The 57,671-nt window shown below is 69.5% G+C and carries 46 protein-coding genes (1 of these 46 running past the window's edge); 12 read left to right on the top strand and 34 right to left on the bottom strand.

Annotation, left to right across the window (positions count from 1 at the left end):
• The 5 genes from VB080_RS07340 to VB080_RS07320 form a co-directional block, all read right to left on the bottom strand.
• Positions 1–569, bottom strand: partial view of a PIG-L family deacetylase gene (locus VB080_RS07340; RefSeq protein WP_323417782.1) — the 5' end (the start) only. It extends 2,587 nt beyond the left edge of the window; only the first 569 of its 3,156 coding nucleotides appear in the window; its start codon is at positions 567–569; the stop codon falls past the left edge of the window.
• A 314-nt stretch (positions 570–883) separates the two neighbouring features.
• Positions 884–1,702 carry a carbohydrate ABC transporter permease gene (locus tag VB080_RS07335; protein WP_323417781.1) on the bottom strand — a complete coding sequence of 273 codons (819 nt, stop codon included), beginning with the start codon at positions 1,700–1,702 and terminating at the stop codon, positions 884–886.
• A complete protein-coding gene (locus tag VB080_RS07330; RefSeq protein ID WP_323417780.1) occupies positions 1,699–2,619 on the bottom strand; it encodes a sugar ABC transporter permease in 921 nt (306 codons plus the stop codon). Before VB080_RS07330 ends, VB080_RS07335 begins: the two co-directional genes overlap by 4 nt.
• Complete coding sequence (locus VB080_RS07325) at positions 2,612–4,006, bottom strand: ABC transporter substrate-binding protein (protein ID WP_323417779.1); 1,395 nt, start codon at positions 4,004–4,006, stop codon at positions 2,612–2,614. The genes VB080_RS07330 and VB080_RS07325 overlap by 8 nt, the downstream gene beginning before the upstream one ends.
• An 11-nt stretch (positions 4,007–4,017) precedes the next feature.
• The gene (locus VB080_RS07320; protein WP_323417778.1) at positions 4,018–5,136 is read right to left on the bottom strand and encodes a carbohydrate kinase family protein; all 1,119 of its coding nucleotides are present in this window, start codon (positions 5,134–5,136) and stop codon (positions 4,018–4,020) included.
• 121 nt (positions 5,137–5,257) lie between these two features.
• On the opposite strand from VB080_RS07320, the gene VB080_RS07315 reads away from it, so the two are divergent.
• Both VB080_RS07315 and VB080_RS07310 read left to right on the top strand, forming a co-directional pair.
• Complete coding sequence (locus tag VB080_RS07315; protein ID WP_323417777.1) at positions 5,258–6,007, top strand: DeoR/GlpR family DNA-binding transcription regulator; 750 nt, start codon at positions 5,258–5,260, stop codon at positions 6,005–6,007.
• Complete coding sequence (locus VB080_RS07310; protein ID WP_323417776.1) at positions 6,004–7,320, top strand: 6-phospho-beta-glucosidase; 1,317 nt, start codon at positions 6,004–6,006, stop codon at positions 7,318–7,320. The genes VB080_RS07315 and VB080_RS07310 overlap by 4 nt, the downstream gene beginning before the upstream one ends.
• A gap of 52 nt (positions 7,321–7,372) precedes the next feature.
• Here the strand turns inward: VB080_RS07310 and VB080_RS07305 are convergent, their stop codons facing one another.
• From VB080_RS07305 to VB080_RS07265, 9 genes are all read right to left on the bottom strand, one after another.
• Positions 7,373–9,118, bottom strand: a complete 1,746-nt coding sequence (locus VB080_RS07305; RefSeq protein ID WP_323417775.1) for a VanW family protein — start codon at positions 9,116–9,118, stop codon at positions 7,373–7,375.
• 36 nt (positions 9,119–9,154) lie between these two features.
• Complete coding sequence (locus VB080_RS07300; protein WP_323417774.1) at positions 9,155–10,093, bottom strand: DMT family transporter; 939 nt, start codon at positions 10,091–10,093, stop codon at positions 9,155–9,157.
• Positions 10,094–10,163: 70 nt separating this feature from the next.
• Entirely contained in the window at positions 10,164–12,239 is a 2,076-nt protein-coding gene (gene tkt, locus VB080_RS07295) for a transketolase (protein WP_323417773.1), read from the bottom strand.
• Positions 12,240–12,385: 146 nt separating this feature from the next.
• Positions 12,386–13,633 (bottom strand): adenosine deaminase, encoded by a 1,248-nt coding sequence (locus VB080_RS07290; RefSeq protein WP_323417772.1) that lies wholly within the window; start codon positions 13,631–13,633, stop codon positions 12,386–12,388.
• A 3-nt stretch (positions 13,634–13,636) separates the two neighbouring features.
• Positions 13,637–14,038, bottom strand: a complete 402-nt coding sequence (locus tag VB080_RS07285) for a cytidine deaminase (RefSeq protein ID WP_323417771.1) — start codon at positions 14,036–14,038, stop codon at positions 13,637–13,639.
• On the bottom strand, positions 14,035–15,312 hold the full coding sequence (locus VB080_RS07280) for an ABC transporter permease (RefSeq protein WP_323417770.1): 1,278 nt from the start codon (positions 15,310–15,312) through the stop codon (positions 14,035–14,037). Before VB080_RS07280 ends, VB080_RS07285 begins: the two co-directional genes overlap by 4 nt.
• Complete coding sequence (locus tag VB080_RS07275) at positions 15,309–16,427, bottom strand: ABC transporter permease (protein WP_323417769.1); 1,119 nt, start codon at positions 16,425–16,427, stop codon at positions 15,309–15,311. The genes VB080_RS07280 and VB080_RS07275 overlap by 4 nt, the downstream gene beginning before the upstream one ends.
• Positions 16,424–18,019: an ABC transporter ATP-binding protein gene (locus VB080_RS07270; protein WP_323417768.1), complete on the bottom strand. Its 1,596-nt coding sequence runs from the start codon at positions 18,017–18,019 to the stop codon at positions 16,424–16,426. Before VB080_RS07270 ends, VB080_RS07275 begins: the two co-directional genes overlap by 4 nt.
• A gap of 229 nt (positions 18,020–18,248) precedes the next feature.
• Complete coding sequence (locus VB080_RS07265) at positions 18,249–19,325, bottom strand: BMP family ABC transporter substrate-binding protein (protein ID WP_323417767.1); 1,077 nt, start codon at positions 19,323–19,325, stop codon at positions 18,249–18,251.
• 172 nt (positions 19,326–19,497) lie between these two features.
• Between VB080_RS07265 and VB080_RS07260 the strand changes: the two genes are divergently transcribed.
• Both VB080_RS07260 and VB080_RS07255 read left to right on the top strand, forming a co-directional pair.
• Entirely contained in the window at positions 19,498–21,072 is a 1,575-nt protein-coding gene (locus tag VB080_RS07260) for a YjjI family glycine radical enzyme (RefSeq protein WP_323417766.1), read from the top strand.
• An 11-nt stretch (positions 21,073–21,083) separates the two neighbouring features.
• Complete coding sequence (locus VB080_RS07255) at positions 21,084–21,965, top strand: YjjW family glycine radical enzyme activase (protein WP_416339613.1); 882 nt, start codon at positions 21,084–21,086, stop codon at positions 21,963–21,965.
• A 127-nt stretch (positions 21,966–22,092) separates the two neighbouring features.
• Here the strand turns inward: VB080_RS07255 and VB080_RS07250 are convergent, their stop codons facing one another.
• The 6 genes from VB080_RS07250 to VB080_RS07225 form a co-directional block, all read right to left on the bottom strand.
• Positions 22,093–22,932, bottom strand: coding sequence for a type IV toxin-antitoxin system AbiEi family antitoxin domain-containing protein (locus VB080_RS07250; RefSeq protein ID WP_323417765.1), 840 nt, complete (start codon positions 22,930–22,932; stop codon positions 22,093–22,095).
• Between the two features lie 207 nt (positions 22,933–23,139).
• The gene (gene meaB, locus VB080_RS07245) at positions 23,140–24,150 is read right to left on the bottom strand and encodes a methylmalonyl Co-A mutase-associated GTPase MeaB (protein ID WP_323417832.1); all 1,011 of its coding nucleotides are present in this window, start codon (positions 24,148–24,150) and stop codon (positions 23,140–23,142) included.
• Positions 24,151–24,377: 227 nt separating this feature from the next.
• Positions 24,378–26,582, bottom strand: a complete 2,205-nt coding sequence (scpA, locus tag VB080_RS07240; RefSeq protein WP_323417764.1) for a methylmalonyl-CoA mutase — start codon at positions 26,580–26,582, stop codon at positions 24,378–24,380.
• The gene (locus VB080_RS07235) at positions 26,579–28,558 is read right to left on the bottom strand and encodes a methylmalonyl-CoA mutase family protein (RefSeq protein WP_416339612.1); all 1,980 of its coding nucleotides are present in this window, start codon (positions 28,556–28,558) and stop codon (positions 26,579–26,581) included. The genes scpA and VB080_RS07235 overlap by 4 nt, the downstream gene beginning before the upstream one ends.
• A gap of 140 nt (positions 28,559–28,698) precedes the next feature.
• Positions 28,699–29,922 carry an aminoglycoside phosphotransferase family protein gene (locus VB080_RS07230; protein WP_323417763.1) on the bottom strand — a complete coding sequence of 408 codons (1,224 nt, stop codon included), beginning with the start codon at positions 29,920–29,922 and terminating at the stop codon, positions 28,699–28,701.
• A gap of 40 nt (positions 29,923–29,962) precedes the next feature.
• The gene (locus VB080_RS07225; RefSeq protein WP_323417762.1) at positions 29,963–31,288 is read right to left on the bottom strand and encodes a hemolysin family protein; all 1,326 of its coding nucleotides are present in this window, start codon (positions 31,286–31,288) and stop codon (positions 29,963–29,965) included.
• 276 nt (positions 31,289–31,564) lie between these two features.
• Here VB080_RS07225 and VB080_RS07220 point away from each other — a divergent pair, with 276 nt between their 5' ends.
• On the top strand, positions 31,565–32,824 hold the full coding sequence (locus tag VB080_RS07220; RefSeq protein ID WP_323417761.1) for a CDP-glycerol glycerophosphotransferase family protein: 1,260 nt from the start codon (positions 31,565–31,567) through the stop codon (positions 32,822–32,824).
• On the opposite strand, the gene VB080_RS07215 is transcribed toward VB080_RS07220, so the two are convergent.
• The 5 genes from VB080_RS07215 to VB080_RS07195 all read right to left on the bottom strand — a co-directional run bounded on the left by VB080_RS07215 (position 32,814) and on the right by VB080_RS07195 (position 38,504).
• Entirely contained in the window at positions 32,814–33,884 is a 1,071-nt protein-coding gene (locus VB080_RS07215) for a glycosyltransferase family 2 protein (protein ID WP_323417760.1), read from the bottom strand. The two genes, VB080_RS07220 and VB080_RS07215, sit on opposite strands and share 11 nt — an antisense overlap.
• A 4-nt stretch (positions 33,885–33,888) precedes the next feature.
• Positions 33,889–35,448 carry a HAMP domain-containing sensor histidine kinase gene (locus VB080_RS07210; RefSeq protein ID WP_323417759.1) on the bottom strand — a complete coding sequence of 520 codons (1,560 nt, stop codon included), beginning with the start codon at positions 35,446–35,448 and terminating at the stop codon, positions 33,889–33,891.
• Positions 35,445–36,167 (bottom strand): response regulator transcription factor, encoded by a 723-nt coding sequence (locus tag VB080_RS07205; protein ID WP_323417758.1) that lies wholly within the window; start codon positions 36,165–36,167, stop codon positions 35,445–35,447. Before VB080_RS07205 ends, VB080_RS07210 begins: the two co-directional genes overlap by 4 nt.
• A 203-nt stretch (positions 36,168–36,370) precedes the next feature.
• A complete protein-coding gene (locus VB080_RS07200; protein WP_323417757.1) occupies positions 36,371–37,075 on the bottom strand; it encodes a M15 family metallopeptidase in 705 nt (234 codons plus the stop codon).
• Positions 37,076–37,286: 211 nt separating this feature from the next.
• Positions 37,287–38,504: an NADP-dependent isocitrate dehydrogenase gene (locus VB080_RS07195; protein ID WP_323417756.1), complete on the bottom strand. Its 1,218-nt coding sequence runs from the start codon at positions 38,502–38,504 to the stop codon at positions 37,287–37,289.
• A gap of 93 nt (positions 38,505–38,597) precedes the next feature.
• Here VB080_RS07195 and purU point away from each other — a divergent pair, with 93 nt between their 5' ends.
• A complete protein-coding gene (gene purU, locus VB080_RS07190; RefSeq protein WP_416339611.1) occupies positions 38,598–39,452 on the top strand; it encodes a formyltetrahydrofolate deformylase in 855 nt (284 codons plus the stop codon).
• Between the two features lie 232 nt (positions 39,453–39,684).
• On the opposite strand, the gene VB080_RS07185 is transcribed toward purU, so the two are convergent.
• Complete coding sequence (locus VB080_RS07185; protein WP_323417755.1) at positions 39,685–40,311, bottom strand: histidine phosphatase family protein; 627 nt, start codon at positions 40,309–40,311, stop codon at positions 39,685–39,687.
• A 253-nt stretch (positions 40,312–40,564) separates the two neighbouring features.
• Here VB080_RS07185 and VB080_RS07180 point away from each other — a divergent pair, with 253 nt between their 5' ends.
• From VB080_RS07180 to VB080_RS07165, 4 genes are all read left to right on the top strand, one after another.
• Entirely contained in the window at positions 40,565–41,554 is a 990-nt protein-coding gene (locus VB080_RS07180; protein WP_323417754.1) for a malate dehydrogenase, read from the top strand.
• Between the two features lie 245 nt (positions 41,555–41,799).
• Positions 41,800–42,327 (top strand): GNAT family N-acetyltransferase, encoded by a 528-nt coding sequence (locus VB080_RS07175; RefSeq protein WP_323417753.1) that lies wholly within the window; start codon positions 41,800–41,802, stop codon positions 42,325–42,327.
• Positions 42,328–42,463: 136 nt separating this feature from the next.
• Positions 42,464–44,173, top strand: coding sequence for an AMP-binding protein (locus tag VB080_RS07170; protein ID WP_323417752.1), 1,710 nt, complete (start codon positions 42,464–42,466; stop codon positions 44,171–44,173).
• Positions 44,174–44,207: 34 nt separating this feature from the next.
• On the top strand, positions 44,208–45,101 hold the full coding sequence (locus VB080_RS07165; RefSeq protein ID WP_323417751.1) for a hypothetical protein: 894 nt from the start codon (positions 44,208–44,210) through the stop codon (positions 45,099–45,101).
• Between the two features lie 60 nt (positions 45,102–45,161).
• Here the strand turns inward: VB080_RS07165 and VB080_RS07160 are convergent, their stop codons facing one another.
• From VB080_RS07160 to VB080_RS07140, 5 genes are read right to left on the bottom strand one after another with little or no spacing between them, the layout of a single operon-like run.
• A complete protein-coding gene (locus VB080_RS07160; RefSeq protein ID WP_323417750.1) occupies positions 45,162–45,470 on the bottom strand; it encodes a DUF3017 domain-containing protein in 309 nt (102 codons plus the stop codon).
• Positions 45,467–46,318, bottom strand: a complete 852-nt coding sequence (locus VB080_RS07155) for a bifunctional methylenetetrahydrofolate dehydrogenase/methenyltetrahydrofolate cyclohydrolase (RefSeq protein ID WP_323417749.1) — start codon at positions 46,316–46,318, stop codon at positions 45,467–45,469. Before VB080_RS07155 ends, VB080_RS07160 begins: the two co-directional genes overlap by 4 nt.
• 11 nt (positions 46,319–46,329) lie before the next feature.
• Positions 46,330–47,889 carry a bifunctional phosphoribosylaminoimidazolecarboxamide formyltransferase/IMP cyclohydrolase gene (purH, locus tag VB080_RS07150; RefSeq protein WP_323417748.1) on the bottom strand — a complete coding sequence of 520 codons (1,560 nt, stop codon included), beginning with the start codon at positions 47,887–47,889 and terminating at the stop codon, positions 46,330–46,332.
• A complete protein-coding gene (gene purN / locus VB080_RS07145) occupies positions 47,882–48,538 on the bottom strand; it encodes a phosphoribosylglycinamide formyltransferase (RefSeq protein WP_323417747.1) in 657 nt (218 codons plus the stop codon). Before purN ends, purH begins: the two co-directional genes overlap by 8 nt.
• A gap of 5 nt (positions 48,539–48,543) precedes the next feature.
• Positions 48,544–49,821: a DUF6350 family protein gene (locus tag VB080_RS07140; protein ID WP_323417746.1), complete on the bottom strand. Its 1,278-nt coding sequence runs from the start codon at positions 49,819–49,821 to the stop codon at positions 48,544–48,546.
• A gap of 245 nt (positions 49,822–50,066) precedes the next feature.
• Between VB080_RS07140 and VB080_RS07135 the strand changes: the two genes are divergently transcribed.
• Complete coding sequence (locus tag VB080_RS07135) at positions 50,067–51,941, top strand: hypothetical protein (protein WP_323417745.1); 1,875 nt, start codon at positions 50,067–50,069, stop codon at positions 51,939–51,941.
• 152 nt (positions 51,942–52,093) lie between these two features.
• Here the strand turns inward: VB080_RS07135 and sucD are convergent, their stop codons facing one another.
• Both sucD and sucC read right to left on the bottom strand, forming a co-directional pair.
• Entirely contained in the window at positions 52,094–52,990 is an 897-nt protein-coding gene (gene sucD / locus VB080_RS07130; RefSeq protein WP_323417744.1) for a succinate--CoA ligase subunit alpha, read from the bottom strand.
• 18 nt (positions 52,991–53,008) lie between these two features.
• Entirely contained in the window at positions 53,009–54,172 is a 1,164-nt protein-coding gene (sucC, locus tag VB080_RS07125; RefSeq protein ID WP_323417743.1) for an ADP-forming succinate--CoA ligase subunit beta, read from the bottom strand.
• A gap of 196 nt (positions 54,173–54,368) precedes the next feature.
• On the opposite strand from sucC, the gene VB080_RS07120 reads away from it, so the two are divergent.
• Positions 54,369–55,307, top strand: a complete 939-nt coding sequence (locus tag VB080_RS07120) for a M23 family metallopeptidase (protein ID WP_323417742.1) — start codon at positions 54,369–54,371, stop codon at positions 55,305–55,307.
• Between the two features lie 96 nt (positions 55,308–55,403).
• Here the strand turns inward: VB080_RS07120 and VB080_RS07115 are convergent.
• Positions 55,404–57,671 (bottom strand): UvrD-helicase domain-containing protein (locus VB080_RS07115; protein WP_323417741.1); only part of this gene is annotated, 2,268 nt, incomplete at its 5' end.

The raw sequence follows: 57,671 nt of genomic DNA, 5'->3' as shown, positions 1-57,671 counted from the left end.
CAGACCAGGCGGCCCTGGGCGTACTGGTGGTTGCCGTGGCCGACGGCCAGTGAGGGCGTCCAGCCGAGCAGGATGTCGGGCTGGGTCTCCCGGATGATCCGGACCGCGCGACGCAGGGTCTCCTCGGTGTCCCAGACCTGGGCGGTCAGCGGCGCGGAGGTGTTGTAGAAGAAGTCGACCCGGTCGAGGTTGAAGATGTCGATGGTGCCGGAGCGGACGTGCGAGGTGCGATCCTCGTTCTCCCGCCGCAGCCCGAGGGCCGGGCCCGCCTCCGAGCCCACCGAGTTCGAGCCGCCCTCACCACGGGTGACCATGATGATGCCGCAGGTGATGCCGTAGCGGTCGTGCCAGACCCCGCAGGGGGTGGCCAGTCCGGCCTCGTCGTCGGGGTGGGCGAAGATTCCCATGATGTTGATCTTGTGCGGTCGGTTGGCCGTCGCATCCGACGCCTTGCCGACGGTGAGGGTGGGTTGAGGGGGTGTGGGCGCCGCTGATGCCGTCAAAGGCTGGACCACGAGGCCCAGCGCTGCGACTGCCGCCACCAACGCCACCTGGAATTTCCGTTTCATTGCGCCTCCAGCACTGGATTCGCCCCGGAAGGGAGTGGGGTGCGGTCAGGGTAGACCGGGCTGGCGCACGGAATCAACCAATTTCGAGCAATTCCGAGCATCAGTGCACGATCGCATGCACGCATGTGCTCGTCAGGGCCAACATTCGGGTGGCTCCACCAGACCCGGCGCGCCACAGCCGGCGCTGGCTCAGGTGAGTCACCCACCAAGGCACGGGACGGTTCCGGGTGAGCCGGGTGCCTGGTAAGCGGATCAGTCCAGACGGGAGGCGGGCAGGAACTCCATCCGAGGCAGTTTCTCGGCAGCGCCCCCGCTCACTCGCGGACGGCGCCCTCCAGCATCCCGCGGATGAAGTGCCGCTGCAGGAAGATGTAGAGCACCACCACGGGGGCGGCCACCAGCACCGCCCCGGCGGCCAGCAGCGCCGTCCCCTGGGTGTACTGGCCCTGGAAGAAGGCCAGCCCGAGCGGTGCGGTCCGGATGGTCGCGTTCGGGGACATCACCAGCGGGATCAGGAACTCGTTCCAGGTCCACATGAAGACCAACAACACCAGGGTGAGGATCGCCGGCCGTCCGACCGGGACCAGGATCTGCCACAGGATCCGCATCGACCCCGCACCGTCGAGCCGGGCGGCCTCGATCAGCGCGACCGACGAGGAGCGGAAATAGGTGCGCATCCAGTAGGTCCCGAAGGCGATCGACATCGCCACCTGCGGCAGCGCCACGCCCCAGACCGTGTTGGTCAGGCCGAGTTGGCGCAGGTCGAAGAACAGCGGGACGACGAAGGCCTCGGTGGGCACCATGATCCCGAGCAGGAAGAGCAGGAAGACCAGCCCTTGACCGGCGAACCGCATCGTGCCCAGCGCGTAGCCAGCCAGAATTGACGCCGTCACCGCCAGTACCACCACGATCACCGCCACCACCACCGAGGTGACCATGTACTGGCCGAATCGTCCGATCACCCAGGCATCGGCGAAGTTCTCCGGGTGGAAGGCGCCGCCGGCCCGTTCGGCCGCCGCGTTCTGCGGTCCGAAGGCCAGGGTCAGGATGACTCCGATCGGGGCGAACACGACGAAGGCGAACAGCACCAGGATCACGTAGTTCGCCGCGCGTTCGAAGGCCGAGATCTTCATGACCGCTCCCCGATCCGGTTCACCACGGCGTTGATCGCGAAGACGATCACGGTCAGTACGATGCCGATCGCCGTGGCGACCCCCACCCGTCCCAGTTCGAAGGCGTTGCGGTACACCTCATAGCTCGGCACCGTGGTAGAGGTGCCGGGCCCGCCCTTGGTGGTCACGTAGACCAGGTCGAAGGTCTTCAGCGCCGCGACGATGGTCAGGGTGAGGGCGACGGTGATCTCCCCGCGGACGCTCGGCAGTGTGATGGCGAAGAACTCCCGGACGGCGCCGGCGCCATCCAGCCGCGCCGCCTCGAACTGCTCGGTCGGGATCCGCGCGATGCCCGCCATCAGCAGGACGGTGACCAACCCGGTCGACACCCACGTCCCGATGAAGCCCACCGCCGGCAGAGTCCAGGTGTAGTCCCCCAGCCAGGGACGGGCCAGCGCCCCCAGGCCGACGGCACGCAGCAGGCCGTTGATCGGGCCGTCCGGGGCGTACAGCTGCCGCCAGGTGACCGCGATCACCACCATGGCGATGACCTGCGGCAGGAAGATCACCACCCGGAAGAAGCCCAGTCCGCGCACCCGCGCGCGGGTCAGGATGGACGCCAGCAACAACCCGATCACCAGCGGCAGCACGGCGTAGAAGAAGATCAGCACCAAGGCATGGCCGAAGGCCTCCCGCAGCCGGGCGTCGGCGAACACCATGAGGTAGTTCTCGAGACCGACGAAGCGTGAGGTAGCGCTCAGCCCGTCCCACTCGTACAGCGAGTACTGCACCGAACGGGCGAGCGGGAACAGCAGGAAGCCGCCGTAGAGCAGCAGCGCCGGGAGCAGGTAGGCCCAGGGTAGCCAGCCGGGCCCGGCGAGCCGGCTCCGGCGCCGGACAGTCCCGGCGCCGGAGCCCGTCCCCGTCTGGTCAGGCATTCGAGGCGACGAATGCCGAGTAATCGGCCTCCAACGCCTCGGTGAACGCGGCCGGGGTCAGTTGACCGTCGATCAGGCCCTGGAGCGCGGTGCCGAGGGTGTCGGAGAAGGTCGGGGTCGCGTAGTCGAGGTACGGCAGGACATCACCCTCGTCGGTGACCTTGCCGAACTCGGTGAACACCTCGGCCAGCGCCCCCGATGTCGCCGAGGCAAGCTCGGCGGTGCGGTTCACCGGCAGGTTGCCGGTGTCGACCAGCACCTGCATGGCGTCGTCGCTGGTGAGCCAGTCGAGGTAGGCGGCAGCGACGTCGGGGTGCTTCGAGGCCGAGGTGACCGCGAACGGCAGCCCGGTGCCGCCGGTGGTGGCGTAGCGCCCGGCAGCGTTCGCCGGCACGAAGAAGCCGAGGTCGTCACCCATCACGTCGCCCATGTCGGCTGCCAGCCAGGAACCGCCGATCAGGAAGACCCCCTCGCCCTTGGTCATCTTCTGCCAGGTCTGGTCGTAGTCGGCGCCGTTGACGCCGTTGTTGAAGTAGCCGTCCTTGACCCAGTCCTGCAGGGTCTTGGCAGCGGCCTCGTTCTCCGGCGTCTTCCAGCTGGCACCGGCGTTGCCGAGCGCAAGGGCTGTCACCTGGTCGGCCGGGACGGTCGAACCCTGCAGCGGGCCGAACACGTGGATCGCGGGCCACTTGTCGATGTTGCCCAGCATGAGGGGGGTCTCGCCGGCCGCCTTTGCCTTGGCCAGGGCGTCCTCGAAGCCAGCCCAGTCCTGCGGGACGTCGAGCTTGAGCTTGGCCAGCTTGCTCTTGGAGTAGAACACCCCGACCACCTCGCCGACCTGCGGCACACCGTAGAGATTGCCCTCACCGAAGACCTTGGCATCGGCGGAGTAGGTGGAGAACTTCAGGATGGACGGCGAGAACCGTTCGTTCCAGCCGTAGGCCTTCGCGTACTCGTCCAGCGGAATCAGCTGACCCGCCTCGACGAACGCACCCATGGTGTTGCGACCGTTGTTGGCCTGCACCACGTCGGGGGCGTCTGGACCGGTGAGCGCCAGCCGCAGCGTGGTGGCCAGGTCGTCGAAGGACTGTGAGACCCGGTTGATCTTCACATTGGGGTACTTGGCCTGGAAGGAGGCGTTGAGCTTCTCGACCTGTTCGTTCTGACCACCGCGGACCTCCTGGTCCCAGACGGTCAGGGTGACGTCGCCGACGCCGGCGATGTCGGTGTTCACCCCGGACGGGGCCTCGCTGGCGGTGCTACTGGTGGGGCTGGCCGAGGAGGCCGTGGTGGGCGCCTGGCCGGTGCCCGGAGCACAGGCGGCCAGGACGCCGAGCAGGGCAACGCCGAGGACGGCGCTGCTGAGACGACGATGAGAGTTGGGCATGATCTACCTTTCTATCGTGGATCGTGAGTCGAGTCGGGAGTTGGTCGCGGAACGGGCGTGATGGACGGCAGGAGGTCGGCCGCCGAGCGATCCTCGGCAAACCGCAAGGTGGGGTCGGCCCGCCGGACCGAACGCAGGTCGGCCGCCCGCAGGAGTTCGGTGAGGAAGCCGTAGCGGGCGGCGATTTCCTCGTCCGCGTCCGGGCCGACGACCGCCCACCAGTCGGCGATGTCGCACCACCCCGGAGCACCGAGCGCACCGCCGAAGTTCTGCACCGCCAGGCCGGCGGCGAGCGCGGCGAAGGCCAGTCGCCGACTGAGCGACCACTCCTGCAAGGTGGCCACCACAAAGGCCGCGGTGAACACGTCGCCGGCACCGGTGGCGTCCAGCACCTCGGCCGCGATGGCGGGGACGCTGGCCTCTTCGCCGGAGATCGCGTCGACGGCCACCGCCCCGTCCGGCCCGCAGGTGACCACGGCCAGCGGCACCCGGGTGGCCAGCCACCGCGCTGCTTCCAGTGGGGTGTCCGCCCGGGCGTAGCCCATCGCCTCGCCGGCGTTGACGATGAAACAGTGGCAGTCGGCCAACGGATCGAGGTCACTGACATCCCAGGCGCCCGAGGGGTCCCAGCCGGTTCCGGCGAACAGCCTGGTTCCCTGCCTGGCGGCCCGCCGCCACCAGGTGTCGGTGCCGGTGGCCAGGCCGCTCAGGTCGAGGATGGCCGCACGCGCCGAGACGCCGTCGGCCAGCAGCTCCTGCGACGAGACCGGGTCGTCGTGGGCGTGGGTGACCATGGCGCGGTCGCCGTCCTCGATCAGCGACACGGTGACGGAGGTGTGCCAGTCGGGCAGCCGCCGGGAGTAGCGCAGGTCGACGCCCTCCTGGGAGAGCAGCTCCCAGGTCCAGCGGCCGTAGGCATCGCCACCGATGACGGTGGCCAGTGCGGTGCGCAGGCCGAGCCGGCGGGTGGCCACGGCGAGGTTGGCGATCCCGCCCGGGCTGGCGCCCATCCCCTGGGCGAAGGTCTCGGTGCCCGGCGGCGGACTGCCGGGCAGCCCGGTGAAGATGATGTCGAAGAAGACCGGCCCGGCCAGCACGACATCGAAGTCGGTGTCGCCGCCCACAGTCACTGGAGTCTCCTCTGCCGTACCCCACCAGTTTGCCTGAACTTACCGTGAGCTGACTGTTTCCGCACTAACTGTGCTCGAATTGTGATAGTTCACGCTCGAAGTTGACTGATATGCTCCGCTCATGTTGTCCGCCACGAGACAGGCGAAGATTCTCGATTCGCTGCGTACCGACGGCGAGGTGACCGTTGAGGAGCTCGCCGGACAGTTCGGGGTCTCCCTGTCGACCATCCGCCGCGACCTGAACGCCCTGAGCGCCGAGGGACTGCTCCGCCGGGTACGAGGCGGCGGCAGTGTGGAACCTGACAAGGTGCCCTTCGGCGAGGTGCAGCGCCAGCACCGTCCGGAGAAGAAACGGATCGCCGCGCGGGCCGCCGAACTCGTCCACGACGGGGACGTCGTCCTGGTCGACATCGGCACCACAACTGCCCTGCTGGCCAAGCAGTTGCGCGGCCGTCGGATCACGGTGATCACCGCCAGCCTGGCGGTGATCGACGAACTCCGCGGCGACGAGGCTGTTGAGCTGGTGGTCCTGGGCGGCGTGGTGCGGCGCAACTACCACTCGATGGTCGGCGTGCTCACCGAGCAGGCCCTCGCGCAGTTGCACGCGACCATCTGCTTCCTGGGCACCAGCGGCATCCGGCCGGACGGCACCATCACCGACACCACCGGCATCGAGGTTCCGGTGAAACGGGCCATGATCGCCTCCTCCCAGACGCGGGTCGTGCTGGCCGACTCGAACAAGTTCCCCGGCGTCGGCCTGCTCCCGGTGTGCGAGCCCGGTGCGATCAGTTGCGTGGTGACCAATCCCGACGCCGACCCGGCCACCCTGGCAGCGTTGCGGGCAGCGGAGGTCGAGGTGTTCCTCGCGTGAAACTCACCATCATCGGAGGCGGCGGCTTCCGGGTTCCGCAGGTCTACCAGGCGATCGCTGCCGCGAGTGCGCCCGTGGCGATCGACGAGTTGAGCCTGTACGACTCCTCCCCCTCCCGGCTGGCGACCATTCGCGCCGTCGTCGAGGCGATGGCAGTCGACCGACCGCCCCGGTTGACCGCCACCCTCGACCTCGCCGAGGCGCTGCGCGGGGCCGACTTCGTCTTCTGCGCGGTACGGATCGGCGGGACGGCGGGCCGCACCATCGACGAACGGGTTGCGCTGGACCTCGGCGTGCTCGGACAGGAAACCGTAGGTCCCGGGGGGTTGTCCTACGCGTTGCGCACGGTCCCGTTCATGGTGCGGCTCGCCCAGACCGTCCGTGAAGTGGCGCCGCAGGCCTGGGTGATCAACTTCACCAACCCAGCCGGCATCGTCACCGAAGCCATGCAGGCGGTGCTCGGCGAGCGCGTGGTGGGCATCTGCGACACCCCGATCGGCCTGATGCGCCGAGCCGTGCAGGCGTCCGGCGCCACCGGGGAGGTGCGGTTCGACTACGTCGGGCTCAATCACCTCGGCTGGTTGCGCGAACTGAGCGTCGCCGGCGTCGACGTGCTGCCCGGCCTGCTCGGCTCGGATGCTGCCCTGGCCCAGATCGAGGAAGCCCGGCTGCTGGGGTTTGACTGGGTGCGTGCGCTCGGGGCGCTGCCCAACGAGTACCTGTACTACTACTACTTCACGCGGGAGGCGGTGGCCCGGATCCGCTCCGAGCCGCAGACCCGTGGGGAGTTCCTGGACGCCCAGCAGTCCCGGTTCTATGCCGCCCCCGGGGACAGCCCGTTGCAGACCTGGCAGGCGGTGCACGGCGAACGTGAGGCCACCTACATGGCCGAGAGCCGCGCGCCGGAAGAGCAGCGTCAGGCGTCGGATCTCGGTGGCGGCTACCAGGAGGTGGCGCTCGACCTGATGGCGGCGCTGGCCACCGGCCGGGGCTCGACCATGATCCTGAACGTCCGCAACGGCACCCTGGTGCCCGCGCTCCCCCAGGAGGCGGTGATCGAGGTCGGCTGCACGGTGGACGGCAACGGCATCCGACCCTGGCCGGTCGCCCCGGTGGTCGGTGAGCAACTCGGCCTGATCGCGCAGGTGAAGGCCGCCGAGCAGTTGGTCATCGCCGCCGCCCGGGAGGGCTCCCGCCGGCTGGCGTGGCGGGCCTTCGCCGCCCATCCCCTGGTCGACTCGGTGGCGATCGCCCGGCGCCTGGTGGACGGCTACACCGCCAACCTTCCCGACCTGGCCCGCCTGCTCTCCTGAGCTGGCGCTGGCTCGGTGGAGTGTTGTCGGGCCGCTCCTGCCGGGGCGGGCTTCAGTCCTTGTCGGCGGGCTTCTTGCCGCAGACCACCGGGGTGAGCGCGTTGTACGACCACGAGAAGGGCTCGGTCTTGACCTTCTTGCCGTTCTTGTAGAACACCCGGTTGTAGCGGACGTCGAAGCCGGACATCGCGCTCTGCGGGATGCACTTCGCCGAGCTGTCGTAGACGGTCTTGCCCGGCGCTCGCCAATTGCTCTGGGTGGGCTTGGTCGCCTTGATGTCGTACACCTTCGTCGACCAGACCCGGACGGTCACCGAGCCCTGGCTTCCCGTCCGGCCGGTGGTCCAGGCCTGCAGCACCACGCCATAGGGCGAGTCGTTCTTGAACTTCAGGTCGACACTGCGGTAGTCGAGGGTCGCCTCCCGGCCCATCGGGTAGCGACTGAAGTACAGCGAGTGCGGCTTGTGGTAGACGTCCTCCAGCCCGGCGAAGAAGATCGCGTTGAAGGTGGTCGTGGTCAGCTGGGAGATTCCGCCGCCGTAGATGTTGGGGTCGATCTTGCCGTTGGCGATACCCCCGCCCGCCATCCAGCCGGCCTGCGGCGTGCGCTCGCCGAGCACCTTGTTCAGCGAGAAGGTCTCGCCGGGCTTCAGCAGGTAGCCGGTGATCATCTTCGCGCCCTTGCCGATGTTGTTGTACCGGTAGGCACTGCCGGGGAAGTAGGTGGTGAACTGCCCGGTGACCTGCTTCACCCCCAGCGCCTTGGCCTCGGCGGTGGTGAAGTCCGCCGGGCGGACCACGGTCGCCACCGCGGCCGTCCGGTCGGTGGTCTCACCCAGGACGGGACGGATCGCGTCCGCCAGCGCCTGCGGATCGACCCCGACGCCGTCCTTGGACGGGACGACCTTCGGCTTGTCGCTCTTCTTCTGCCCGATGCTGAACCGGGCGTTGCTGGGCGCCTTCAGCCCGACCTTGTCGAGGTCGGCCTTGACCAGGCCGGAGAGAGTCTTGGCGTCGACCTTCGCCACCAGCCCGCCGTCGCCCGGCACGAAGCTGACCGCCCCGGCGATCGCCTCCGGCTTGAGCGAGAAACTGCCCACGTCCCCGACCTTGACGGTGATCGGCTTGGCGACCGCCGGCTTCGCGAGGCTGCCCAGAGCCTGTTCGGCCTCGGCCGTGGTGACCTCCGGCTCCACCACCTGCACCGGCGCGGTGGCCGAGGTCGAGGTCAGGTAGGCCTTTTTGATCGCCTCCCTGGCCGCGGACTGGTCGAGGGTGACGCCGTTCTTCCCTGCGGTGACCTTCGGGGTGGTGCCGTGGTAGGCGAGTTCGGCATCAGCCGGGTCGACATCCACCTTCGCAGCGATCTGGGACACGAGCTTGTCCAGAGCTGAACCGTCGACGACGGTCACCGCGGGCAGATCGTGGCCGCCGAAGAGGGTTTCGATGATCGTCACCGGGTTGGCGCTCCGTCCGCCGCCGGCCTGGGCGACCGAGGCCGGGTAGTCGATGCTGAGCCCGGCGTCGGCGGGCTTCACCGTCGCGGTGGTCTCACCGGCGGAGAGCGTGATGGCCGCCTTCTCCTTCGCCGCCAGTTCCTTGCGCAGTTTCGCCTCGGCGTCGGCGGAGGTCAGGCCACCGACCGGGACGCCGGCGATCACCGAGTCCTTCGGCAGTCCGTCCCCGGCCAGGGCGTACCCGGCGGCGTAGGCGGCGCCGAGCAGCACAACCAGACCGCCCACGGCGATCAGGCCCGCGCGGGCGGCGGCGGGCATTCTGTTCTTCTTCGGCGCAGCCACTCGTGGTCCTCTCCAGGCGCGGTTCGCGCACCCATGCTAACGGGCTGAGACCTCCGCCGACGGATCAGGGGCCGCGCGGGAGGCCGACACGGTTGCCAACTGGGCCACGATGATCCCGGCCGCCATCAGCGCCGCGCCGGCGTAGCCGCGCACCCCCATGTTCTCGTGCAGGATCAGCGCACCGCCCAGGGCACCGAAGACCGCCTCGCAGGACATGATCAGCGCGGCGTGGCTGGCCAGGGCGTCCCGCTGGCCGATCACCTGCAGGGTGTAGGCGATGCCCACCGAGATCAGGCCACCGTAGAGCAGCGGGATGAGCGCGTGCCCGACCCCGGTGAACGGTGCCGGGTCGAGAACCAGAGCGGCCAGGCAACTCAGCAACGCGCACCAGGTGAACTGGGCGATGGAGAACCGCAGCGCCGACAACTCCTGGGCGTAGCGTTCGATCAACAAGATCTCGGCCGTCCAGACGAAGGCGGAGATCAGGACCAGCAGATCCCCCAGACCGATCGTGAAATCGTCGGTGACGCTGATCAGGTACAGCCCGGCCAGCGCGCAGCAGATGCCGACGATGGTCGCCGGGCTGCTGCGATGCCCGCGGAAGGCCGCCACCAGTGGCACGAAGACCATGTACAGCCCGGTGATGAAGGCGGCATTGCCGGCGGTGGTGTAGCTCATCGCGGCCTGTTGCAGGCCGACGGCGACCGCCAGCAGGGTGCCGACCAGGATACCGGGCACCACCACGGCACGGGTGGCAGCCCGGCGGGCCGTCACCGGGACGCCGCGTCGCCGGTCGAGCCACCAGACCACCGGCACCAGGGCGGCAGCGCCCATCGCGAACCGCAGGCCGTTGAAGGTGAACGGGCCGATGTACTCCGCGCCCAGCCGCTGTGCAGCGAAGGCGAAACCCCAGATCGCCGACGCCAGCAGCAACAGGCCGTTGGCCCGCAGTCGACGGGTCGCGAGGGGATTCACTCCACGAGGCTATCGCTCGTCCATCGCCGGTCGGCACTCACCGGTCGGCGATGGACGAGCGGTGATCGTCTCAGCTCTGGTTGGCCAGTGCGGTCCGCGCCTTGGCAGCCACGTTCTCGGCGGTGAAGCCGTACTTGGCCAGCAGCAGCGGGCCGGCGGCGGACTCGCCGAAGTGGTCGACCGAGACGATCTCGCCGGTCTGGCCGACGTACTCCCGCCAGCCCATCGCGATCCCGGCCTCGACCGAGACCTTGGCCGCAGACCCCGGGATGACCTGCTCGCGATAGTCGGCCGGCTGGGCGGCGAACCACTCCAGGCAGGGCAGCGAGACCACCCGGGTGGCGACGCCCTCGGCCTGGAGCAGGTCGCGGGCGGCCAGCGCCACCGAGACCTCGGAGCCAGTAGCCAGCAGCACCACCTGCGGGGCGCCGGTGGAGGCCTCCGCCAGCACGTAGCCGCCCTTGGCGAAGCCCTCGCGGGCACCGTCGGCGGGCTCGATGTTCGGCACGTCCTGACGGGTGAGGATCAGCCCGGTCGGACGGTCGGTGTGCTTCAGCGCCTCTGCCCACGCCCACGCGGTCTCGTTGGCGTCCGCCGGACGGACGACATCCAGCCCGGGGATGGCGCGCAGCGCGGCGACGTGTTCGATCGGCTGGTGGGTGGGCCCGTCCTCGCCGACGCCGACCGAGTCATGCGACCAGACGAACACGCTGGGCGCCTTCTGCAGCGCCGCCAGCCGCACCGCCCCGCGCATGTAGTCGGAGAACACCAGGAAGGTGCCACCGTAGGCGCGGGTCAGCCCGGAGATCGTGATCGCGTTGACGATATTGCCCATCGCGTGCTCACGGATGCCGAAGTGCAGGGTGCGGCCGTTGTAGTCGCCGACGAAGTCGTGGCTGGACTGCTCCGGCGGCAGGAAGGACGGCTGGCCCTTCATCGTGGTGTTGTTCGAACCGGCCAGGTCGGCCGAGCCTCCCCACAGTTCCGGCAGGGTGTCGGCCAGCGCGGTGAGCACCTCGCCGGAGGCCGCCCGGGTCGACTTCTTGCCCGCCCCGTAGACCGGCAGTGCTGCCTCGAAGCCCGCCGGGAGCTCCCGGGACACCAGCCGCTGGTAGAGCGCCGCCTGCTCGGGATTGGCCGCCTGCCAGGCCTCGAACCGGGCACCCCAGGCCGCCTTGGCCTCGCTGGCGCGGGCGGCGGCGTTGGCCCGGGTGCTGGCCAGCACCTCCGGCTCGACAGCAAAGCTCTGCTCGGGATCGAACCCGAGTTCCCGCTTCAGCCCGGCGATCTCCTCAGCCCCCAGCTTGGCGCCGTGGACGGAGTGGTGGCCGGCCTTGGTCGGCAACGGCCAGCCGATCACCGTGGTCAGCTTGATGAAGGACGGCTTGTCGGTGACCGCCTTCGCGGCCTCGATCGCGTCGTAGAGCGCCTGGACGTTCTCGGAGTAGGTGGTGCCACCGCCGGTCCAGTCGACATGCTGGACGTGCCAGCCGTAGGCGGCGTAGCGGGCGGCGACGTCCTCGGTGAACGCGATCTGGGTCTCGCCCTCGATCGAGATCCGGTTGTCGTCGTAGATCAGCACCAGGTTGCCGAGCTTCTGCGCCCCGGCCAGCGAGGACGCCTCGCCGGAGACGCCCTCCTGCATGCAGCCGTCCCCGGCGATGCAGTACACGACGTGGTCGAACACCGAACTGCCGGGCTCGGCGGTGGGGTCGAGGATGGCGCGCTCGCGGCGGGCGGCCATGGCGAAGCCGACCGCCATCGCCACGCCGGCGCCCAGCGGACCGGTGGTGCACTCCACGCCGGCGGTGTGGCCGTACTCGGGGTGCCCGGGGGTCAGCGAGCCCTCGGTGCGCAGGGCAGCCAGGTCGTCGACCTCCAGCCCGTAGCCGGCCAGGAAGAGCTGGGTGTACTGGGTGAGCGAGGAGTGGCCCGCCGACATCACGAAGCGGTCGCGTCCGGCCCAGGTCGGATCGGCCGGATCGCCCTGCATCACCTTCTGGTACAGCAGGTACGCCACCGGTGCCAGCGAGATCGCCGTGCCGGGGTGACCGTTGCCCACCTTCTCGACCGCGTCAGCGGCAAGAACGCGCGCGGTGTCCACGGCGCGGCGGTCGGTCTCGGTCCATCTGAGGGGGCTGGTCATCCTTGGCCTTTCATCGTTTCAACCCATGCCAACTACGCCTGTCAGCCTATACCGGACGGGCCACCGTCCGCGGCCCGACGGCCACTGCTGAGCCAGCCGAGGACGACGGTCGCGACCCGGCACGCCGCCGCAACGACCGCCGGCCGCTACCAGCCCGGCGTGACCGGCACCCCGGCGGCAGCGAACCCCGGGAGGATCACCTCGTTGATCAGCGCCAGCCGCTTGTCGTAGGGGTGGAAGGCGCTCTTGGCGGCATTGATCGTGAACCGGCGGACGGCCGCCAGGTCGTAGCCGAAGGCCTCGCTGAGCAGGGCGAACTCCCGGCTCAGCGTGGTGCGGCTCATCAGCCGGTTGTCGCAGTTCACGGTCACCCGGAAGCCCAGTTCGGCCAGCAGCCCGAACGGGTGTTCGGCGATCGTTGTCGCAATGCCCGTTTGCTCCTCGCTGCGCTCAAAAAGACCTTCCTTACCCTCAACCGAACTATCCCAGTTCGGTACTCGGGCGGCGTCGGTCTGCCCCTCGCTGCGCTCGGAAAGACCTTCCTTGCCCTCAACCGAACTGTCCCAGTTCGGCACTCGGGCGGCGTCGGTCTGCAGGTTCGAGGACGGGCACAGCTCCAGCGGGATCCGGCGGTCACGGACGTAGCGCGCCAACCGTCCCAGCTGATAGCCGTCCGGCCCGCGGGTGATGTCCTCGACGATCCGGACGCCGTGCCCGAGCCGGGACGCCCCACAGAGCTGCAGTGCCTCCCAGATCGACGGCAGCCCAAAGGCCTCACCGGCGTGAATCGTGTACTCCATGTTGTTGCGGCGCAGGTACTCGAAGGAGGCGCTGAACCGGCTGGGCGGGAAGCCGTCCTCGGCACCGGCGATGTCGAATCCGGCGACACTGTCGTCGCGGTAGGCGACGGCGAGTTCGGCAACCTCGGAACTGGGCTCGACATGACGCATGGCGGTCACCAACTGCTGGGCGATGATCGTCTGCCCGCGCGCCGCGCAGCCGGCCATGCCTTCCCTGAGCCCGTCGCGGACAGCTTCGACCGCCCGGGCCATGGTCAGTCCGCCACGCAGGTGCTGCTCGGGTGCCCAGCGTGCCTCGGCGTAGACCACCCCGTCGGCTGCCTGATCCTCGACGAACTCCCGCGCCACCCGGCGCAGCTGGTCGTAGGTCTGCATCACGGCGATGGTCTGGTCGAAGGTCTCCAGATAGCGCACCAGCGAGCCGGAGTCGGCGGCCTCGAAGAACCAGTCGGCCAGCGCCTCCGGGTCGTCGGTCGGCAGCTCGTGACCGATCTCACGCGCGAGGTCGATGACGGTCGCCGCCCGCAGGCCACCGTCGAGGTGGTCGTGCAGGGCCACCTTGGGCACCCGGCGCAGCAGGTCGGGATCGAGCACCGGTCAGCCTCCTGTGACGTGGGTGATGTCGTCGGGTCCGAAGGCCAGCGGCAGCAGGTCGGTCATGCCGAGCGGGCCGCCCGGGGTCTGGACGTGCAGCCGCTCGCCGCCATGCTCCCACAGCAACTGCCGGCACCTGCCACAGGGCAGGATCGGCTCCCCCAGCGCGTTGACACAGACCACCGCCAGCAGCCGCCCGCCACCGGTGGCGACCAGCTGGCTGACCATGCCGCACTCGGCACACAGGGCCACGCCGTAGCCGGCGTTCTCGACATTGCAGCCGACCACCACCCGGCCGTCGTCGGCCAGCCCGGCGGCACCGACCGGGTAGTGCGAGTAGGGGACGTAGGCCTGCCTCGACACCTCCAGGGCTGCCTGCCGTAAACCCTCCCAGTCGGGCTTCACGAAGCCTCACCTTTGCGGTAGACGTTCCCATCCGCGGCGGGCATGCGCAATCGTTGCGAGGCGAAGGCCAGCACCAACAGGGTTGCCAGGTACGGCGTCATACCGGTGAACTCCGACGGCACCGCGTCGATGACGGCGAACCAGGTCAGAGCGAGCGCGCCCACGATCACCTGGACGAGTCCGGCGATCCCCTTGCCCTGACGCCAGCGGACCAGTTGCCAGATACCCCACACGACCAGCAGCAGACCGATCGGGAGCAGGTAGGCACGAATCACGTCGCCGCCACCACGCAGCTGGATGGCGTCGGTGTAGCCGAACAGCAGCGCGCCGGCAGCCAGTCCGCCCGGCCGCCAGTTGCCGAAGATCATCGCCGCCAGGCCGATGTAGCCGCGACCGCCGGTCTGGCCGTCACGGTAGATATTGGACGCCACCAGTACCAGGAAGCCGCCGGCCAGCCCGGCCAGCCCGCCCGAGACCAGCACCGAGAGGAACTTGAGCCGCAGCACATTGACGCCGAGAGTCTCGGCCGCCTGCGGCGCCTCGCCACAGGCCCGGACCCGCAGCCCGAACGGGGTGCGCCACAGCACCCACCAGGTGATCACCAGCAGGGCCACGGCGATCAGGGTCAACACGTTGACGTTGGTGGTCAGTGCGCGCAGGATGCCCGCCAGATCTGCCACCAGCCAGGTGTGCGACTGTTCCAGGGCGAGCAGTGGATCGCCCACACCGGGAACGCTCAGGAAGGGTAGCTGTGCCAGCGGCGGGGACTGGGTCGGGCCGCCGTTCGGCAGACCGCTGAAGGTACGAGCCGCCAGATAGGCGCCGGCTCCCGCCCCGAGCAGGTTCATCGCGACACCGGAGACGATGTGATCGACGCCGAACACCACCGTGGCGACGGCGTGGATCGCGCCACCCACCATGCCCATCGCCGCTGCGCCCAGGATGCCCACCCAGGGGCCGTAGTAGTAGGTGAAGAAGGCGGCTCCCCAGGTGCCCAGGATCATCATGCCCTCAAGCCCGATGTTGACCACACCGGCCCGCTCCGACCACAGGCCGCCGAGGCCGGCCAGAGCCAGCGGCATGGCCAGCGCCAGGGCGGCGGCGAGGGCGCCGGAGGAGTTGATGTCGTTGGCTCCGGTCAGAACCCGGACGGTGGCGACCACCAGCAGCGAGCCAACCACCACCACTGGCCAGAACCAGGCCGGACGCTTGTGGTGGCGGTTCTCGCGGCTGGCCAGTTGGGCTTCGCGGGAGACGGTGACCTCGGCGCTCATGCTGCCACCTCCTCGGCCTGGGGGCTTGCCTGAGCCGCCAGTTCAGTGGCCACCCGGCGCTGCTCGAGCCTCAGTCCGGCGCGGCGGACCAGCTCGTAGGCGATCACGACGCTCAGCACGATCACGCCCTGGATGATCAGCACCAGCCGGTCGGAGACCCCGGCACCGATCTGCAAGCCGTTGCTGAGCTGGTTCAGGTAACCCCACAGCAGCGCCGCAACGCCCATCCCGAGGGCGTTGTTGCGTCCCAGCAGGGCGACGGCGATGCCGGCGAAGCCCAGCCCCGACTGGACGGTGTCGCCGTAGGCGTAGTCCTGCCCGAACAGCAGGGGCATCCCGACCAGGCCGGCGGCAGCCCCGGACATCACCATCGACACGATCACCATCTTCTTCACCCGGACGCCGCTGGCCACCGCTGCGCTCTCCGACGCGCCGGTCGCCCGCAGGTCGAAGCCGAAGCGGGTCTTGTTCATCACGAACCAGTAGGCAACGCCGACCAGGATGGCCAGCACGATCAGGCCGTACACCTGCCGGGGGGTGCCGAGCAGCCATTCCAGGCTGATTCCGGGCACCCGGGAGTCCTCGGCGAGCACCGCGGTGCTGGTGGCATTGCTGCCCTCCACCTTCACCGCGGCACCTTTGAGCAGGTAGGCGACCAGGTAGGTGGCGGTGTAGTTGAGCATGATCGTCGCGATCACCTCCGACACCCCGCGGGTCACCTTCAGCAGACCGGCGATCAGCGCCCAGAGTGCACCGGTGGCCATGGCCACCAGCAGCGACACGATGATGTTCAGCCAGCCCGGCAGGAAGTGCTGACCGGCGAACACGGCGGCAGCGAAGGAGGCCACCCGGTACTGGCCGTCGACGCCGATGTTGAACAGGTTCATCTTGAACCCGATCGCCACCGCGACGGCGGACAGGTAGAGCACGGTGGCCTCGTTGACGATCGCCACCATCTGGCGTGGCAGCGGGGCCTTGAAGAGCACCTGCCAGACCGCGACGACCGGGTCGCCGGCGGCCAGCAGGATGAGGGTGGTGAGCAGCAGGGCCACCACGATGGCCAGCAGCGGCGCGGCCACCCCCAGGCCGATCCGCCGCAGGTCGAAGCGCCTCACCGCTGTTCCTCCTCGTCCTGACCGGACTCCTGACCGGACTCGGGCCCGGACGCCCCGGCCCCGTCCTGCTCCCCGGCGCCGGTCATGGCGGCGCCGAGTTCCTCACGCGTGACGATATCGGGGTCGAAGCTGGCGGTCAGTCGGCCGCGCAGAATGACGTGGATGGTGTCCGACAGCCCGACCAGTTCCTCCAGGTCAGCCGAGACCAGCAGCACTCCCAGCCCGTCCCGCCGGGCGGCCTTGATCAGATCCCAGATCGCCGCCTGCGCCCCGACGTCGACGCCGCGGGTCGGGTGGGCGGCCAGCAGCACCTGCGGGTGCTGGCTGAGCTCGCGTCCCACGATCAGCTTCTGCTGGTTGCCGCCCGACAGTGAGCCGGAGGTGACATGGACGGACGGGGTGCGCACGTCGAACTCGTCGATGATCCGCTCGGTGGCGGCCTTTGCGCCCCGGGCGTTGATCAGCGGGCCGGCAGTGTTCGGCGGCTGAGTCTGGTGGCCGAGCATCACGTTCTCCCACAGCGGCGACTCCAGCAGCAGCCCGTGGCGGTGCCGGTCCTCGGGGATGTAGCCCACACCCGCCTCGCGGATCCGGCGCACCTCCCAGTTCGTGATGTCCTGGCCGTCCAGCAGGATGGTGCCCGAGGTCGGTTCCCGCATCCCGATCGCCACTTCGACGAGCTCGGCCTGACCGTTGCCCTCGACGCCGGCGATGCCGACCACCTCGCCGGCGTGGATGGTGAGGTTGATGTCGTCGAGGATCCGCCGCCCGCCGGCGGCAGCCAGGGTGACGTTGCGGAACTCCAGCAGCACCGTGTCGGTAACCGTCGACTCCTCGGTCTGCGCCGAAGGAAGCTCGGAGCCCACCATCAACTCGGCCAGCTTGCGGGCAGTGACCTGTTTCGGGTCGACCGCGGCGACGGTGGTGCCCCGGCGAATCACCGTGATGTCGTCGGCGACCGAGAGCACCTCGTCCAGCTTGTGAGAGATGAAGATGACAGTCAGGCCCTCGCCCTTCAGCTCGCGCAGGTGGTCGAAGAGCTCGTTCACCTCCTGCGGAACCAGGACGGCCGTGGGTTCGTCCAGGATGAGCGTCTTCGCGCCCCGGTAGAGCACCTTGAGGATCTCGATCCGCTGGCGGTCACCGACCCCCAGGTCGGCGACCAGCAGGTCGGGGTCGACGTTCATCCCGTAGTCCTGCCCGATCCGGGCAATGGCCTCGCGGGCCTCGTCGCCGATGCCGTGCAGCTTCTCCGCACCCAGCACCACGTTCTCCAGGACGGTGAGGTTGTCGGCCAGCATGAAGTGCTGGAAGACCATGCCGATACCGGCGTTGATGGCGTCCTGTGGGCTTTTCAGCACCACCGGGCTGCCGTCCACCGAGATGACTCCCTCGTCGGGCTGTTGCACGCCGTAGAGGATCTTCATCAGGGTCGACTTGCCGGCCCCGTTCTCGCCCACGATGGCGTGGATCGTGCCGCGCCGCACTGACAGCGAGATGTCACGGTTGGCCACCACGCCGGGGAAGCGTTTGGTGATTCCCTGCAACTCCACGGCCAGCGTCTGGGTGGGGTCTTCGACGACTGTCGTCATGGCGCTCCTCATCCCGTGCCCCACCCCCGTTGGCCAGGGCGCCTTCACTTTAGTGGTTTGCGTTTTCGGGGGGAAACGAATCCCCCGGGACGGTTCGTGACCGTTCCCGGGGGATTCGTGACACCCGGTGTGGCCGGTTCGACCACGCTGTCGACGGACGCCGCCACCGGGAGGTGGTCACGTCCTGGCCGGCGGAACCAGCCGTCGCGGGCTCCGCCGGCAGGTTGGGTCAGGAGACCTTGTCGGGAACCGTGATGGTGCCGTCGATGATCTGCTGCTTGTACTCGTCCAGCTTCGGGACGATGTCGGTGATGTGGTCGCCCGTGGTGGAGTAGCCCACACCGTCGGCCTTCAGGTCGAAGACGGTCGGGCCAGCCTTGAAGCTGCCGTCGTGGACCGACTTGATGAAGCTGTAGACGCCCACGTCCACGCGCTTGATCATCGAGGTGAGGATCACGTCCTGGACGTCCTCGGCGGCGGTCAGGGCCTGGTCGGAGTCGACGCCGATCGCCCACTTGCCGGCCGCCTTGGCAGCGGTGAACACGCCCGCGCCGGAACCACCGGCGGCGTGGTAGACGATGTCGGCGCCCTTCTGGAACATGCCGTCGGCAGCAGCCTTGCCCTTGGCCGGATCACCGAAGCCGGTGAAGTCCGGCGGCTGGGTGAGGTAGGCGGTGTCGATCTTGATGTCGGGATTGACTGCCTTCGCACCGGCGATGTAGCCGGCCTCGAACTTGCGGATCAGGTCGGTCTCGACGCCACCGACGTAGCCGATGTGGCCGGTCTGCGACTTCAGCGCCGCAGCGGCACCCACCAGGAAGGAGCCCTGCTCCTCGGCGAAGACGATGTTCATGATGTTGTCGCCGGTGGAGGCCTCGGAAGCGTCGTCGACGATCGCGAACTTGACGTCCGGATTCTCCTTGGCAACCTTGCCAACCGAACTGGCGTAGGCGAAGCCAACCGCCACGATCGTGTCGTAGCCGGCGTCGATCAACTGGTTGAGCCGCTCCTCGCGAGCCGACTCGGCCTCACCGCTGGTCGCCGCGGACTCGGTGCTCTCCACACCGAACTCGTTCTTGGCCTTGTCGAGCCCGGCGGCCGCGGAGTCGTTGAAGGACTGGTCGCCGCGCCCACCGATGTCGTAGGCCATGCCGACCTTGATCGCCGTCTCCGGAGCCTCGGTGGTGGGGCTTTCGGACGTCGACGGTGCCGTGGACTGCGTGGGTGAGCCCGAGGGCGCCGGGTTGCTTGCGCACCCGGCAAGCATCAGGGTGGCGGCGGTCGCCGTCACGATTGCGTACTTCATCACCTGTCGCACAAGTGTCTCCTCTGTGGAACTTGATGCCGGGGTGTCGCCCCGTCAAGCGCGACTCTATCCATGTGCGCGCCCGGCTGCTAACTCCGCAGCGGCAGGCAGGGACAACCGTTACCCAACCGCAATGAGCACCGCCGGCCAGCCCTTTACTACAATGTGTCGTATGAGCGCCGCGCAGTTCCAGCAGGATGTCGAGAACGTCGTCACGAACCCCGCCATCGGCTACGGCCAGCGGGTCCGCCATCTGGCCACCCTGGCGGACAACCAGCTGCCCTACCCGGCGCTGTCCGATGCCTGCCGGCAGGCTCTCGATGAGCGGGTGATCTGCGACATGTACGAGGGCAACCGCCCGTTCACGCCCCGCTACGTGCTGCCGGACTACGCCAAGGCGCTGCGCGAAGGCGTGCGCTACCTCGAACTCGAACCGCCAACCGATCTGGACGACGCGCTGAGTTTCCTCACGATCCTGTACGGACACGTCCCCTCGGTCACCACCTACCCGGTCTATCTCGGCGACCTCGACTCCCTGCTGGAACCCTACGTCCCGGCTGCCCTGGGCGATGACGAACTCGACCGCAAGCTGCGCCGGTTCTGGATCCAGCTCGACCGGCTACTGCCCGACGCCTTCGTCCACGCCGACCTCGGGCCGACCGACGGACGGGTGGTCCGCTCAATCCTGCGGGTGGAGCGCTCGCTGCGCCAGGTGGTGCCGAACCTCACCCTCAAGGTCGATCCCGACCTCACTCCGGACGACCTGGTCGCCGACGCCGTCCGCACCGTCTTCGAGACCGGCAAGCCGCACTTCGTCAACCACCCGATGATGGTGGCCGATCACGGCGAGCGCTACGCGGTGGTGAGCTGCTACAACTCCCTCAAGGTCGGCGGTGGCGCGCATTCGCTGGTGCGACTGAACCTGAAGGAGGCCGCACTGCGGCATGCCGGCTCCCCGGACAGCTTCCTGGCCGAGGAGCTCCCCCACTGGGTGGAACTGACCTGTGAGCTCGGCGAGGCCCGGATTCGCTCCCTGGTCGAGCAGCAGCGGTTCTTCGACACCCACTTCCTGGCCACCGAAGGGCTGGTCGAACTCGACCGGTTCTCGCTGATGTTCGGGGTGTACGGGATGGCCGAGTGCGTCAACCTGCTGATGGCGCAGGACGGCCGCCCGGGCGAGCGCTACGGCCACAGCGAGGATGCCAACCAGCTCTCCTACGCGATCACCCGCCGGGTCGCCGACCTGGTGGCGGCACGTCCGCTGCCCTACTGCGGCGGTGGCGGCGGCCACGCCTACCTGCACGCGCAGAGTGGCATCGACCTCGATCTGGAGGTCACCGCCGGGACCCGGATCCCGGTCGGCGACGAGCCCGGGATGCGCGAGCACATCACCACCTGCGCCCCGCACCACGTGTTCTTCGATGCGGGCATCTCCGATGTCTTCCACGTCGACGACACCGCCGTCGGCAACCCACAGGCGATGGTTGACATCATCCGCGGCGCCTTCGACGTCGGGATGCGCGACTACACCTTCAACCTCGACTCCAACGAGTTCATCCGGATCACCGGCTACCTGGTGCGCAAGTCGGACCTGGTCGGCATCGAGGAGCACGGTGCCCGGCACTCCAGCGACTACCTGGCGGCCACCGCCGAGCAGAACCACACCGTCACCACCCGGGCGGTGAAGCGGATCACCGCCGTCGAACTGACCCCGGTGGGCGTGCCGGCCGCCGCCGGCACACACTGATCCACTCGCCCGTGGTCGACCAGGCAGCCGTCCTGAGCCGGGCCTCACAGGGCCTGGTCACCGACTGGATCGAGTTCTCCGCCGTGGACGGCCCGGGGAACCGGTTCGTGCTGTTCCTGCAGGGCTGCAATCTGGACTGCCTGGCCTGCCACAACCCGTACACCATCAACCCCTGCAACGACTGCGGGGAGTGCATCGCGGCCTGCCCGTCCGGTGCCCTCGGGCTGGACGGGCAGGGCCGTGTCACCTGGGACGCCGCGGTCTGCACGGGCGCGGAGGCCTGTATCGCCAGCTGCCCCCACGACTCCACCCCCAAGGCCCGCCGGCTGGCGGTCGACCAGGTGCTGGAGCGGCTGCGCCCGGCCGCGCCGTTCCTGTCCGGCCTCACCGTCTCGGGCGGTGAGGCAACCCGGCAGGCGATCTTCCTGCACGAGTTGTTCACTGCGGTACGCGCCGACCCCCGGCTGGCCCACCTGACCTGCTTCGTCGACTCCAACGGCGACGTCAACGGTCCGGTCTGGGACGTGCTGTGCCCGGTGATGGACGCCGCCATGATCGACCTGAAATGCCTGGACAACGACCTGCATCGCCGGCTCACCGCCCAGGACAACACCAAGGTGCTGGCAAGCATCCAGACGCTGGCCGAACGCCGGCAGCTCTACGAGGTGCGGCTGCTGCTGATGGCCGGGCTGAACGACTCCGACGACCTGCTCTCCCGTACTGGCAGCTGGCTGGCCGGCCTCGACCCACGGATGCGGGTCAAGGTCATCGGCTACCGCCACCACGGCGTGCGCCCGTCCCCGATCCCGCTGCGCGAGCCGACCCCCGACCAGCGCGCTCACTACGCCGATGTGCTCCGCGCCGAAGGAGATTTCGACCTGGTGGTGGTGTAGCCGCCTCGGCCCACCCGCACCTGGCTGGCCTCTCTTCTCTCCCCCTCCCCGCAGAAACCGGGCAATCCGGACCACTCGCGTGGATAGTCCACTCCTGGCGCCTGGATCACCCGGATTCTGTGGCGGACTACGCCGCCCGCCGCCGAGGTGCGCGGTGAGCCCGGCGGCGGACGAACCTGAGGATCTGGCTCTGCACCTCGTCCCAGCCGAACACCACCTGCTCGTAGGTGAGCCGCGCCGCATAGGTCTCACCGCCAAGCAGCACGATGCCTCGGCGACGATCGTTGGCGTAGTTCTCCACACCTGTGTGGTGCTGCCGACTGTCGGCTTCGATGACCAAACGCTCCCCCACCAGCATGTCCACCCGTCCCACGCCCTCGATGAAGACCTGGGTCTGCACCTTCACTCCGAGCCGGCGAAGCCGGAACCTGACCATGGACTCAGTCCCCGACTGTGCGTTCGGGTCGACTTCCCGGAGTAGCCGCTGGACACGGTGCGGAGCATCCGTCAGCAGCCGGACGAGGTCGCCCCTGCCCATCAAGCGCTGGTTGAGGATCGAATCCATGACCACCACCAGTCCCTCGTCATCGAGACAGCGGACGGCCGCCAGCAGTGCGGTCGACAAGCTGTCCACCGCCACGCCAGGAGCCGACCGGATGGGTAGCGGGCAGATGTGCACCCCGCCGGGAAGCACAGCTCGGGCCTGGTGATGCTCGGACATCCGGATGTGGAGTCTGGGGTCCGGCGGCACCCAGACTCCGTAGTACTGCAATGCCGACACGCAACTGAGGGTTCCGCCCAAGCGCACCGCGCGGACGACGGCAGCGTCCGCCGCCGGTACCGCGTACCAGCCCCTCCTGACCCGGACCAGCCGGCCCGTGTCGACGAGTTGGTCAACCTGGGTTTTCGTCACACCCGCGCGAAGCAGGTCGGAGAACCGGGTTACGCCATGATCAGGAGTCAGCACGCCGTCAGTATTGGCATCGCTGCGGGAATCGTTCCGCACAGACTTCCGGGCTTGTGGACAACTCCGGCCCTGTGGACAACCGGTTCCTCGCAGATTCCGGGTGGTTGAGACCAGACGCGTGGATTATCCACGCGAGTGGTCCGGATCACCCGGTTTCTGCAGACGGGGGACGCGGGCGGCGTCGACCTGGTCGTGGTCCAGCGGCAGTCAGCCGGCCTGGCCGTGGGTACCGCGGCGGGCCAGCTCGGTGTAGAAGGCGGCCAGGATCTGCTCGGACGCCTCCAGCGCGGAGAGCTCGCCACTGCCGACCTCGTCCTCCAGCGGAGCGCGCAGCGCGCCTACTGCCGGGGAGGTACGCAACGCGTCCTCCAGTTCGCCGCGAACCAGCGCCCACAGCCACTCCCGCTGTTGACGGGCCCGCCGGGCCTCCAGCTCGCCGGCGCTCTCCAGCGACGCCCGGTGGTCGAGGACGGCCTGCCACACCTCGTCCAGTCCGCGGCCGGTCAGCGCACTGCAGGTGAGCACTGGCGGCCGGGGCGCCTTGGGGTCGGACGAGATCAGCTTCATCGCGATCACCAGCTCGCGGGCAGCCACCCGGGCCTCGCCCTCGTGATCGCCGTCAGCCTTGTTCACCGTGATCACGTCCGCCATCTCGAGGATGCCGCGCTTGATCCCCTGCAACTGGTCGCCCGCCCGTGCCAGGGTGAGCAGCAGGAAGGTATCGACCATGCCGGCGACGGCCACCTCGGACTGCCCCACGCCCACCGTCTCGACCAGGACGACGTCGAAGCCGGCGGCCTCGAGCACGAACATCGACTCCCGTGTGGTGCGGGCCACCCCGCCGAGGTGGCTGCCGGCCGGTGAGGGACGGATGAACGCGCTCTCGGACTGAGCAAGCTCGCCCATCCGGGTCCGGTCGCCGAGGATCGAGCCGCCGGTGCGGGCCGAGGTCGGGTCGACCGCCAGCACCGCCACCTTGTGCCCGTCGGCGATCAGCCTGCGGCCCAGAGCGTCGATGAAGGTCGACTTGCCGGCACCCGGAACTCCCGAGATGCCCACCCGCACCGCCCTGCCGGTGTACGGACGCAGGATCCGCAACAGGTCGGCAGCGACCGCGTGGTGGGCTGGCTTGCTGGATTCGACCAGCGTGATCGCCCGCGCGATGCCCTGCCGGGAGCCGGCCAGCACCAACTCGGCGAGCTCCTTCGGATCGGCCAGCGGCCGGCGACGGCGGGTCGGATCGGCGCCGGGCGCGGCGGCGTCCCCGTACTGCCGGCCCGGGGTGGGGTCGGAACGCAGGTAGAGCGGATCCGCCGCGCCATCGGGCGTGACCGACGTCCGCTCCCCTGGCCTGGTGGGGGCAGCCCAGTCGGGCAACTCGGCATGGCTCGCGTCGTGCACGCCCGGGTGGTCAGCCAGGGCGTCCCGGGCGAGTTCGTCGTCTGTCACGCCGCGTCGAGGCGCTCACGGAGCTTGGTCAGCAACTCGATCGCGCAATCCGGGATGATCGTGCCAGGCGGGTAGATCGCGTCGGCGCCCTTGGCGTAGAGCTCGTCGAAGTCCTGCGGCGGGATCACCCCACCGACCACGATCATCATGTCGGGACGGCCGAGCTTGTCCAGTTCCGCCCGCAGCGCCGGCACCAGGGTGAGGTGGCCGGCGGCCAGGGAGGAGACGCCCACCACGTCCACATCGGACTCGACCGCCTGCCGGGCGCTCTCCTCCGGGGTCTGGAACAGCGGACCGACGTCGACGGTGAAGCCGAGGTCGGCGAAGGCGGTGGAGATCACCTTCTGGCCGCGGTCGTGCCCGTCCTGGCCCATCTTGGCGACCAGGATGCGGGGACGGCGGCCCTCGGCCTTTTCGAAGTCGTCGACCAGCTTGCGGGCCTCCGCGACCCCCTTGGCCTGACCGAACTCGGCGTTGTACACACCGGAGATGGTACGGATGTTCGCGGTGAACCGCCCGAAGTGCTTCTCCAGCGCGTCGGAGATCTCGCCCACCGACGCCTTCGCCCGGGCGGCGTCGATGCTCAGCTTGAGCAGGTTGCGGTCCGGATCGGTCGGGTCGGGGTTGGCAGCCGCCCAGGAGAGCCGCTCCAGCGCCTGATCGGTGGCCGCCTGGTCGCGCTCGGCGCGCAGCTGGTGCAGCTTGGCGATCTGCTCCTCACGCACCTTGGCGTTGTCGATCTTCAGCACCTCGGGGAGGACATCGTTCTCAACGGTGTACTTGTTTACCCCGATCAGCGGTTGGCGTCCGGAGTCGATCCGGGCCTGGGTACGGGCCGCTGCCTCCTCGATCCGCATCTTCGGGATGCCGGCCTCGATCGCCTTGGCCATGCCGCCGGCCGCCTCGACCTCCTGGATCAGGTCCCAGGCCTTGCCGGCCAGATCGTAGGTGAGCCGCTCGACGAACGCACTGCCGGCCCACGGGTCGACGGTGCGGCAGGTGCCGGACTCCTGCTGGATGAACAGCTGGGTGTTGCGAGCGATCCGGGCCGAGAAGTCGGTCGGCAGCGCGATCGCCTCGTCCAGCGCGTTGGTGTGCAGCGACTGGGTGTGGCCCTGGGTTGCGGCCATCGCCTCCAGACAGGTGCGCATCACGTTGTTGTAGACGTCCTGCGCGGTCAGCGACCAGCCGGAGGTCTGCGAGTGGGTGCGCAGCGACATCGACTTGGGGTTCTTCGGCCCGAACTGGCGAACCAGCCGCGCCCACAGCAGCCGGGCGGCGCGGAACTTGGCGACCTCCATGAAGAAGTTCATGCCCACCGCCCAGAAGAACGACAGCCGCGGCGCGAACTGGTCGACCTTCAGCCCCACGCTCTCGCCAGCCCGGATGTACTCCACGCCGTCGGCCAGGGTGTAGGCCATCTCGATGTCGGCGGTCGCGCCGGCCTCCTGCATGTGGTAGCCGGAGATCGAGATCGAGTTGAACTTCGGCATGTTCGCCGACGTGAACGCGAAGATGTCGGCGATGATCCGCATGGACGGGGCCGGCGGGTAGATGTAGGTGTTACGAACCATGAACTCCTTGAGGATGTCGTTCTGGATCGTGCCCGCGAGCTGCTCCAGCTTCACCCCCTGCTCCTCGGCCGCCACCACGTAGAGCGCCAGGACGGGAAGCACCGCACCGTTCATCGTCATCGACACCGACATCTGGTCCAGCGGGATACCGGCGAACAGTTGCCGCATGTCCAGGATCGAGTCGACGGCCACGCCTGCCATGCCGACGTCGCCGGTCACCCGCGGGTGGTCGGAATCGTAGCCGCGGTGGGTGGCCAGGTCGAAGGCGATCGACAGGCCCTTCTGGCCGGCGGCGAGGTTGCGCCGGTAGAAGGCGTTCGACTCCTCGGCGGTGGAGAAGCCGGCGTACTGCCGGATCGTCCACGGCTGGTTGACGTACATGGTGGCGTACGGCCCGCGCAGGAAGGGCGGGATGCCCGGGTAGGTGCCCAGGAAGTCCAGCCCCTGGTAGGCCCGCTCGTCGTACATCGGCGGGACCAGGATGTGCTCGGGGGTCTGCCAGCCCTCGGAGTACATCGGGGAGGCGTGCAACAGGGCGTCGAACTGCGCTGCCGAGTCCGCCGGCGGCGCCGAGGTGCCCAGGCCGATGCCGTCAAAGCTGGGGATGCTCCCCTTCGCATGTGTCACTGCGCGACTCCCATCCGGTCCATCGCCTCAGAACAGAAGGCGACCACATCCATACCCGTGAAGACTTCACCGTCGATCCAGTCGTTGACCTCGTCGGACGCGGCTTCCTTGCGATTGCCGGCGATGTAGACGGTTGGCACGCCGGCCTGTTTCAGTGCCCGGGCGACCGGAACGGCCTGCTCGGCGTAGACCCTGGCCGAGGAGCACAGGATCACGAACTGCGAGCCGGCCGCCTTCACCTGGGCGACGATCTCTTCCGGCGTCCCGCCCTCACTGGACGGGTGCTCGATCCCGCCAACGCCCAACAGGGCACCGACGAAGGTCTCCCGCGCACCGAAGTCGCGCCGCGCACCCAGGCAGGCCTGGAAGGCGGCCGGCTTCGGATCGGCGGCGGCGGCGCGGTCGCGCAACGCCTCGAAGGTTTCGCTGTCGCGGTGCGGTGCCAGGCCGGCGCGCTCCGGCGCCGCCGGCCGGGGACGCACCGTGAGCGGCTCCTCGGCCGGGTTGGGGAACATTGAGACGCCGGTCAACGGCTGGCTGCGATCGGCCAGCCGCCGTGCCCGTTCGCTCGCGGAGGCCTCGATCCGCTCCGCCACCAGGCCCGAGGTCAGGGCAGCGGTCATGCCACCGGCGGCCTCGATCTGCTGGAAGGTCTCCCAGGCCCTGACCGCCAGCTGGTCGGTCAGCGACTCGACGTACCAGGAGCCACCGGCCGGGTCGGAGACCTTGCCGATATTGGACTCCTCGGCCGCCAGCACCTGGGTGTTGCGGGCCATCCGGCGGCTGAACTCGTCCGGCAGGCCCTGGGCGGTGTCGAACGGCAGGCAGGTGATGATCTCGGCGCCACCGACGGCAGCGGCGAAGGTGGCGATGGTGCCGCGCAGCAGGTTGACCCACGGGTCATCCCGGGTGACCATCCGCCAACTGGTGACGGCGTGCTGCACAGCGCCCCGGGCGTTCGCCGGCACCCCGCTGACCTCGCAGACCCTGGACCACAGCCGGCGCAGCGCGCGCAGCCGGGCGATGGTCATGAACTCGTCAGCGTTGGCACTCACCCGGAAAGCGATCTGGCCGGCGGCCTGGGCAGGGGCGATCCCGGCGGCCTCCAGATCACGCAGGTAGGCCACACCGGTGGCGATCGCGAAGGCGAGCTGGTCAACGTCGCTGGCGCCGGCGTCGTCGTAGGGCAGGACGTCGACCGACAGGGCACGTACCGCGGGCAGTTCGGCGAGGGTGGCCCTGACCCATTCGGCGTGCGCCCCCAGGTCGGGGGTCTGCCCGGTCCGGGCGGCGAGGCCGAGGGCATCGAGTCCCAGGTTGCCGCGGGCGAACTGGGCTCCCTTGGCCTTCCAGTAGCCGATCAGCGCCCGAGCGGCGGCCACCTGGTCGTCCCGGCTGGTCACCGAGATCGGTGCCAGGTCGGGCATCACGCCGTCCAGGACGGTGGCCAGCTCGTCGGCGGCGATGGCATCGCTGCCGATCCGCAGCCAGACCGAACTCGCGCCGCGCTCCAGATCGGCCAGGATCTCACGCTTGGTGAAGGCGACGTCCGGATCCTCGTGCAGCTGCCGGATGTCCCAGGTGACCTGTGGGCTGGTCTTCACCATGGTGCCGCGGGTGAACGGCATGACCCCGGGGTGGCCCAGCAAGACGTCCTCGCTGCGCTCGTCGGCCTCGGAGGAGCCCGAGCCAGCTCGGCTTTCCTTGGTGTGCTCCTCGCTGTGCTCGTCGGCACCCGCGTCGGCCTCGGAAGAGCCCGAGCCAGCTCGGCTCTCCACTCGGCTTTCCTTGGTGTAGAGCGGTTCGATGGTGAGGCCGTCGACGGTCGTCGTCCGCAGCCGCTTCATCGCCTGGTCGATGGTGAGTTCCTTGCCCTCGGGGCGGCGCCGGTTGAGAACCTTGAGCACTTCGGCCTCCCACTGTTCGCGGGTGGGAGTGGCGAAGTCCCCGGCAAGAAGCAGAGGGGTATCGGTCATGGGCTTCAGCCTATTCCCCGCACCTGGCCGGAGTGATTGGTCAGGCCATTCTCAATTCGCCGTGAGACGTTCGCTCTCGCGATGTGGACGCCTCACACCAGCTCGCGGCGGCCGCCGCCGAAGTCAGGCCGGGGACGGGCTCAGCTGACCTGGCGGACCAGGGCCTCCGCGGAGCCGATCATCACCGAGGTCTCGCGTTCCCAGTCCGGCTCCTGACCACGGAACGGGCCGGTCGCCAGCGAAATGATCACCGCCGCCGAACGCAGCCTGAGCTGGGTGGGATCGACCCGGGTGTCGAAGACCGGCACCCAGCTGCGAATCAGCTGGTGCACCCTGTCCTGCTGGGCCGGGTTCATCCGCTGAATGGTGGACAGATGGGCCACCAGGCAGGCCAGGTCATCCACCCGGTGACCGGGACCGAGGGTGTCGATGTCGAGCAGGCCGCAGATCCGTCCGCCCGCGACGTGCAGTTGGCCCTCGTGGAAGTCGCCGTGGGTGGGCTCGTTGCCCGGGCCGACGGACGCCAGGCCGTCCTGGATCACCGCGACCAGCCGGTCCAGTCGCGGTTGCAGCGCGGGCATGCCGCGGGCCACCACCGTGGCGTAGTGCGCGACGGCCTCGCTCCAGGGCGGCCGTCGCTCCAGCCTGGCCACGCTGGCCGGGAGTGAGTCGAGCAGGGCGATCAGGTCCGCTGCGGTGCACGGGTCGGCCGGTTCGAAGACGGCCCGCGCCAACGGCGTCCCCGGCAACTCGCGCAGGATGAGCAGGTGGTCGTCGGTGGTGGCGGCAATCGGTGCCACCGGCAGGCCGGCGTCGACCAGCAGCTGGTGACGGCGCACCACGTCATCGAACAGCCGGGCCCGCAGCACCTTGACGTAGACCACCTCCCCAGTGGCCGAACTCACCCGCACCACGGCCCGCCGCCGGGGACGGTAGCCCACCATGTGCAGGCTGAGATCGGACGGGGCCACCGGCCGGGAGAACACCTGGTGGGCGTTGCAGACCTCGGCCATGGACTCCGCGTAGGCCGCCCTGGCCAGGCCGGGCAGGTCGGGATCCTGCGGGTAGAGCCAGACCGCCACCTCCCGCTCACCGTCGGCGAAGATCTCCGCCGCGGCGTCACTGGCGACCGGCCCGGAGGCTCGCGCGCTTACCCCCAGCAGTTCGTCCCGCTGGCCGTAGGGCCAGGTCACGACCGCCGAGTAGGTGGCGGTGGTCGAGTGCGGAGGGTTGGCGTCCACGTGGTCGAGCGCCCAGGTCACCAGCGTGCCCCCGGCATGGTCGACGGCGGCGGCCAGCAGCGACCCCACCTCGGGTGAGGTCAGCAGCGTCGAACCGTCGGGATCCGGCTGGGCGGAAGGCACGCCAGCAGCGTAGTGCTCGAACGGCCCGGAGCCCGGGACGCTAGCCCTCGACCGGCCCCAGCCGGGTGAGCAGCAGCCGGGCCGCGCGGCGTCCGTCGAGTTCGGTGACCCGCAGCTCGAAGCGCATCGCCGGGCCCGGGTTCTCGTCGGCTGGCCGCAGCACCAGCTCGCAGCTGTCGTCCAGCTGCGGCAGGCTGCCGAGCTGTGCCATGACGTAGCCGGCCACCGTGTCGTAGGGCCCCTCGGGAAGCTCGTAGCCGAACTCGTCGGCAAAATCGCCCAGGGTCATCAGCCCGTCCAGGCCGACCGAGGAGTCGGCGTTCTGCTGGCTCGGCGCCGCCTCGGCGTCGAACTCGTCGGTGATCTCGCCGATCAGTTCTTCGACCAGGTCCTCGATGGTGACGATGCCGGCGGTGCCGCCGTACTCGTCCCGGACGATCGCCAGGTGGGCCTTCGACTGCCGCATCTCGGTGAGAGCGCGCAGGATGCGCATGCTCTGCGGCAGGCTCACTACCGGACGGACGAGGTTGCGGATCGGTGCCTGCCGGGCTGCCACGTCCAGCCCCACCAGGTCGCGGAGGTGGACGAAGCCTAGGACGTCGTCGGAGTTCTCCCCCACCACCGGGTAGCGGCTGTGCGAGCCACCCTCGATCTCATGCAGCGCCCTGTCAGCCGGCATGTCACCGGCCAGGAAGTCCACCTCGGTGCGCGGGATCATCGCCTCCCGCAGGCTGGTCTCACCGGCTCCGAAGACCTCGTCCACGATCTGCCGCTCCTCGTCGCCCAGCGTGGTGGACGAACCGACCATGGTCCGCAACTCCTCGTCGGTGACCTCCTCGCGCCCGGCTTCGGGATCACCGCCCAGCAGCCGCACCAGGGCGTTGGTGGACACCCCGAGGAACCAGATCACCGGCTTGGCTCCCTTGGCCAGCGCATTGACCAGGGGGCCGAGGGTCATGGCGAAGGACTCCGCCCGCTGCATGGCCAGCCGCTTGGCGGTGAGCTCGCCGATCACGATCGAGAAGTACGAGATCGCGACCGTGATCAGCACCAGGGCGAGCGGGCTGGCGACCGCCGCCGGGAGCCCCCAGCCGACCAGCACCGCGGCGAAGGGTTCCTCGAGCACGGCGCCGCCGAAGGACGCCGAGAGAAAGCCGGACAGCGTAACGCCGATCTGAACCGCTGACAGGAAGAGGTTCGGATCGGCGCTGAGCTGGGCGACCGTGCGCCCACGTTTACCGTGCGCGGCCAGCTGTTTGACCTGACTCTCCCGCAGCGACACCAGTGCCATCTCGGCCGCCGCGAAGACACCACCGATCAGGATGAACAAGAAGATCAGCAGGATGTTGCTGACGATGGTGTCCATCCGACTCCTCTGGCCTCGGCGGTGCGGGACTGAAGCATTCTATTCGGCTAGAGCGTGTCTCCCTATCCCTGGCCGTCGAGCGGGGTTCCGCGGAGTGGCTCGCAAGGCACAGGAGGGAGGCGATGTGGTGCATCGCCGACCGACAGCAACGCCGCGAGACGCCCGTGGGGCACCGCGCAGCAGGCCACCCGTGGGGATAGGGAGACACGCTCTCGTCCAGCCGGCCGGTGCCGGTGCTGCCGTCCGGGACGCGGGGTGTGCGGTAGCGTCGGGCGCATGTCGCAACAGGCCGGGTTCAGTTTCGCCAGCGGAAACCTGCGCAAGCTGCTCGCCGCACCCCGCTACCTGGCCGGACGACTGCGCGCCCACAGGTCCACCCGGGATCCCTCGCTCTGGGTGATCGGCAGCGCCTTCGGTGTCTCCGACGGCGCGCTCGCCTTCGCCAGGGCCGCCCAGGCACTGCCGGAGCCACCGCACCTGGTCTGGCTGGCCGACAGCGAGGCGGAGGCCCAGGACGCCCGGCAGGCCGGCTTCACCGAAGTCCATCTCAAGAGCAGCCGCGAAGCCCTGGACCGCACCCTGCATGCCGGGCTGGTCGCCGTCACCCACGGCTTTGGCGACGTGAACCGCTACGGCGTGCACGGCGCGGTCATCGTGCAGCTGTGGCACGGTGCCGCGCTGAAGAAGCTGCACGCCGACTCCCCCGTGGTCTTCGGCGCCGGCCTGGGGCGCATCCCGGGGATGGCTGCGCTGATGCGCTGGGCGTACCGGCAGGGTACCGGCCAGATCTCCCTGCTGCCGGTCTCGTCGCGCTACTTCCAGCCGTTCATGGCCAGTGCGTTCGCGCTCGACGAGTCGCGGGTGCGGGTGCTCGGCGAGCCCCGCACCGACGTGCTGTTCACCGGCACCCCGGACGAGCGCATGGCCGCCTCCCGGGCGCTGTTGGAAAGCCACCTGGGCGACCTGGGTGAGCGGCGGGTGCTGCTGTACACCCCCACCTGGCGGGACGGCGAGCCCGACCCGGCGATTCCCGACGACGCCGAGTGGCAGCTGATCGAGGACTTCTGCCAGCGGCACGACTGTGTGATGGTGATCCGTCCGCACCGGCTCGGGGTGGGTTCCTACACCTACACCAGCGACCGGGTACGCCTGCTTCCGGCCAGTGTCCAGAGCGAGTCGATGCCGCTGCTGTGGGGGGTCGACGTCCTGATCACCGACTACTCGTCCATGCTGGTCGACTATGCGGCCACCGGCCGTCCGATCCTGCTGCTCACCCCCGACCTGGAGCACTACCGGGCCACGCGCGGGCTCTACGTCGACTACGAGGAACTCTCCCGCGGCACCCGGTTACGCACCTGGGGAGATGTGGTGGACGAACTCGAGGCGCTGTTCGACGATCCCGGGGAACTGGCCCTGGCCGAGGCACACAGCCGTGAGCTGGGCACCCGCTTCCATGCCCACACCGACGGTCACAGTGCAGCGCGCGCGGTGGCCGCTGCCACCGAACTGGTGGCGCAGCGCTTCGTCAGGCGGTGACCCGGGAGCGGTCAACTGTGCGCTCGGCACCGAACAGGACGCCCCGGACGAAACCTGCTCCCCAGGACAGGTGCATGGTGATCAGCGCGACCGCGTTGAGCAGGCGGTCACAGACGGTGTCCCCGCCCAGTTTGGTCACGCCCACCGTCCCGGCCCCGAGCAGGTAGCCGACAGCGCCGAGGTGGAAGGCGGCCGCCACCTGGTGACCGCCGCCGCGGATCACACCCAGCGCCTGCAGCAGCAGACACAGCACGGACCCGGCGACGATCAGCGCGACCAGCGGCGGTGGCAGGTAGCGCACCGGCGTGCCACGGTGACGCCGAACCAGTTGCCCACGCCACACCCCGGTGGCGTACATCTGCCGTCGCAGGGCGGCCAGACTCGCCCGCGGCCAGTAGGTGACCTCGAGTCTGGGGGTGAAGACCACCCGGTAGCCGGCGTCGCGGATCCGGGCATTGAGCTCCCAGTCCTCGCCACGACGCAGGGTGTCGTCGAACAGGCCTACCTCGAACAGCACCTCCCGCCGGAACACCCCCAGGTAGGCCGAGTCCGCGTCCGTCTCGTCCTCGCCGTGGTGATACACCCCGCCGCCCAGCCCGAACGGACTGTTGTAGGCGCGGGCAATCGCCGCCTGCACCGGGGTGTCGCCGCGGGCGACCATCAGGCCCCCGGCGTTGGCCGCACCGGTGCGCCGCAGCAGGTCGACCATCGCGGTGGTGTAGCCGGGCGGTAGTTCGGCGTGCGCGTCCACCCGGACGACCACCGGGAACCGGGTGGCCCGGATGGCGGCGTTCAGGCCCTTGGGAATGTCGTTGGCCGGGTTGCGGACCAGCCGCACCCGGGAGTCCGAGGCTGCCAGGCCGGCGGCGATGGCGTCCGTGCCGTCGGTGGAACTGCCCAGCGCCAGCACCAGTTCGGACTCACCGGGGTACTCCTGGGCGAGCACGGCCGCCACCGCGCGGGCAAGATGCCCGGCCTCGTTCAGCACGGGCATCACATAGGAGACCGCGACATCGGCCGGCAACGGCTCCAGCTTCGGACGGGATGCGGTCTGGGTCACCCGGTCATTCTGGCATGACGCTGCGCCCTGTCGGGACGGGCCGCAGCGGCCATTCGATCGGGACCTGCTCGGCTGGCGGCACCATCGGCTCGGGAGCCGGGGCAAAACCGGACGGCAGCCCGACACCCCCGGTAACCGGCAGGCCGGCCGGCACGACGGCTGGCCTGGCAGCCGGCAGGGTGACCGTGACCGCGAACCGGTCGGCGTCGGCGGCCACCGTCAGGGTTGCGTTCATCAGCCGGGCCAGCCGGTCGGCGATGAACAGCCCCAGCCCGCTGCCCTCGCTGTGCCGGGCGGCATCCCCGCGAACGAACTGGGCGGTCAGCTGGTCGGCGGGGAGATCGAGCGGCTCCGGGGTGAGATTGCTCAGCCGCAGCGCGACCACCCCGGGCGTCCGCTCCAGGTCGGCGTGCACGCAGGTTCCGGGCTTGGCGTACTTGGTGACGTTGCCGAGCAGGTTCTCCAGGATCCGCCACAGGTGTTCCCCGTCCGCCAGGACGTGGGCGTGGACCGTCCCCGGTCCCACCCAGGTGAGGTGCCGGGCGGTCAGCGCGGCGTCGAAGTCGCCGGCGATCTGGGCGAGGATCTCGGTGAGTTCGAGCGGGGCAAGCCGCACCGGCAGGTTGCCGGCGCTGGCCCGGGAGGCGTCGAGCAGGTCCCCGATCAGCACTGTCAGCCGTGCGGCCTTGCGGCCCAGGACATCGGTGTACTCGGCGAGCTGCGGATCGTCCAGGTCGAGTTTCCCGATCAGGTCGACGTAGTTCACGATCGAGGTCAGCGGGGTGCGCAGGTCGTGGGTGACATTGGTGATCAACTCGGCCCGGAACCGCTCCTCGCGCAGCTTCTCCTCAATGGCGCGTTCCTTGGCGGCGGTGATCGACAAGATATTGAGCGACAGGATGGACACCACCGCCAGGGTTAGCGCCGGGAGCCCCACCTGGGCGAACCAGCCCAACAGCCAGGAGCTCAGCGCGATGTCCTGCCAGGAGGAGTAGCTCATCGCCTCGCCCACCACCGACCGGACGCCGCTGAGCAGCAGCACCCCGGCGATCACGGTCACGACGAGGATGAAGATCCCGGAGAACTGGTTCAGCCGCAGGGTGCGGAACACCCGCGGCCACAGGATCGTCGAGGCCAGGGTGTGGCTGCCCAGCCGCACGAAGGTGGTGGCCCACAGGTAGCAGCCGGTCCCGGCCAGCACAGCCAGGCAGACCAGGTGCCAGAACGGGTTGGCCCTGCCCTTCTCGAAGAACCCCGCCACCAGCGACCAGGTGGCCAGCCACGCGACCAGGACCAGGAAGTAGTCGAACCGGTGCAGCCACTTCCCCGAGCGCCGGTCTGCGTCCAGCAGGCAGGAGAGGGTGGCCGTCCCCAGCCCGGCGAGCAGGACGGCCAGGCCGAGCAAGCCGTACGGCCCGGCCCAGGGAATCGCCAGCAACGGGCTGAAAATTCCACGGTAGTTGGAGAACGGTGGGACCTCGCTGTAGAGCAGCGACACGAACCCGAGCCCGGCGACGGCGAAGCCGACCGCGGTTGTCGTCCGGGAGCGCAGCACACTGGTCATGGCACCGACACCACCTTGTAGCCCAGCCCGTACATGACCTTCAGGTAGCGCGGCTTGCCCGGGTCGGCCTCGATCTTCTCCCGGATGTGACGGATGTGGACGGCCACCACTCGTCCGGGGTCGTAGGCGGGCTCGCGCCAGACTGCCTCGTAGATCTGCTCGGAGGAGTACACCCGGTCGAGGCTGGAGATCAGGTGGCGCAGGATGCCGAACTCCAGCGCGGTCAGGGTGACCGGCTCACCGTCGACGGTCACGGTCTTGCGGTAGTCGTCGACCTCGAGGCCACCGGTACGCCACACCCCTCCCTGGTCGACCGAGGCCGGCGGCAGGCCGCCGAGCTGGGTGTAGCGGCGCAGCGAGGAGCGGACCCGGGCGAACAGTTCCAGCGGCGAGAACGGCTTGACGATGTAGTCATCGGCCCCGACGTGCAGGCCGAGCACCCGGTCGGCCTCCTCGCCCTTGGCGGACAGGAACAGGATCGGCACATTGGAGTCGGCCCGGATCCGGGCGGCCGCACCGATCCCGTCCAGCACGGGCATCATCACGTCCAGCAGGACGAGGTGGACCGGTGTGGTCCGCACCACCTCCAGCGCCTCGGCACCGTTGGCAGCGGTCACCACCTGGTAGCCCTCGCCGGTCAGGTAGATCTGCAGGGCAGCCACGATGTCCGGGTCGTCGTCACAGACCAGGATGGTGTGGCTGGCCGGGGAACTCGTCATGGTCGTGGGACTCGTCCTCTCGTCGGTTCCCTGCCGAGACCGTCGTCCGGGGTGTCCGGACGGGGCGTCGGCCCGTTCTGGCGGATCGCTGCGCCTGGTTCGTCGTTTGCCACACCCGAGCGGGTCGTCGATCGACGGGCCCATGGCCGCGTTCTCCCCACGGATGCTGCGGTGCACCCGCTCAGCAGCGTACCCGGACGGCATCAGCCGCTCCCCGCAGTGTGCTGCCGGCCCGCCACGTACTCCTCCAGGGTGAGGCCCTGGTCGTGGCAGGCCTTGGCCACCTCCTTGCCGACGTAGCGGAAGTGCCAGGGCTCGTAGGAGATTCCGGTGATCTCCTCCTTGCCGGCCGGGTAGCGCAGGATGAAGCCGTGCTTCCAGGCGTTCTTCGCCAGCCAGCGGCCCGCCTTGCTGGCAGCGAACCCCTTGTTGCCCACCTTCAGGTCGCCGAGGTCGACCGCCAGCCCGGTCTGGTGCTCGCTATGGCCGGCGGGCTGGACGTAGGACCGGTCGGTGGAGGCGTCCCAGAGTTCCTGCTGTTCCTGGGCGCTGCGGTAGCCGCTGATCACGTAGAGGTTCTTCAGGCCCGCCTTGCGGGCGGCGGCGAACAGGGCGAGCAGCGGCTTCTCCACCTGCTCGGCCACCGCCACACCGTTGTGCGCCACCGGCACCTTGTCGACCAGCGGAACGAGCTCCGGGGTGGCGAAGCCCTCCGGCAGCGGGTGCTCGGCGTTGACCAGCAGCGGTCCGGGGTCCCCGCCACGGACCTGTTCGAGTAGCCGGGTGGCGGCTGCCCAGCCGCCCGAGACCTGGGCCCAGATCAGGCCCAGCCCGAGCAGCGCCGCCAGCGCGAAAGTGGCCCGTCCCACCCGGCCGTGGGGCCGGGCCGCGGCCTGCGTCCCTGTCATGCCCCCAGCCCAGCGGACAGCTGTTAAGCGGTCACGGACAGACTCTTGAGATCTGCTTAAGATCGCCCGGCCGGTGTCGTCCCGGCACACCGTCCGCCGCGATCCGGGCGCCGCTCACCGACGGTGCGCAACCTGTGGCACACCTTCCGTCCTCGGGCTGTGAGCCACAGCGTGTGGCCAGCAGGGCGGTGTGGGAGAAACCTCTCCGGGCTCAGGCGAGCCGGGCGGCCAGGTTCTCGTCCAGGGCGGCGAGGAACTCCTCGGTGGTCAGCCACTGCTGGTCGGGGCCCACCAGCAGGGCGAGATCCTTGGTCATCTTGCCGCTCTCCACGGTCTGGATGCAGACCTGCTCCAGCGCCTCGGCGAAGCCGGTCACCGCGGGGGTGCCGTCCAGTTTGCCGCGGTGCTTCAGGCCGCCCGTCCAGGCGAAGATCGAGGCGATCGGGTTGGTCGAGGTGGGCAAGCCCTGCTGGTGCGCCCGGTAGTGCCGGGTGACGGTGCCGTGGGCGGCCTCGGCCTCGACGGTCCTGCCGTCGGGGGTCATCAGGACTGAGGTCATCAGGCCGAGCGAGCCGAAGCCCTGGGCCACGGTGTCGGACTGGACGTCGCCGTCGTAGTTCTTGCAGGCCCAGACGTAGCCGCCCTCCCACTTCATCGCCGAGGCGACCATGTCGTCGATCAGCCGGTGCTCGTAGGTGAGCCCGCGGGCGGCGAACTCCGACTTGAACTCGGTCTCGAACACCTCGGCGAAGATGTCCTTGAACGCCCCGTCGTAGGCCTTCAGGATGGTGTTCTTGGTGGACAGGTAGACCGGGTAGTTGCGCTGCAGGCCGTAGGCGAAGGAGGCCCTGGCGAAGTCGCGGATCGAGTCATTGAAGTTGTACATGCCCATCGCGACCCCACCGGTCTCGGGGTAGTCGGCAACTACCAGCTCGATCGGCTCACCACCGTCGTCGGGGGTGAAGGCGATGGTGACCTTGCCCTTGCCCGGCACCTTGAAGTTCTGCGCCTTGTACTGGTCGCCGTGGGCGTGACGGCCGATCACGATCGGCTTGGTCCAGCCCGGCACCAGCCGCGGGATGTTGGAGATGATGATCGGCTCGCGGAAGACCACCCCGCCCAGGATGTTGCGGATCGTCCCGTTCGGCGACAGCCACATCTTCTTCAGCCCGAACTCGGCCACCCGGGCCTCGTCGGGGGTAATGGTCGCGCACTTGACGCCCACGCCGTGGCGCTTGATCGCGTTGGCGGCGTCCACGGTGACCTGGTCGGCGGTGGCGTCGCGGTTCTCGATACCGAGGTCGTAGTACTCCAGGTTCACGTCGAGGTAGGGGTGGATCAGGCGGTCCTTGATGAACTGCCAGATGATCCGGGTCATCTCGTCGCCGTCGAGTTCGACGACCGTTCCCTGCACCGTGATCTTCGCCATGGGAGCCTCCTGCCACCGATTTGTACGACATCAAGATATCAGCGGAACCACCTGCCGCCATCCCGCCCGGAGCAGCCGGTACTCTGTCTGGTCGTGATCGACTCCACGCACTGGTTGCTGACGCTGACCTGCCCCGACCGCCCCGGCATCGTCCATGCCGTCACCGGTGCCATCGTGGAGGCCCAGGGCAATATCACCGAACTGCAGCAGTTCACCTCGACCGAGTCGGGCCGCTTCTTCATGCGGGTACAGGTGCAGCAGCTGGGCTTCGACCGGTCGTCCTTCGAGGACAGGTTCGGTGCCGTCGCCGACGGCCTGAGAGCGGAATGGAACCTGGACTACGTCGGACGGCGGCGCCGCACCCTGGTGCTGGCCTCGAAGGCCGGGCACTGTCTCAACGACCTGCTGTTCCGCACCCGTTCGGGCTACCTGCCGATCCAGATCCCGCTGATCCTGGCCAATCACCCCGACCTGGAGGACCTCGCCACCTTCTACGCGGTGCCCTTCGAGCAACTGACGGTGACACCCGAGTCCAAGGCCGAGGCCGAGCACCGGATCCTCGACGCGGTCGCGGAGTACGACATCGAGCTGGTCGTGCTGGCCCGCTACATGCAGATCCTCTCCCCCGAGCTGTGCCACGAGCTCGCCGGCCGGGCGATCAACATCCACCACTCGTTCCTGCCCGGTTTCAAGGGCGCCCGTCCCTACCACCAGGCTCATTCCCGTGGGGTGAAGCTGATCGGAGCGACCGCCCATTTCGTCACCCCCGACCTGGACGAGGGCCCGATCATCGAGCAGAACGTCCGCCGGGTCGACCACACCATGGGGGTCTCCCAGCTGGTGGCGATGGGCCAGGAACAGGAGGCCCGCACGCTCACCGAGGCAGTGCGGCTGTTCGGCGAACACCGAGTGCTGACCGACGGCACCCGCACCATCATCTTCCGCTGAGCCGAGATTGGTTCAACCAGGACGGTTCCGTCCGACCAGCAGCCCGTGGGGGAACTGACTCACGCAGGGAGCATGGGGACTGACTGACGCCTGCCGCGCAACCGAAGCGACATCGCTTGCCGCAGTCACATCGCCCGGGCCCTGCTTCCCCGCCAACGGTGGGCGAGACCCCGGTTGATGACTCGAATCCGAACCGTCCCGAACCTGGGTCACAGAGCCGAAGCTGGCAGGCTCAGGCGTTGGCGCTCTCAGCGTCGTGGCTCCGGACGCCCTCCAGGTGGGCCAGCGTCCAGCCGTCCTCGGGCGAGCCGTCGGCGACGATCACACCGGTGTTGTCCAGGTGGGCTGCGCCGATGGCCTGCGGGAAGCCCGCCACCCGCGCGTACGACCAGACCCTCAGGGCCGCCCCATGGCTGACCACCATGACCACCTCGTGTCCGGAGGCGGCGACGGTCGCGATCGCGTCGTCGAACCGGTCGAGCACCTCCTGCAGATCCTCGCCGCCGGGCACCCGGGCCTCGGGATGACCCGAGCCCCAGGCCACCATGGTCGCCAGATACTGGCTGGTCTCCCCGGGCGCGTAGGCCCGCATCTCCTCGTCGCCGGCCGAGATCTCGCGCAGGCCGGGCAGTACCTGCAGTTCCAGGCCGCGGTGCTCGGCCACCGGACGGGCGGTCTGCTGGGTGCGGACCAGGTTGGAGGTGTAGATCGCCTCGATCGGATGATGCGAGAGCCGCTCCACCAGCGAGGCGGCCTGCTCCAGTCCGTCGGAGTCCAGATCGGCCCCGGGATAGGCGGTGTCCAGCCGGAGGGTCACGTTCGAGTTCGTCCGTCCATGGCGCACCAGTATCAACCGCATGCCGTCGAGACTATCAACGACCGGCGACCGCCCTTGCCGTCAGCCCATGGCCAAGACGGCGCGGACGGGGACGCCGCGCTGATCTGGTGGATCACCGTGGGCGGCGGGCGACGCAGCTGGCAATGCGGCCAACCGGCGCCTCACAGCTGCACGTATTCACGCCCCCGGCTGGCCAAAGCGTGCCCGGGCGGGGTGGCTGAATGCTAGCGTCGGAGAGGACGAAACCAGCCCCTTACTACCGAGGAGAACCATTGTGAGCAAGGCACCAGTCAAGGTTGCCGTCACCGGCGCGGCCGGCCAGATCGGCTACAGCCTGTTGTTCCGGATCGCGAGCGGATCGCTGCTCGGTCCCGACACCCCCGTCGAGCTGCGCCTGCTGGAGATCACCCCCGCGCTGAAGGCCCTCGAGGGCGTCGTGATGGAACTCGACGACTGCGCCTTCCCGCTGCTGAGCAAGGTGGAGATCGGCGACGACGCCGAGACCGTGTTCGACGGCGTCAACCTCGCCCTGCTGGTCGGTGCCCGGCCGCGGACGGCCGGCATGGAGCGCGGCGACCTGCTGAGCGCCAACGGCGCGATCTTCACCGCCCAGGGCAAGGCCCTGAACAAGGTGGCGGCCGACGACGTGAAGGTGCTGGTGACCGGCAACCCGGCCAACACCAACGCGCTGATCGCGATGACCAACGCCCCCGACATCCCGCAGCAGCGGTTCGGTGCGCTGACCCGGCTCGACCACAACCGGGCGATCTCGCAGGTGGCCGCCAAGCTCGGCGTCGCCGTGACCGAGGTCACCAAGATGACCATCTGGGGCAACCACTCCGCCACCCAGTACCCCGACCTGTTCCACGCCGAGGTCGACGGGCAGAGCGCCGCCGCCCTGGTGAACGACCAGGCCTGGATCGAGGAGTACTTCATCCCGACGGTTGCCAAGCGCGGTGCCGCCATCATCGCCGCCCGCGGCTCCTCCTCGGCGGCCTCTGCCGCGAACGCCACGGTCGAGGCGGCGCACGACTGGATGCTCGGCTCGGCACCGGGCGACTGGGTGTCGGCAGCAGTCCCGTCCGACGGCTCCTACGGGGTGCCGGAGGGCCTGATCTCGTCCTTCCCGGTGGTCTTCTCGGGCGGCGGCTACGAGATCGTCCAGGGCCTGGAAATCGACGACTTCTCGCGGGCGAAGATCGATGCATCGGTCGCTGAACTGGCCGACGAGCGAGAGGCCGTGACTGAACTCGGCCTGATCTGAACCACGGCTTCGCCGGTTCACCGCAGCAGCGCCCCCGGGGTCGTCCCCGAGGGCGCTGCCGTGTCCCGGCCTAGACACCTGGCCGCTGCCGAAATCCGCTCGACCTCGGCGTGGGCAGTTGCCGAATCCGGTTCGAGACTACCGACCGAGGGGGATCTTCCCTCCAGTTGGGGTCTGCAACCGGATCTGGGGCGGCGTCGAGGGTTGAGCGGTCGCGGCCAATCCGGCCGGCCTAGAATCGCGCGGTGACCGTCCTGCGCCAGCTCGAGCCCTCCGACGCCGCCGCCCTGACCGACCTGATCTGCCGCAATCGCGCCTTCCTCGCCCCCTGGGAGCCTGCGCGTGCCGACTCCTACTTCACCCTTGAGGGCCAACAGGAGGCCGTGGAACTGAGCCTGGCCAAGCAGGCGGAGGGCAGCGGGTTCAGCCAGGTGATCCTCGACGAGACCAGTGCCGTCGCCGGCCGGATCAACCTCAACAACATCGTCCGGGGCGCCTTCCAGTCGGCCAGCGTCGGCTACTGGTTGTCCGAGGACGCCGGCGGGCGCGGCCTGGCGACCCGGGCTGTGAACGAGCTGGCGGAGCTCGCCTTCGGACCGCTCGAGCTGCACCGGCTCGAGGCCGGCACCGTCCCGGAGAACCACCGCTCCCAGGCCGTGCTGCTGCGCTGTGGTTTCGAGCGGTTCGGCTATGCCCCCTGCTACCTGCAGATCGCCGGACGGTGGCGCGACCACCTCCTGTTCCAGCGGCTGAACCCCCGGATGGACGACTGATCGGCACCCCCGGCGCACCCCCGCCAGCCAGGCCCCGGACCCAGGAGTGCCCAGTCGGGTCAGTGACCCACGACAGGATCGACCGGCCGGTGTCATTGACGCTAACTTACGGTTCCGTAGGCGTAAGCTACTGCCCATGACGCACACCGCCACCCCTGCCACCCTCGCCGTCCGCGAGGCCCGTGACTTCCTGTTCGCCCACGCCACCGACTACACCGGCGCGGTAGAGGGCTTTCGCTGGCCGGAGCTGACCGAGTTCAACTTCGCCACCGAGTGGTTCGACGTGGTGGCCGGCGAGCATCCGGATCGTCCGGCGGTGACCATCGTCTCGGCCGACCTGACCGCGCAGAGCTGGAGCTACGGCGAGCTCTCTCAACGCTCCGACCAGGTGGCGCGCTGGCTGCGCGGCCTCGGCATCGGCGAGGGCGACCGGGTGATCGTGATGCTCAACAACACCATCGAACTGTGGGAACTGCTGTTCGCCCTGCTGAAGATCCGGGCGGTGGCGATCCCCACCTCCACCCTGCTGTCGGCCACCGATCTGGCCTACCGGGTCGAGCACGGCCAGGCCAGGGCGGTCGCGATCCCCGGCACGCTGCGGGCCCGGCTGAGCGAGGTGCCCAAATCGGTGCTGCGGATCGGCATCGGCCCGGACGTCCCGATCGGCTGGGTGCCGATGTCCGACTCCGCCAATGCTCCCGCCGAGTACACCCCCAGCCGTCCGACCCCGGCCGACTCGCTGAGCCTGCTGTACTTCACCTCCGGCACCACCGCCCGTCCCAAGCTGGTGGCGCACACCCAGGTCTCCTACCCGGTCGGCCACCTGTCGACCATGTGGTGGCTCGGCGTGCGGCCCGGCGACGTCCACCTCAACATCTCCTCGCCCGGCTGGGGCAAGCACGCCTGGAGCAACTTCTTCTCCCCCTTCCTGGCCCAGGCCACGGTCTTCGTGTTCAACTACGAGCGGTTCGACGCGGCCGCGCTGATGAGGGTGATGGAGACCCACCAGGTCACCACCTTCTGCGCTCCGCCGACGGTGTGGCGGATGCTGATCCAGGCCGACCTCACCCAGTTGTCGCACCCGCCGCGGGAACTGCTGGGCGCCGGCGAGCCGCTGAACCCCGAGGTGATCAGCCAGGTCCGCAAGGCCTGGGGCGGCACCATCCGGGACGGCTTCGGCCAGACCGAGATGACCTGCGCGATCGGCAACTCCCCGGGCCAGCGGGTCAAGGACGGGTCGATGGGACGCCCGCTGCCCGGCTACCCGGTGGTGCTGATCGACCCGGTCACCGGGGTGCCCAGCCCGGACGAGGGCGAGATCTGCCTGGACCTGTCCAAACCCATCCTGGGCCTGATGGCCGGCTACTCCGACGACCCGGAGATGACCGCGGAGGCCCGCAGGGATGGCTTCTTCCACACCGGTGACATCGCCTCGGCGGACGCCGACGGCTACCTGACCTATGTCGGCCGGGCCGATGACGTGTTCAAGGCCTCCGACTACAAGATCTCGCCGTTCGAGCTGGAGTCGATCCTGCTGGAGCACCCCTACGTCACCGAGGTGGCGATCGTCCCCAGCCCCGACCCGGTGCGCGCCGCGGTGCCGAAGGCCTTCGTCTGCCTGGTGCAGGATTTCGCCGCCGGGCAGGATGTCGCGGCCCGGGCGATCTTTGCCCACGCCCGGCAGCGCCTCTCCGGCTTCCAGCGGGTGCGCATCCTGGAGTTCGTCCAGGAACTACCCAAGACCATCTCGGGCAAGATCCGCCGGGTCGAACTGCGCGAGCAGGAGGCCGAGCGGGTGGCGCACCACTCCGAAACGGGCCAGTTCCTGGAGTCCGACTTCCGCTGAGCCGCTGCCGCCCGGCATCGGGCAGGATGGCGCCATGCAGTGGACGGGCGAGGTGGAGCGCGGGGACTGGATCCGCGAGCGGCTGAGCGGCTGGGGCGTGGTCGGCGGGGTGGTGCCCCGCGGCTTCGAGGCCTACGTCCGCATCCTGCACCCGATCACCGCCTACCGCGGGGATGAAACCGCCCGGTGGCGCTGGGCGGAGGTGGCCACCCGCACCGGTCGGGCGATGCACCCGCTGGTGCAGAGCCAGCGCCTGTTCGGCCCTGAGCCGGCCTACCTCGAGTTCCCGGACGGCTGGTCACCCAGCCTGCCCGAGGAGGGCCGACTGGAACCGGAACTGCTCGCCCATCTGACCGGCCACCTGCGGGCCCACAGCCGCGAGCAGGAGATCACGCTGGGCATCTGGGACGGCTGGGGTGAGATCAACGGTTCCTCGACCCCGATGCTGTTCTGGGCTCCGGCGGACAGTCTGCCGTGGTGGCGGCGCTGCTACCTCCGTGCCCTCCGCCCGTTCATCACCCACCGGCTGCGGCGCCAGCACGAGGCCGAGAAGAAGGCCAGCATCGCTGCGGAGATCACCCGGGCGGTGGAGCGGACCGACGGCAACGCCGGCCCGCTGGTGCTGCACCTGCCGGCGCGGGAGTACGTGCTCCTGGCCGCATCCCTGACCGAACTCGCCGACCCCGCCTGGCCCCGCACCGCCGGAATCGGCTGGCAGGGCGATCACGGGCCGATGCCCGCCCTGATCTGGCCGGACGACCACAGCTGGTGCGTCGGCACCGAGATCGACTTCGACTCCACCCTGGTGGGCGGCAGCCGCACGCTGGTGGACGCCATCCTGGCCGACGGCACCTTCGAGGCCTTCGAGGTGCTCGCCGACGACGACCTCAGCTGGGCGGGCGACACCCTCAACCCCGACTCCCACTGAGCCCGATCCGGTCAGCGGGCCTGGTCTGCCGAGCCTGGCAGGGCCTCCTGAACCCGCCGGCTACCCGCGCGAGGGCGGCACCAGCCAGGCGAGCGCGATGATCCCGATCCCCACCCCGAGCAGGACCAGGGTGTCGAAGGCCTTGTTGCGGACGGCCAGCAACCCGACCCGCTGCCGGGGCAACAACCGCAGCAGGCCGCCCAGGGTGATTGAGGCCCCCATCACCGAGGCGCCGAGCCGCCAATGCGAGCTGGCAACGATCCCCAGCCCGACGGCCACTCCGGCCAGGACGGTGGCCAGCGGCCATTGCCCCAGCACCTGCTGGACGACGTTCTTGGGCGGGCGGCTGTCCGCAGCCGGGCTGCTCATCCGGCCAGCGCCTCCGCCCGTTCCACCACATTGGTCAGCAGCATGGCGCGGGTCATCGGCCCCACCCCACCAGGGTTGGGCGCCACCCAGGACGCCTTCGCGAGCACGTCGGGTGCGACGTCACCGACCAGGTGGCCGTCCACCCGGCTGACCCCGACGTCCAGCACCACCGCGCCTTCGGCGATCAGGTCGGCGGTGATCAACTGGGGACGGCCGGCCGCCGCCACCACGATGTCGGCCCGCCGGGTGTGGTCGGCCAGGTCGCGGGTGCCGGTGTGGCACAGCGTCACCGTGCAATTCTCGCTGCGCCGGGTGAGGATCAGCCCGAGCGGACGGCCGACGGTGATCCCGCGGCCCACCACGCACACCTCGGCACCGTCCAGCGGAATGTCGTGGTGACGTAACAGCTCGACGATCCCGCGCGGCGTGCATGGCAGCGGCCCGGGCTCGTTGAGCACCAGCCTGCCCAGGTTGAGCGGGTGCAGCCCGTCGGCGTCCTTGTCGGGATCGACCTGGGCCAGCAGGGCGTTCTCATCGAGGTGCCGGGGCAGCGGCAGTTGCACGATGTAGCCGGTACAGGCGTCGTCGGCATTGAGTGCCGCGATCGCCTCGGCGACCTGGGCGGCGGAGGCGTCGGCCGGCAGGTCCACCCGCAGCGAGGTGATGCCCACCTCCGCGCAGTCGCGATGCTTCATGCCGACGTAGGACCGCGAGCCGGGGTCGTCGCCGACCAGCACCGTGCCGAGCCCGGGACGGCGGCCGTGAACGGCCAGCGCCTCGACCCGCGCCGCCAGATCGGCCTTCAGCCGCTTCAGGAAGGCGGTTCCGTCCAATTTCTGCGCGCTCACTGGTCCTCCTGTCAGTGGAAGAAGTGCCGGGTGCCGGTGAGGTACATCGTGACCCCGGCAGCGGCGGCCCGCTCGATGGTCTCGGCGTCGCGCACCGAACCGCCCGGCTGGACGATAGCCGTCACGCCCGCGGCGATCAGGATCTCGGGGCCGTCGCTGAACGGGAAGAAGGCGTCCGAGGCAGCCACCGACCCGGCCGCCCGCTCCCCCGCCCGTTCGACGGCCAACCGGCAGGAGTCCACCCGGTTCACCTGGCCCATGCCGACACCGACCGATGCCCCGCCCTTGGCCAGCAGGATGGCGTTGGACTTCACGCTGCGGCAGGCCCGCCAGGCGAAGGCGAGGTCGGCCAGGGTCGCCGGGTCGGCCGGCTCGCCGGCGACCAGTTCCCAGTTCTGCGGGGTGTCGCCGGGGGCGTCAAGCACGTCCCGGTCCTGCAGCAGCAGGCCGCCGCTGACCGGCCGGAACTCGACACCGCCGCGCACCGGGGCCGCCACCTTCAGCAGCCTGAGGTTCTTCCGGGCCCGGAGGATGTCCACCGCTCCGGACTCGTAGTCCGGAGCCACCACGACCTCGGTGAAGATCTCGGCGATCTGCTTGGCCGCCTCCACCGAGACCGGGCGGTTGGTGGCGATCACCCCGCCGAAGGCCGACACCGGATCGCAGGCATGGGCCAACCGATGAGCCTCGGCGATGTCCACCCCGACCGCAATCCCACACGGATTGGCATGCTTGATGATGGCCACTGCCGGCGCCTCGAAGTCGTAGGCGGCGCGGTAGGCGGCGTCGGCATCGGTGTAGTTGTTGTAGCTCATCTCCTTGCCGTGCAGCTGCTCGGCGGTCGCCAGGCCCCGGGCCCGATCGCCGGAGCGGTACAGCGCGGCGCGCTGGTGGGCGTTCTCGCCGTAGCGCAGCGTCCCCAGCTTGTCCCAGGTGGCGCCCACCCAGCCGGGGAAGCCGTCCCCACCGCTGCTGTCGGTGAGCACGCTGCCCATCCAGGACGCCACCGCGACGTCGTAGCTGGCGGTATGGACGAAGGCGGCCGCCGCCAGCTGCTGGCGTTCGGCCAGGCTGAAGCCGCCGGCGCCGAGCGCCGCCACCAGCTGCGGGTACTGCACAGGTGAGGTGATGATCGCCACCGATGCGTGGTTCTTCGCAGCCGCCCGCACCATGGACGGCCCGCCGATGTCGATCTGCTCGATCACCTCATCGACCTCCGCGCCGGAGGCGACCGTCTGGACGAATGGATACAGGTTGCTCACCACCACATCGAACGGTGCGATCCCGAGCTCGACCAGGGCCTCGCGATGGGACTCCAGCCGGCGATCCGCCAGCAGGCCGGCGTGGATCGCCGGGTGCAGCGTCTTCACCCGGCCGTCCAGTACCTCGGGGAACCCGGTGACCGTCTCAACCGCCGTCACCGGCAGTCCGACGGCGGCCAGGGTCTTGGCCGTCGAACCGGTGGACACGATCTCAACCCCGGCCTCGACCAGGGCGTGCCCCAGTTCGACCAGGCCGGTCTTGTCGTAGACCGAGACCAGGGCTCGGCGGATGGGCAGGAGATCAGCCATGGTCGGCTCCTCGCATGGTCGGGTGATCGTCGCTGGCGGACGCGATCCGATCGGGTCGGTTCGGCGCGGACTGGGCGGCGGCCGCGTTCGCGTACTCGTTGACGAAGTCGACGAGCATCCTGCGCTCGACGACCTTGATTCGTTCGTGCAGGCTCTCGGCGGTGTCGTCCGGCAGCACCTGCACCGGCTCCTGGGCCAGAATCGTCCCGGTGTCCACCCCGGCATCAACGGCGAACAGGGTCGCCCCGGTCACCTTCACGCCGTGGGCCAAGGCATCCCGCGGCCCGTGCATACCGGGGAAGGACGGCAGCAGCGCCGGGTGGGTGTTGACCATCCGTCCGCCGAACCGGGCCAGGAAGGCCGGGCCGACCAGCTTCATGAAGCCGGCGCTGATCACCAGGTCGGGGGCGTGCTCCGCCACCAGGTCGGCCAGTTCGGCGTCCCAGGTCGCACGATCCGCGCCACGGGCGAGCGGGTGGACGAAAGTACGGATCCCGGCCGCCTCGGCCCTCGCCAGGCCGTGGGCGTCGGGACGGTCCGAGCCGACCGCCACCACCCGGGCTGCCAGGGTGCCCTCCGCCGCCGCGTCCAACAGCGCCTGCAACAGGGTGCCCGATCCGGAGACCAGGACGACGAGGCGCAGCAGCATGGGCCTCAGCCTACCGAGGCCGAACCGCCCGGCCGCACCGCTCCCAGAGCCCAGCACACCCCGCCGCCGAGCACGGCGCTGATCCCGATCAGGGGACCGGAGATCATGGCCAGTTCCGCCAGCCGCGGACCGAGGTCGACCAACCGGAGCGCACCCAGGTCTCCCCGGCTCGCCCAGGCCGCTGCCAGCAAACCGGTCCATGCCAGCGCGCCGGCGACCAGCGCTACCGCCAGCGCCGCCAGCACCGACGCCGCGCCGGTCCCGGTCCGGTTCAACCGGCGCACGGCTGCGACCCCGGCAAGGATCCCACTCGCCACACCCAGCAGCAGCCACGTCGCCAGCACCGGCGAGGTGGCGCCCTCGGACGGCAGCGCCCCCAGCAGGGGAATCGCCGGCAGCATGCCCAACTGGGTTCCAGAAAGCGAGACCAGCGAGCCGGCACCGATGGTGAACCCGCCGCCGATCGCCCAGGACAGTGCCCACACCAGCGCGTTGGGAAGGTAGGCCAGGGCAATGGCGGCCCAGACGAAACCGCCGGACGCACCGAGCCCGAGTCCGCTCTCGATGAAGCCGATCCGCTCCGCTCCGAGCAGGGTGGCGATGCCGCCCACCACTGCGCCGGCGGCGAGCAGGCTCAACAGCCCCGTAGCGGCGCCAGCGAGGACCGCTGCCAGCCACCGCGGGCGCAGGTCGGCCAGCCCGAGTCCCAGGCCACAGATCGCCCCGGCCAGGCCACAGACCAGGGCGAGCGTCCCGGCCCCGACCACAGGCGTCCAGTCCCGTTCGGGACCGCCGGCGGCGAGCACCATGACCGCCGCTGCCAGCGCGTAGCCGCCGGCCACCAGCCCGGCGATGGCCGCTGCCACCCGCACGGTCTCCGACCCGGACGCCATCCCGGGGCGGGCGAGCGCAGCCTGTCCGCCAGCGAACCGCCCGGCCACGTGAGCCAGGACACCACCGGCGGCCGTCAGCCCCAGTGGCATCAGGGTGATCGTGGTGCCGTCGAGCACCAGGCCGCCGCCGTGGCCGAACAGCCACAGCCGTGCGCTGAACGCCAGCAGCTCGGGCAACGGTGTGGTGAGGGCCGCAAACCAGGCCACCAGGCAGACACCGACCACCAGCACCCAGCTGGCGGCAGCTGCGGCCATCCCGCCGACCGCACCGGCCAACGGCCACGGCAGGAAGGGGGCAGTTCCCAGAATCACCGTGCGTTCAGTGGCCGACGGCGGTGAAGTCACTGTCAGCGCAATGGTGTCCGGGCTCGGGCGGGCGGTCCTTGGCATCGGCTCCATGCTCACCCAGCCCGGGCCCCAGCCGGTGCCGGACACGCCGTTTCATCCCAAGCCGACGCGGGATCGGATCTCCCGCCCGGGCCCGTCGGCCGTGGGCAGCTGGCGAATACCGGGCCTGACGACCCACCGGAACCCAGCAGACCGGCCCCACCTTCACCGGCCGGGAGCGGCTGGGCGGCCCTTGCCGCGCGGGGAATACACTGTCCGAGTCCAGTTTGCCTAGGTTGGGGGATCCCGTGAGCGACCAAGGAGCACCACGTCCGCGCCGGGCGCTGGCTCCCTTGCCCGAGGATGACGATCCGGGGCCTGAGGTCACCTGGGACCACCCGGTCGGATTCCGTGGCATCGTCGAGAATTCCGACACCCAGCCCGCCGAGGCCGAGACCCGGCTGCTGCGCCGGCTCGTGGTCAGCCCGACCAGTCCGCTCAGCCCCGGTGGCCCCGATCCGGCGCCCGCCACCCGGTCATGGGTGCCGTCCTCGACGCCGGTCCCACCGCCCCAACCGGTACTGCCCGAGCCGTCCAGTGGGCTGCCGGCTTCGGCCGGACGCCGGTTCTCGGCCAGTACCGAGCCCTTTGAGCTGGCGTCCCAGGCGCCGCGGCGCTCGGCGACCAGCGTGGCGAGCCCGCCGATGCCGGGACCGGCCGAGCCGACCCTCAGTTCCGGGATCTCCTGGGCCTTCCCCAGCTACTCCGCTCCCACGCAGCAGCTTGACTCGCCGGGACGGCCGGCGCAGCACGAATCCACCTCGGGCCACCGGACGGATGCCGTCCCGGGCCCGGATGCTCGCGAATCGCTGCCTCCTGCCGAGCCCGCTGCACCTTTGACCGCCACTGTCGCGGGCAACGGCAGAAAGCGTGGCAAAGGTCGCGCTCTGGGCGTGATCGCCGGGGTCGTGGCGATCGCCGGGCTGGTGACCGGCGGCGTGTTGTGGTTCGCGCCGCAGGTACCTGCTCCAGGCCCTGGGGTCGTGACAACGCCGACCGTCGCCCCCGAGCCACCGCTCGACCCGCTGCTCACCGCCACCGACCTCGGTTCGCTGGCCGGGAGCAGTTGGGTGGTCTCCGGTGCCGGCGCCGAGGATCCGGTCTGCCTGGCCGCGGATGCCGCCGGGATGCCCACCCCGGACCGCACCGCCCGGCGGGTGCTCACCGCCCAGAACGAGCCGACCGACACCCTCACCCACGTTGTCGACACCTACCCGGACGCCGCCACCGCCGCCCGCGCCTACGCCGACCGGCTCACCCAGTCCGGCACCTGCACCGGCACCGTCGCGCTGATCGTGGCGAGCTACCAGCTCGACGGGCTGGCCGACAGCGCGGCCGTGACCACGATCGACGTGCAGGACGACCCCGTCATGCACCACACCGTGCTGATCAGCCAGACCGGTCGCAATGTCAGCCTGATCGACCTGGCAACCGCGGCCAAGCCACCCGCGCTGGACGAGGTCGCCGCGGTCGCAACCAAACCGCTGGCCCGGCTGTGCAGCGGTGGCGAGGGCACCTGCCCGGCCGCCGCGGTGGAGGTCCAGGACACCGTCCCGGCCGCCGACCAGAATCCCGGCTGGCTGCTCGAGGCCGACCTGCCCCGGATCAACCCCGGCTACGGCAGCTGGAAGGCCACCCAGCCGACCAGCGACCTGACCATCATCGGCAGCCAGTGCGAGACCGTCGACCTGACGAAGGTCAAGGACGCCACCGCGCTGCAGCGCACCCTGCCGTTCGCCGCCGACCCGGCGATGCCGATGGGCCTGAGCTTCGGCATCGACGAGGTCACCTACACCTTCGCCGACGCCAGCGCAGCCAAGAAATTCCAGTCCCGGTTGAACGACGACCTCTCCGGCTGCGCCAAGCAGATCCCCACCGCCACCGTCACCGATGGCCCGAGTACCAAGGGCATCGGGGAGGACTCGCTGGCCTTCTCCGGCAAGTCCTACAACGTGGTGCAGAAGACCGCCTCCGCCGCCTTCCCCTACCGGGTGGCGGTGCTGCGGGCCGACAATCGGGTCACCTACCTGATGGCCAATCCCACCGAGAAGTTCAACTTCACCGACGCGCAGTGGAAGGCGATCATGACCCGCGCCGGACAGCGGGTCACCCAGCTCCCCTGACCGACGCGCCGGTGGGGCGACTTGTCGAGGCTCCCGGTGACGTGCCCTCCGGGGACCAGCCGACCAGCCTGCTGGCCGACCTGTTCAGGACCACCTGGCTGGTCCTCGCCGGTCGAGCCAGCCGGGACCCGACCGGGTCGAGGCTCGGATCGCTACAGCCCGCGGACGAGTTCCCGCATGAGGGCCGCAGTCTCGCTCGGCGTCCGTCCGACCCTGACCCCGACCGCCTCCAGCGCCTCCTTCTTGGCCTGAGCGGTGCCTGCCGAGCCGGAGACGATCGCACCGGCGTGGCCCATGGTCTTGCCCTCGGGGGCCGTGAACCCGGCCACATAGCCGACCACCGGTTTGGTCACGTGCTCGGCGATGTAGGCGGCCGCGCGCTCTTCGGCATCGCCGCCGATCTCGCCGATCATGACGATCGCCCTGGTCTCGGGGTCGGCCTCGAAGGCCTTCAGGGCGTCGATGTGGGTGGTGCCGACGATCGGGTCGCCGCCGATGCCGATGGCGGTGGAGAAGCCGAGGTCCTTCAGTTCGAACATCATCTGGTAGGTCAGGGTGCCCGACTTCGACACCAGGCCGATCGGGCCGGAGCCAGTGATGGTGTGCGGGGTGATCCCGGCCAGCGACTCGCCGGGGGTGATGATGCCCGGGCAGTTCGGCCCGATCATCCGGGTCGCCCTGCCTTCCAGGTAGGCCACCACCTCGGCGGTGTCCTGGACGGGAACGCCCTCGGTGATCACCACCAGCAGCCCGATGCCGGCGTCGATCGCCTCAATGCAGGCGTCGCGAGTGAAAGCCGGGGGGACGAAGACCACCGAGGTGTCGGCGCCGGTGGCGGCCATCGCCTCGGCGACCGAGCCGAAGACCGGAAGCACCACCTCGCGGCCGTCCGGTCCCGGATGGCTGACGGTGGTGCCGGCCTTGCGGGCATTCACCCCGCCGACGATGCGCGCACCGGACTGGATCATCAGCGCGGTGTGCTTGGCGCCCATGCTGCCGGTGATGCCCTGGACGATGATCCTCGAGCTGGAGTTCAGGTAGATCGACATGTCAGTGCTCCTCCGCTCTCAGGCCCGGGCCTGCTCGGCGGCAGCGTCCGCGCCGCCGTCCATGGTGTCCACGATGGTGACCAGCGGGTGGTTGCGCTCCCGCAGGATTTCCCGGCCCAGATCGACGTTGTTGCCATCCAGCCGTACCACCAGCGGCTTGGCCGCGTCCTCGCCGAGGATGTCCAGGGCGCCCACGATGCCACGGGCGACTTCATCGCAGGCGGTGATGCCACCGAAGACGTTGACGAACACACTCTTCACCTGCGGGTCGTTCAGGATGATGTCGAGGCCGTCGGCCATCACCTGGGCGTTCGCACCGCCGCCGATGTCGAGGAAGTTGGCGGGCTTCACCCCGCCGTGCGCCTCACCGGCGTAGGCCACGACGTCCAGGGTGGACATCACCAGCCCGGCGCCGTTGCCGATGATGCCGACCTCGCCGTCCAGCTTGACGTAGTTGAGGTGCTTGGCGCGGGCCTTGACCTCCAGCGGATCATCGCTGGCCTCGTCCAGGTAGGCGTCCCAGTCATGGCGGAAGCGGGAGTTGTCGTCGAGGGTGACCTTGCCGTCCAGCGCGATGATCCGGCCGTCGCCGGTCTTCACCAGCGGGTTCACCTCGACCAGGGTGGCGTCGTTGCGCTGGAAGACCTCGCCCAGCGTGACCAGGACGGCGGCGACCGCCGCCCGATCGGCCTCGCGGAAGCCCGCGGCCGCCACGATCTCGTCGGCCTTGGCCTGGTCGATACCCACCAGCGGGTCGACCGCCACGCGGGCCAGCGCCTGCGGACGTTCGACTGCCAACTGCTCGATCTCCATACCGCCCTCGACGCTGCACATTGCGAGATAGCTGCGGGCCGCCCGGTCAAGCAGCAGCGAGAAGTAGTACTCCTCGGCGATGTCGGCACCTTCGGTCACCATCACGGCGTTGACCCGGTGCCCCTTGATGTCCATCCCGAGGATGTCGGCCGCCCTGGCCTCGGCCTCCTCGGGCGAGCGGGCGAGTTTGACCCCGCCAGCCTTGCCGCGTCCTCCGGTCTTGACCTGGGCCTTGACGACCACGACGTCGGTGCCGAGCCGGACGGCCGCCGCACGGGCCTGCTGTGGTGTGGTGGCCACGATGCCGCGCAGCACCGGGACGCCGTGCGTCTCGAAGAGTTCTCTGGCCTGGTACTCGAACAGGTCCACTGATTGCTCCCTCCTTGGACCGTGGTGGTGTCCGTAGGCTATCCGCCTGTCGCAACGATCCGCGACCCGGCCATCGTCCGGTCCCTGAGGAGAGTTTTCAAAGTTTCTGAGAAACATCCTGAGAAATGCTAAGCTCACTGCGGACGTGGGAGGGAACCAGTCTTCCTTCCCGTTTCAGCTCTCTCCTAGGGAACCGATGGCACTGCAGAAAACTCGCGCTGACAAGGCGCGACGCGCTCTCGTCGGTGACCCTGCGGAGACTGCGGCAGATCCACGGCGAATCGTTTCAACCTCCCGGCCCAGTTGGTGGCGCCGTGGGCTGGCCGCGGTCGCGGTTTCAGGAATCGGGATTGGCTCCCTGGTCTCGCTCAGCGCGTCCGGGTCGTTCGCCGATGTCGCCTTCGCGGGTCAGCGCGAAGCCGCCGCCCCTGCGGTCGCTACCAGCCAGCAGGCCGAGCCGGCGCCGGTGACCGTGGAAGAGCTGGCCCAGCAGCGCCAAACCTGGATGGCCAAGACCTCGCGGAGTGTCGCCGCGAGCCAGCAGCAGGCGTTCCTCGAGCAGCGTCAGGAGCATCTGACCGATGCCGCCGCATCGGTCGAGGCCGAGGCCGATCGGCTGCGTAACCTGGAGAACTTCCTGTGGCCGACCGAGGGCAATGTCGGGTCGCCCTGGGGACGCCGCTACCACCCGATCCTGCACTACTATCGGCTGCACAACGGCGCCGACATCGGTGGCAAGTGCGGTCAACCGATCTACGCCGCCCAGACCGGCACCGTGATCAAGGCGGCGATGGGTGGGTACAACGGGGGCTCCGGCAACAACGTCCGGATCGACCACGGTGACATCAACGGCCACAACATCCAGACTGGCTACCTGCACATGAGCAAGATCGCGGTGAAGGTGGGTCAGAAGCTCAACAAGGGTGACCTCGTCGGCTACGTCGGCAACACCGGCCTGTCTACCGCCTGTCACCTGCACCTCTCGCTCTACAAGGACGGCCGCGGCATCGACCCGATGGAGTACGTCCACAAGGACAAGGCTTCCGGCTCGAAGAAGGAAGCCAAGGGCGACGAGTCGACCTCGGATTCTGAGGATCTCCCGGCCGACTCCAACCAGAAGCCTTCTGTCGAGTAGCTCCGCTTTCCCGACGGTGCACCTCGGCCCACCGATCGACGGTTCTCGCACGGCGCCCACCAATCGCGTTCTTGACCGGAGTTCAGCAGATCAGGCTCAGAGCTTCTCCATCGGGGCGTGCCGCAACGACAGCCGCTTCGTCCCGGCGGAACCGAAGTCGACATCGGCCTTGGCGTTCTCCCCTGCTCCGGAGGTGGCCACCACCACGCCCAACCCGAAGGTGGTGTGCAGCACCCGATCCCCCACCTCGACCGAGGGCACCGTCTTGATTCCGGGGCGGCTGCCGAAGCTGATCGCCTGCCGCGAGGTCTCGGTACGGGCCGAGGACGACGAGGCCCAGTTCGTCCGCGCCACACCGAGCCGGCGCCAGTCGATCAGGTCGGCCGGGATCTCGTCGGTGAACCGACTCGGCGGGTTGTACTGCGGCGCCCCCCAGGCCGAGCGGACGGTAGCCCTGGTGAGGTAGAGCCGCTTACGGGCCCGGGTGATGCCGACATAGGCCAGCCGGCGCTCCTCCTGCAGTTCGGCCGGGTCGGCCATTGCCCGCTGGTGGGGGAAGATGCCGTCCTCGAAGCCGGTGAGGAAGACCGTGTCGAACTCGAGCCCCTTGGCGGTGTGCAGGGTCATCAGGGTGACCACCCCGTCGGTGTCAGCATCCGGGTCCGGGAGCTGGTCGGAGTCGGCGACCAGCGCGATCCGCTCCAGGAAGGCTGGCAGCGAGTCGTCCGGCTCTGGCGCGGCGGCGGCCAGCTCCCCCTCGTCGGCAGGCAGGTCGACGGCGTGGGCGGCGGCCACGAACTCGCCGGCCACATTGACCAACTCCTCCAGGTTCTCCAACCGGGTGAGATCCTGCGGGTCGGTGGACGCCCGCAACTCGGCCACATAGCCCGATTCCCGCAGGATGCCCACCAGCACCTCGTCGGCCGGCCTGCCGTCCGCGACCATCGCCTGGTGGGTCTCCAGCAGGGTGACGAAGCCCCGGATCTGGTTCAGCGACCTGGTGGCCAGTCCGGGCACCTCATCGGCTCGCCGCAGGGCCTCGAAGAACGGCACCCGCTGCGCCGCGGCGAAGGCCTCGACCACCGCTTCGGCACGGTCTCCGATCCCCCGTTTCGGCACGTTCAGCACCCGGCGGACCGACACGTCGTCGGCCGGGTTGGCGATGCCGCGCAGGTAGGCAATCGCGTCGCGGATCTCTCTGCGCTCGTAGAACCGCACCCCGCCGACCACCCGGTAGGGCAGCCCGACCCGGATGAACACCTCCTCGAAGGCGCGCGACTGGGCGTTCGTCCGGTAGAACACCGCCACCTGGCCAGGTTTGGTGATCCCGGCATCGGTCAGCCGGTCGATCTCCTCAGCCACGAAGCGGGCTTCGTCGTGCTCGGTGTCGGCAACATAGCCGACCAGCTGTTCGCCGGGCCCGGCCTGCGACCACAGCTGCTTTGCCGGCCGTCCGGGGTTGCGGGTGATCACCGCATTCGCCGCGCTCAGGATGTTCTGGGTGGAGCGGTAGTTCTGCTCCAGGACGATGGTGCGCGCGCCCGGGAAGTCGTTCTCGAAGTCGAGGATGTTGCGGATCGTCGCGCCGCGGAAGGCGTAGATCGACTGGTCGGAATCGCCCACCACCATCAGTTCGGGCGGATCCACCCGGGGCGTGCCGTCCGCTGGCGCCGGAGCGGGGACCCCGGCCTGCCCGAGTCCGCCCGAGGGCACCGAGACAGGTGCCGCGTGAGACGAGGAACACAGTTCGCGTACCAGCACGTACTGGGCGTGGTTGGTGTCCTGGTACTCGTCGACCAGGACGTGCCGGAAACGGCGCCGGTACTGCTCGCGCAGGTCGGGGAAGGCCTGCAGCAGGTGGACGGTGGTCATGATCAGATCGTCGAAGTCCAAGGCGTTGGCAGCCTTCAGCCGGCGCTGGTACTCGGTGTAGGCGTCGGCATAGACCTCTTCATTGCCGCCGGACGCCCGGCTGCGCGCGGTCTCGTGGTCGACCAGTTCGTTCTTGCAGTTCGACACCCAGTTGAGCACGGCCCGGACCGGGTAGCGCTTCGGATCGGCCTCGGCATCCCGCAACACCAGTTGCATCAGCCGCCTGGAGTCGGTGTCGTCGTAGATCGAGAAACTGCGTGACAGGTCGAATCGTCCGATCTCCTGTCGCAGGATGCGCACGCAGGCCGAATGGAAGGTCGAGACCCACATCAGCCGGGCCCGGTTGCCGACCAACTCCTCCACCCGGTGCCGCATCTCGGCGGCGGCCTTGTTGGTGAAGGTGATCGCCAGGATCGAACCGGGATGGACGTTCCGGACGCCCACCAGGTGCGCGATCCGGCGGGTCAGCACCCGAGTCTTGCCCGACCCGGC

It is taken from the genome of Propionicimonas sp. (assembly GCF_034927565.1).
GTDB lineage: Bacteria > Actinomycetota > Actinomycetes > Propionibacteriales > Propionibacteriaceae > Propionicimonas.
Note: the sequence above shows the minus strand (reverse complement) of the source record. Positions and strands in the feature narration are given on the sequence as shown.

Excerpts from the sequence above, each read along its gene's own strand:
- VB080_RS07335 (WP_323417781.1), bottom strand. The coding sequence starts at position 1,702 with ATGAAGATCTCGGCCTTCGAACGCGCGGCGAACTACGTGATCCTGGTG.
- VB080_RS07330 (WP_323417780.1), bottom strand. The coding sequence starts at position 2,619 with ATGCCTGACCAGACGGGGACGGGCTCCGGCGCCGGGACTGTCCGGCGC.
- VB080_RS07325 (WP_323417779.1), bottom strand. The coding sequence starts at position 4,006 with ATGCCCAACTCTCATCGTCGTCTCAGCAGCGCCGTCCTCGGCGTTGCC.
- VB080_RS07315 (WP_323417777.1), top strand. The coding sequence starts at position 5,258 with ATGTTGTCCGCCACGAGACAGGCGAAGATTCTCGATTCGCTGCGTACC.
- tkt (WP_323417773.1), bottom strand. The coding sequence starts at position 12,239 with ATGACCAGCCCCCTCAGATGGACCGAGACCGACCGCCGCGCCGTGGAC.
- VB080_RS07280 (WP_323417770.1), bottom strand. The coding sequence starts at position 15,312 with ATGAGCGCCGAGGTCACCGTCTCCCGCGAAGCCCAACTGGCCAGCCGC.
- VB080_RS07270 (WP_323417768.1), bottom strand. The coding sequence starts at position 18,019 with ATGACGACAGTCGTCGAAGACCCCACCCAGACGCTGGCCGTGGAGTTG.
- VB080_RS07265 (WP_323417767.1), bottom strand. The coding sequence starts at position 19,325 with ATGAAGTACGCAATCGTGACGGCGACCGCCGCCACCCTGATGCTTGCC.
- VB080_RS07260 (WP_323417766.1), top strand. The coding sequence starts at position 19,498 with ATGAGCGCCGCGCAGTTCCAGCAGGATGTCGAGAACGTCGTCACGAAC.
- VB080_RS07235 (WP_416339612.1), bottom strand. The coding sequence starts at position 28,558 with ATGACCGATACCCCTCTGCTTCTTGCCGGGGACTTCGCCACTCCCACC.
- VB080_RS07225 (WP_323417762.1), bottom strand. The coding sequence starts at position 31,288 with ATGGACACCATCGTCAGCAACATCCTGCTGATCTTCTTGTTCATCCTG.
- VB080_RS07220 (WP_323417761.1), top strand. The coding sequence starts at position 31,565 with ATGTCGCAACAGGCCGGGTTCAGTTTCGCCAGCGGAAACCTGCGCAAG.
- VB080_RS07210 (WP_323417759.1), bottom strand. The coding sequence starts at position 35,448 with ATGACCAGTGTGCTGCGCTCCCGGACGACAACCGCGGTCGGCTTCGCC.
- VB080_RS07205 (WP_323417758.1), bottom strand. The coding sequence starts at position 36,167 with ATGACGAGTTCCCCGGCCAGCCACACCATCCTGGTCTGTGACGACGAC.
- VB080_RS07200 (WP_323417757.1), bottom strand. The coding sequence starts at position 37,075 with ATGACAGGGACGCAGGCCGCGGCCCGGCCCCACGGCCGGGTGGGACGG.
- VB080_RS07195 (WP_323417756.1), bottom strand. The coding sequence starts at position 38,504 with ATGGCGAAGATCACGGTGCAGGGAACGGTCGTCGAACTCGACGGCGAC.
- VB080_RS07185 (WP_323417755.1), bottom strand. The coding sequence starts at position 40,311 with ATGCGGTTGATACTGGTGCGCCATGGACGGACGAACTCGAACGTGACC.
- VB080_RS07170 (WP_323417752.1), top strand. The coding sequence starts at position 42,464 with ATGACGCACACCGCCACCCCTGCCACCCTCGCCGTCCGCGAGGCCCGT.
- VB080_RS07165 (WP_323417751.1), top strand. The coding sequence starts at position 44,208 with ATGCAGTGGACGGGCGAGGTGGAGCGCGGGGACTGGATCCGCGAGCGG.
- VB080_RS07160 (WP_323417750.1), bottom strand. The coding sequence starts at position 45,470 with ATGAGCAGCCCGGCTGCGGACAGCCGCCCGCCCAAGAACGTCGTCCAG.
- purH (WP_323417748.1), bottom strand. The coding sequence starts at position 47,889 with ATGGCTGATCTCCTGCCCATCCGCCGAGCCCTGGTCTCGGTCTACGAC.
- purN (WP_323417747.1), bottom strand. The coding sequence starts at position 48,538 with ATGCTGCTGCGCCTCGTCGTCCTGGTCTCCGGATCGGGCACCCTGTTG.
- VB080_RS07140 (WP_323417746.1), bottom strand. The coding sequence starts at position 49,821 with ATGCCAAGGACCGCCCGCCCGAGCCCGGACACCATTGCGCTGACAGTG.
- sucD (WP_323417744.1), bottom strand. The coding sequence starts at position 52,990 with ATGTCGATCTACCTGAACTCCAGCTCGAGGATCATCGTCCAGGGCATC.
- VB080_RS07120 (WP_323417742.1), top strand. The coding sequence starts at position 54,369 with ATGGCACTGCAGAAAACTCGCGCTGACAAGGCGCGACGCGCTCTCGTC.